The organism is Streptomyces sp. NPDC056061, from assembly GCF_042266885.1.
Lineage (GTDB): Bacteria > Actinomycetota > Actinomycetes > Streptomycetales > Streptomycetaceae > Streptomyces.
Window position 1 is genome coordinate 111517 of the sequence record NZ_JBHJWQ010000005.1, and the last position, 57487, is coordinate 169003.

The 57487-nt window shown below is 71.8% G+C and carries 48 protein-coding genes and 3 pseudogenes (1 of these 51 cut by a window edge); 25 read left to right on the forward strand and 26 right to left on the reverse strand.

The window, feature by feature from the left end; all coding sequences use genetic code 11:
• Positions 1-170 precede the first annotated feature (170 nt).
• The 4 genes from ACFC79_RS10475 to sph all read right to left on the reverse strand — a co-directional run bounded on the left by ACFC79_RS10475 (position 171) and on the right by sph (position 4646).
• Positions 171-602: a hypothetical protein gene (locus tag ACFC79_RS10475; RefSeq protein ID WP_376238296.1), complete on the reverse strand. Its 432-nt coding sequence runs from the start codon at positions 600-602 to the stop codon at positions 171-173.
• A 125-nt stretch (positions 603-727) separates the two neighbouring features.
• Complete coding sequence (locus ACFC79_RS10480) at positions 728-2806, reverse strand: sensor histidine kinase (RefSeq protein WP_376237778.1); 2079 nt, start codon at positions 2804-2806, stop codon at positions 728-730.
• A 4-nt stretch (positions 2807-2810) separates the two neighbouring features.
• A complete protein-coding gene (locus tag ACFC79_RS10485) occupies positions 2811-3581 on the reverse strand; it encodes a response regulator transcription factor (protein ID WP_376238298.1) in 771 nt (256 codons plus the stop codon).
• A gap of 84 nt (positions 3582-3665) precedes the next feature.
• Positions 3666-4646, reverse strand: a complete 981-nt coding sequence (gene sph / locus ACFC79_RS10490) for a sphingomyelin phosphodiesterase (protein ID WP_376237781.1) — start codon at positions 4644-4646, stop codon at positions 3666-3668.
• A gap of 377 nt (positions 4647-5023) precedes the next feature.
• On the opposite strand from sph, the gene ACFC79_RS10495 reads away from it, so the two are divergent.
• On the forward strand, positions 5024-6517 hold the full coding sequence (locus ACFC79_RS10495) for a hypothetical protein (RefSeq protein ID WP_376237784.1): 1494 nt from the start codon (positions 5024-5026) through the stop codon (positions 6515-6517).
• A gap of 14 nt (positions 6518-6531) precedes the next feature.
• Here the strand turns inward: ACFC79_RS10495 and ACFC79_RS10500 are convergent, their stop codons facing one another.
• Positions 6532-8346 (reverse strand): hypothetical protein, encoded by a 1815-nt coding sequence (locus ACFC79_RS10500; RefSeq protein ID WP_376237787.1) that lies wholly within the window; start codon positions 8344-8346, stop codon positions 6532-6534.
• Between the two features lie 363 nt (positions 8347-8709).
• Between ACFC79_RS10500 and ACFC79_RS10505 the strand changes: the two genes are divergently transcribed.
• Both ACFC79_RS10505 and ACFC79_RS10510 read left to right on the forward strand, forming a co-directional pair.
• Positions 8710-10023: a cytochrome P450 gene (locus tag ACFC79_RS10505; RefSeq protein ID WP_376237789.1), complete on the forward strand. Its 1314-nt coding sequence runs from the start codon at positions 8710-8712 to the stop codon at positions 10021-10023.
• On the forward strand, positions 10020-11285 hold the full coding sequence (locus tag ACFC79_RS10510; RefSeq protein ID WP_376237792.1) for a cytochrome P450: 1266 nt from the start codon (positions 10020-10022) through the stop codon (positions 11283-11285). Before ACFC79_RS10505 ends, ACFC79_RS10510 begins: the two co-directional genes overlap by 4 nt.
• A gap of 56 nt (positions 11286-11341) precedes the next feature.
• Here the strand turns inward: ACFC79_RS10510 and ACFC79_RS10515 are convergent, their stop codons facing one another.
• The 5 genes from ACFC79_RS10515 to xylB all read right to left on the reverse strand — a co-directional run bounded on the left by ACFC79_RS10515 (position 11342) and on the right by xylB (position 17511).
• Positions 11342-11971 (reverse strand): DUF4232 domain-containing protein, encoded by a 630-nt coding sequence (locus tag ACFC79_RS10515; RefSeq protein ID WP_376237794.1) that lies wholly within the window; start codon positions 11969-11971, stop codon positions 11342-11344.
• 187 nt (positions 11972-12158) lie between these two features.
• Positions 12159-13526, reverse strand: coding sequence for a cytochrome P450 (locus tag ACFC79_RS10520; RefSeq protein ID WP_376237795.1), 1368 nt, complete (start codon positions 13524-13526; stop codon positions 12159-12161).
• Between the two features lie 220 nt (positions 13527-13746).
• Entirely contained in the window at positions 13747-14595 is an 849-nt protein-coding gene (locus ACFC79_RS10525; RefSeq protein WP_376237797.1) for a hypothetical protein, read from the reverse strand.
• Positions 14595-15872, reverse strand: a complete 1278-nt coding sequence (locus ACFC79_RS10530) for a VWA domain-containing protein (RefSeq protein WP_376237799.1) — start codon at positions 15870-15872, stop codon at positions 14595-14597. The genes ACFC79_RS10525 and ACFC79_RS10530 overlap by 1 nt, the downstream gene beginning before the upstream one ends.
• A 121-nt stretch (positions 15873-15993) precedes the next feature.
• A complete protein-coding gene (gene xylB, locus ACFC79_RS10535; protein ID WP_376237800.1) occupies positions 15994-17511 on the reverse strand; it encodes a xylulokinase in 1518 nt (505 codons plus the stop codon).
• A gap of 297 nt (positions 17512-17808) precedes the next feature.
• Here xylB and xylA point away from each other — a divergent pair, with 297 nt between their 5' ends.
• Positions 17809-18978, forward strand: coding sequence for a xylose isomerase (gene xylA, locus ACFC79_RS10540; protein WP_376237802.1), 1170 nt, complete (start codon positions 17809-17811; stop codon positions 18976-18978).
• Between the two features lie 255 nt (positions 18979-19233).
• Here xylA and ACFC79_RS10545 read toward each other — a convergent pair whose 3' ends face one another.
• From ACFC79_RS10545 to ACFC79_RS10570, 6 genes are all read right to left on the reverse strand, one after another.
• Positions 19234-20475 carry an ROK family protein gene (locus ACFC79_RS10545; protein WP_376237805.1) on the reverse strand — a complete coding sequence of 414 codons (1242 nt, stop codon included), beginning with the start codon at positions 20473-20475 and terminating at the stop codon, positions 19234-19236.
• A 140-nt stretch (positions 20476-20615) separates the two neighbouring features.
• On the reverse strand, positions 20616-21230 hold the full coding sequence (locus tag ACFC79_RS10550; protein WP_376238300.1) for a DUF305 domain-containing protein: 615 nt from the start codon (positions 21228-21230) through the stop codon (positions 20616-20618).
• Between the two features lie 26 nt (positions 21231-21256).
• Complete coding sequence (locus ACFC79_RS10555) at positions 21257-21907, reverse strand: DUF3105 domain-containing protein (RefSeq protein ID WP_376237807.1); 651 nt, start codon at positions 21905-21907, stop codon at positions 21257-21259.
• Positions 21908-21993: 86 nt separating this feature from the next.
• A complete protein-coding gene (locus ACFC79_RS10560; RefSeq protein WP_376237809.1) occupies positions 21994-22425 on the reverse strand; it encodes a hypothetical protein in 432 nt (143 codons plus the stop codon).
• Positions 22426-22567: 142 nt separating this feature from the next.
• On the reverse strand, positions 22568-23941 hold the full coding sequence (pcaB, locus tag ACFC79_RS10565; RefSeq protein ID WP_376237812.1) for a 3-carboxy-cis,cis-muconate cycloisomerase: 1374 nt from the start codon (positions 23939-23941) through the stop codon (positions 22568-22570).
• 16 nt (positions 23942-23957) lie between these two features.
• Positions 23958-24743 carry a VOC family protein gene (locus ACFC79_RS10570; protein ID WP_376237814.1) on the reverse strand — a complete coding sequence of 262 codons (786 nt, stop codon included), beginning with the start codon at positions 24741-24743 and terminating at the stop codon, positions 23958-23960.
• A gap of 218 nt (positions 24744-24961) precedes the next feature.
• Here ACFC79_RS10570 and ACFC79_RS10575 point away from each other — a divergent pair, with 218 nt between their 5' ends.
• Both ACFC79_RS10575 and ACFC79_RS10580 read left to right on the forward strand, forming a co-directional pair.
• Positions 24962-26671 carry an FUSC family protein gene (locus ACFC79_RS10575; RefSeq protein WP_376237816.1) on the forward strand — a complete coding sequence of 570 codons (1710 nt, stop codon included), beginning with the start codon at positions 24962-24964 and terminating at the stop codon, positions 26669-26671.
• Complete coding sequence (locus ACFC79_RS10580; RefSeq protein ID WP_376237819.1) at positions 26668-27174, forward strand: MarR family winged helix-turn-helix transcriptional regulator; 507 nt, start codon at positions 26668-26670, stop codon at positions 27172-27174. The genes ACFC79_RS10575 and ACFC79_RS10580 overlap by 4 nt, the downstream gene beginning before the upstream one ends.
• Positions 27175-27498: 324 nt before the next feature.
• Here ACFC79_RS10580 and ACFC79_RS10585 read toward each other — a convergent pair whose 3' ends face one another.
• A complete protein-coding gene (locus tag ACFC79_RS10585) occupies positions 27499-28254 on the reverse strand; it encodes an IclR family transcriptional regulator (RefSeq protein WP_376237821.1) in 756 nt (251 codons plus the stop codon).
• Between the two features lie 827 nt (positions 28255-29081).
• Between ACFC79_RS10585 and ACFC79_RS10590 the strand changes: the two genes are divergently transcribed.
• From ACFC79_RS10590 to ACFC79_RS10615, 6 genes are all read left to right on the forward strand, one after another.
• The gene (locus ACFC79_RS10590) at positions 29082-30707 is read left to right on the forward strand and encodes a sensor histidine kinase (RefSeq protein ID WP_376237823.1); all 1626 of its coding nucleotides are present in this window, start codon (positions 29082-29084) and stop codon (positions 30705-30707) included.
• On the forward strand, positions 30704-31111 hold the full coding sequence (locus ACFC79_RS10595) for a roadblock/LC7 domain-containing protein (RefSeq protein WP_376237824.1): 408 nt from the start codon (positions 30704-30706) through the stop codon (positions 31109-31111). The genes ACFC79_RS10590 and ACFC79_RS10595 overlap by 4 nt, the downstream gene beginning before the upstream one ends.
• Positions 31108-31479, forward strand: coding sequence for a DUF742 domain-containing protein (locus ACFC79_RS10600; protein WP_376237827.1), 372 nt, complete (start codon positions 31108-31110; stop codon positions 31477-31479). The genes ACFC79_RS10595 and ACFC79_RS10600 overlap by 4 nt, the downstream gene beginning before the upstream one ends.
• Positions 31460-32074 (forward strand): ATP/GTP-binding protein, encoded by a 615-nt coding sequence (locus ACFC79_RS10605; RefSeq protein WP_376237829.1) that lies wholly within the window; start codon positions 31460-31462, stop codon positions 32072-32074. Before ACFC79_RS10600 ends, ACFC79_RS10605 begins: the two co-directional genes overlap by 20 nt.
• 228 nt (positions 32075-32302) lie before the next feature.
• Positions 32303-33889 carry a cytochrome P450 gene (locus ACFC79_RS10610; protein ID WP_376237832.1) on the forward strand — a complete coding sequence of 529 codons (1587 nt, stop codon included), beginning with the start codon at positions 32303-32305 and terminating at the stop codon, positions 33887-33889.
• 183 nt (positions 33890-34072) lie between these two features.
• Positions 34073-35419: a 6-phospho-beta-glucosidase gene (locus tag ACFC79_RS10615; protein WP_376237834.1), complete on the forward strand. Its 1347-nt coding sequence runs from the start codon at positions 34073-34075 to the stop codon at positions 35417-35419.
• A 249-nt stretch (positions 35420-35668) separates the two neighbouring features.
• Here ACFC79_RS10615 and ACFC79_RS10620 read toward each other — a convergent pair whose 3' ends face one another.
• Positions 35669-36103 (reverse strand): hypothetical protein, encoded by a 435-nt coding sequence (locus ACFC79_RS10620; protein WP_376237836.1) that lies wholly within the window; start codon positions 36101-36103, stop codon positions 35669-35671.
• Complete coding sequence (locus ACFC79_RS10625; RefSeq protein ID WP_376237838.1) at positions 36097-36555, reverse strand: ATP-binding protein; 459 nt, start codon at positions 36553-36555, stop codon at positions 36097-36099. The genes ACFC79_RS10620 and ACFC79_RS10625 overlap by 7 nt, the downstream gene beginning before the upstream one ends.
• A 206-nt stretch (positions 36556-36761) precedes the next feature.
• On the opposite strand from ACFC79_RS10625, the gene ACFC79_RS10630 reads away from it, so the two are divergent.
• From ACFC79_RS10630 to ACFC79_RS10645, 4 genes are all read left to right on the forward strand, one after another.
• Positions 36762-37622 carry a helix-turn-helix domain-containing protein gene (locus tag ACFC79_RS10630; RefSeq protein ID WP_376237841.1) on the forward strand — a complete coding sequence of 287 codons (861 nt, stop codon included), beginning with the start codon at positions 36762-36764 and terminating at the stop codon, positions 37620-37622.
• Positions 37622-37858 carry a DUF397 domain-containing protein gene (locus ACFC79_RS10635; RefSeq protein ID WP_376237843.1) on the forward strand — a complete coding sequence of 79 codons (237 nt, stop codon included), beginning with the start codon at positions 37622-37624 and terminating at the stop codon, positions 37856-37858. The genes ACFC79_RS10630 and ACFC79_RS10635 overlap by 1 nt, the downstream gene beginning before the upstream one ends.
• A gap of 210 nt (positions 37859-38068) precedes the next feature.
• Positions 38069-38878 (forward strand): SAM-dependent methyltransferase, encoded by an 810-nt coding sequence (locus tag ACFC79_RS10640; RefSeq protein WP_376237845.1) that lies wholly within the window; start codon positions 38069-38071, stop codon positions 38876-38878.
• A gap of 37 nt (positions 38879-38915) precedes the next feature.
• Positions 38916-39374 (forward strand): YchJ family protein, encoded by a 459-nt coding sequence (locus ACFC79_RS10645; protein WP_376237848.1) that lies wholly within the window; start codon positions 38916-38918, stop codon positions 39372-39374.
• 189 nt (positions 39375-39563) lie between these two features.
• On the opposite strand, the gene ACFC79_RS10650 is transcribed toward ACFC79_RS10645, so the two are convergent.
• Both ACFC79_RS10650 and ACFC79_RS10655 read right to left on the reverse strand, forming a co-directional pair.
• Positions 39564-41639: an MDR family MFS transporter gene (locus ACFC79_RS10650; protein ID WP_376237850.1), complete on the reverse strand. Its 2076-nt coding sequence runs from the start codon at positions 41637-41639 to the stop codon at positions 39564-39566.
• A 261-nt stretch (positions 41640-41900) separates the two neighbouring features.
• Positions 41901-42947: a LacI family DNA-binding transcriptional regulator gene (locus ACFC79_RS10655; protein WP_376237852.1), complete on the reverse strand. Its 1047-nt coding sequence runs from the start codon at positions 42945-42947 to the stop codon at positions 41901-41903.
• Positions 42948-43110: 163 nt separating this feature from the next.
• On the opposite strand from ACFC79_RS10655, the gene ACFC79_RS10660 reads away from it, so the two are divergent.
• Positions 43111-44040: an ROK family protein gene (locus tag ACFC79_RS10660; RefSeq protein WP_376237855.1), complete on the forward strand. Its 930-nt coding sequence runs from the start codon at positions 43111-43113 to the stop codon at positions 44038-44040.
• Between the two features lie 708 nt (positions 44041-44748).
• Here the strand turns inward: ACFC79_RS10660 and ACFC79_RS10665 are convergent.
• Positions 44749-44886, reverse strand: a pseudogene (locus tag ACFC79_RS10665) (nitroreductase); the annotation flags it as partial.
• On the opposite strand from ACFC79_RS10665, the pseudogene ACFC79_RS10670 reads away from it, so the two are divergent.
• A pseudogene (locus ACFC79_RS10670) lies at positions 44878-45135 on the forward strand (IS5/IS1182 family transposase); the annotation flags it as partial. The pseudogenes ACFC79_RS10665 and ACFC79_RS10670 sit on opposite strands and share 9 nt — an antisense overlap.
• Before the next feature lie 110 nt (positions 45136-45245).
• Positions 45246-45905, forward strand: a complete 660-nt coding sequence (locus ACFC79_RS10675) for an NADPH-dependent FMN reductase (protein WP_376237857.1) — start codon at positions 45246-45248, stop codon at positions 45903-45905.
• 169 nt (positions 45906-46074) lie between these two features.
• On the opposite strand, the gene ACFC79_RS10680 is transcribed toward ACFC79_RS10675, so the two are convergent.
• Positions 46075-46425, reverse strand: a complete 351-nt coding sequence (locus ACFC79_RS10680; RefSeq protein ID WP_376237859.1) for a hypothetical protein — start codon at positions 46423-46425, stop codon at positions 46075-46077.
• Here ACFC79_RS10680 and ACFC79_RS10685 point away from each other — a divergent pair.
• The 4 genes from ACFC79_RS10685 to ACFC79_RS10700 all read left to right on the forward strand — a co-directional run bounded on the left by ACFC79_RS10685 (position 46424) and on the right by ACFC79_RS10700 (position 50540).
• On the forward strand, positions 46424-48403 hold the full coding sequence (locus tag ACFC79_RS10685) for a protein-arginine deiminase family protein (RefSeq protein ID WP_376237862.1): 1980 nt from the start codon (positions 46424-46426) through the stop codon (positions 48401-48403). The genes ACFC79_RS10680 and ACFC79_RS10685 overlap by 2 nt on opposite strands.
• A 93-nt stretch (positions 48404-48496) precedes the next feature.
• Complete coding sequence (locus ACFC79_RS10690) at positions 48497-48835, forward strand: transposase (RefSeq protein ID WP_376237865.1); 339 nt, start codon at positions 48497-48499, stop codon at positions 48833-48835.
• Positions 48836-48931: 96 nt separating this feature from the next.
• Positions 48932-49231, forward strand: a complete 300-nt coding sequence (locus ACFC79_RS10695; RefSeq protein ID WP_376238302.1) for a hypothetical protein — start codon at positions 48932-48934, stop codon at positions 49229-49231.
• A gap of 280 nt (positions 49232-49511) precedes the next feature.
• Positions 49512-50540 carry a helix-turn-helix domain-containing protein gene (locus ACFC79_RS10700; RefSeq protein ID WP_376237868.1) on the forward strand — a complete coding sequence of 343 codons (1029 nt, stop codon included), beginning with the start codon at positions 49512-49514 and terminating at the stop codon, positions 50538-50540.
• A gap of 88 nt (positions 50541-50628) precedes the next feature.
• Here the strand turns inward: ACFC79_RS10700 and ACFC79_RS10705 are convergent.
• Positions 50629-50819 (reverse strand): annotated as a pseudogene (locus ACFC79_RS10705) (IS5/IS1182 family transposase); the annotation flags it as partial.
• A 216-nt stretch (positions 50820-51035) separates the two neighbouring features.
• Between ACFC79_RS10705 and ACFC79_RS10710 the strand changes: the two are divergent.
• Positions 51036-54425: a S8 family serine peptidase gene (locus ACFC79_RS10710; RefSeq protein ID WP_376237871.1), complete on the forward strand. Its 3390-nt coding sequence runs from the start codon at positions 51036-51038 to the stop codon at positions 54423-54425.
• A 424-nt stretch (positions 54426-54849) separates the two neighbouring features.
• Positions 54850-55971: a PP2C family protein-serine/threonine phosphatase gene (locus ACFC79_RS10715; RefSeq protein WP_376237873.1), complete on the forward strand. Its 1122-nt coding sequence runs from the start codon at positions 54850-54852 to the stop codon at positions 55969-55971.
• A 156-nt stretch (positions 55972-56127) separates the two neighbouring features.
• Here the strand turns inward: ACFC79_RS10715 and ACFC79_RS10720 are convergent, their stop codons facing one another.
• Positions 56128-57012 (reverse strand): hypothetical protein, encoded by an 885-nt coding sequence (locus tag ACFC79_RS10720; RefSeq protein ID WP_376237876.1) that lies wholly within the window; start codon positions 57010-57012, stop codon positions 56128-56130.
• Between the two features lie 63 nt (positions 57013-57075).
• Positions 57076-57487, reverse strand: the 3' end of a protein-coding gene (locus ACFC79_RS10725; protein ID WP_376237878.1) for a Dyp-type peroxidase. 920 nt of this gene lie beyond the right edge of the window; 412 of the gene's 1332 nt are visible here — the last part of the coding sequence; the start codon falls outside the window, past its right edge; its stop codon occupies positions 57076-57078.

Consider the following 57487-nt stretch of genomic DNA (forward strand, 5'->3'; position numbering starts at 1 on the left):
GCCCTGCGGGGAATCCGGTGACACCGACGTGGTGGACGAGCCGGCCCCGTCCTGGTGCGCGCCGGACGGGGCGGCGCCACGAGAACATCAGCCGCCGAGCGGTCGGTCACCCGGCGCGGGCTGCCGCGCGGGGCGGGCCACCGGCGGGACGGTGCCGACGCGCGGGAGGGTCAGCGGCCCGGCTGCCCGACGGTGCGCCGACGGAGCACGATCGTGCCCGCACCGGCCATCAGGAGTGCGGCAGCCGCCGAACCGACGAGGACGGTGGTGCTGTCGCCGGAGGCCGCGGCCGGCCGCTCGCCGGCGGCCACCCCGCCCCGGGGAGCCGCGGCGGCGGCACGCTTCGCGGCAGCCGCGCGCTCGGCCGGGACCGGGGTGGGGTCCTCGCCCGCGGCGACACCGCCGCGGGGAGCGGTCGACGACGCCGAGCCCCGGGCGGGCTCGGGGCTCGGGGCCTCCTCGACACGGGCGGCGGCCGACCTCTCGGCGGACGGGGCCGACGGCGCCGGGGCGTCCGCGAAGGCGGCGGCGGACGGAACGAGTACCGCACCTGCCGCGACGGCCGCGAGCAGGACGGTACGCAGGGACGAACGAGACGGCATAGACATGACTCCAATTCAGGTCGGCCTCCGGCGTTCCCGGACACGGTTCGTACCGGGCGCCCGAGGCATGCCGACAGGCTGACGTGAAGTTGTGAGGAAGCTGTCAGATCGCCGTGGTCATCGCATCAGGCCGGTCGTTCCCCGGGCGGACCGCCCGGGGCGCGGTGCGCCGATGTGCCCGTGCCGGTCCCTTCCGCCTCACCCGTCCCGATCGCCTCGGACGTCCCCGCCCCCGCCCAGCTGTCCGGTTTCCTTCGCGTCCCCGCTCCCACGGGGGCGGCGGGCAGCCGCAGCGTGAACACCGACCCCTGCCCCTCGGTACTGGTCGCGGTCACCGAGCCGCCGTGCGCCTCGACGAGCTTCCGCACGATCGCGAGGCCGAGGCCGCTGCCCCCGGTGCGGCGGTTGCGGGATTTCTCCGCCCGCCAGAACCGGTCGAAGACATGGGGCAGATCGGCGGCCGGGATGCCGCTTCCCGTATCGGTGACGTCCACCACCACCTGGTCCGCGGACGCCGACGGGTACGCGTGCAAGGTGATGTGTCCGCCCGCCGGGGTGTGGCGCACCGCGTTGGAGACGAGGTTGCCGATGGCCTGGCGCAGCCGGACCGGGTCGGCGGGCAGCCCGGGGACGGGACGGCCGACGGCCGTGTCGCGCACCGTCAACGCGACCCCGGCGGTTTCCGCCCGTCCCTGGTGGGCCGCGGCGACCTGGCCGAGCACCTCCTCGATGCGCACCGGCTCGACGTGCAGGCGCAACGCGCCCGCGTCCGCGGCGGCCAGGTCCTGGAGGTCGTCGATGATGTGCTGCAGTTGCACCGCCTCCGTGTGGAGCGACGCGATGAACGCCGGGTCGGGCTCCGCCAGACCGTCCTGCGCCGCCTCCAGCCAGCCGCGGATGTTGCTGAGCGGGGTGCGCAGTTCGTGGGCGACGTCGCTGACCATGTCCTTGCGCTGCCCTTCGAGCCGGGCGCGGTGTGCGGACATGTCGTTGAAGGCGGCGGCGAGCCGCCCGATCTCGTTGTCACCGGTGACCAGTACGGGTACCGAGTCCTCCCCGTCCCGCATGCGCTGCGCGGCCCCCGTCAGGGCGCGCAACGGCCGTACGAGACGGGCACCCGCGAGCATCGTGGCCCCGACGGTGAGTGCCAGGACGAGGGCCGCCACGCCCGCGATCTTCGCGGTGTTCGCGGGGGAGAGCGCGAAACCGGGCACGGTGGTCGTGCCACCGTCGTCCCCGATGAACAGCATCGCGGGGGAGGCGACGTAGGAGCTGAGCTGCTCGCGGCGGGCCGTGCCCACGCACGAGGCGGTGGCGCGGTCGTCGTCACCGGTGCGGATGCTCGGCACGGGGCCGGTCGCCTCGGCCGCCGCCCTCTGCCGGGGGACGGGCGTCGGCGCCTCCGGGTGCTCCTCCCAGGAGAGGTCGAGATTCAGCTGTACGCCGTCACGTCCCTGGCGCTTCAGGCAGGCGTCCGCGAGCCGGTTGAGCGCCTTCAGCGCACTGCGTTCGGTCGCGGTCGGCACGTCCAGCTCCTCGGACGCGCACCGAGCGCTCCGGGCCCGGTCCGGGTCATTGCCGACCACCTGGATGCGTGGGCGTCCGCTCGGGCCCCGCACCACGTCCGCCGCGACCCCGGTCCGGTTCAGGCACGCCACCGTCAGTTCGGCATGCCGCTGCAAGGTGGTGCGTTCCGCAGCGGTCAGCCGGAAGGGGCCGACCGCCCGCGGGTCGACGCGGTCGGCCGCGGTGCCCGCCGGGCCCACCGGCTGGGACAGGGCAGTGTCCACGGCCAGGGGATCGACGATCGCCGAGGCCTGGGGCGGCAGGTCGGGAGGGGACGGCTGAGCGGCGGAGTCCGCCAGCGGCCCGTGCTGCTCGGTGGTGAGCGCGATGCGCCGACCGGACTGCTTCGCCAGGTCGCGCACGGTGCTGTCGACACCTTGCCAGGTGGGGTGCGAGGCCGCGTACCCGAGCAGGGTGTTGTAGATCCTGGCGTCGGCGGTGAGGTTCTGCCCCTGCTCCTGCTTGATGGCGCCGGACGTGGTCTGCACGGCCAGCCAGGCGGTGGCGGCGACCGAACAGGCCGCCACCAGCGCCGACACGGCAAGCAGACGGCCGAACAGGCTCTTGCGGAGCGGCAGCCGGCCCGGTCGGTCACGACGGCGCGACTGCTCCTCGGGGTGCCGGGGCGCGCTGCGCATCCTGTTACGACGACGCACGGGAGGAGGGCGTCCGCGGCGACCCGGCCCGGGTGGACGACGTACCCGGCGACGCGGCCCGCGGGGTGCTCCTCGCCGGGTCGGTCAGCTTGTACCCCACGCCGAAGACGGTGAGCAGCCGGGCCGGACGGCGCGGTGCGCGCTCGATCTTCTTTCGCAGGTTCATGACGTGCACATCGACGGTTCGGAAGCTGATGTACCGGTCGAAGCCGTGCAGTTCCTCCAGGAGCCGTTGCCGGGAGAAGACCCGCTCGGGCTCGGCCGCCATGGCGGCGAGGATGCGGAACTCGCCGCGGGTGCACTCCACGAGCCGCCCCTCCACCGAGACCTCGTGCCGGACGGGGTCCACCGCGAGGGCACCGACCCGCAGCACCTGGTCCTCGACGGGCTCCGCGGCCGCCACCCGCCGGTTGCGCCGCAGCAGCGTCCGCACCCGTGCCATCAACTCGCGCGGACTGTACGGCTTCGTCATGTAGTCGTCCGCGCCGAGGTCCAGCCCCAGCAGCAGATCGTCCTCGGTGCTGCGCGCCGTCAGCATCAGCACCGGCAGCTCGCGGTGCTCGGCGCGCAGCACGCGTATCACGTCCAGGCCGTCGGCTCGCGGCATCATCACGTCGAGCACCAGCAGGTCGGGTTCGCGGTGCCGGATCTCGGCGAGGGCGGCGAGCCCGTCCCCGACGACCGTGACCGAGTGCCCCTCGTGCTCGAGGTAGCGGCGTACGAGCTCTGCCTGTTTCTCGTCGTCTTCGGCGACCATGACGTTTGCGCACACACGCACGATCGTAGAGGAGTGCGAACAAACCTTCTGGGCCGCTCGTCCGGGCCGGGCCCCGATCACGTGCTACCGGGCGGCGGCGACCACCGGATAGTGGTCGGAGAGGTTCGTGTACGTGTAGTTCCTGCCCCAGCTCGACACCGTCCAGGGCGCGCTCTCCTCCTCGATCACCGTGTTCGTCCACCCGGACGGCCTGACGTGTCCGGTCCGGTGCAGCACGTGGTCGAGGTCCTCCCGGGGGTCGTCGGGGTAGCGGTCGGCGGCGATCGAGTTGTCCCGGGTGTCGAACGAGTACGGGTGGCCGGTACGGGCGTCGGCCGCGGACAATCCCGCGTCGGCGAGCACGGAGGCGTATTCGGCCGAGCGCGAGTCGACGTTGAAGTCACCCGCGACGACGACCTGTTCGGACACCGGTATGTTCTTGGCGTCGAGGAAGGCGCCGATCTGCTTGAACTGCAGGCTGCGCTTCGCGGCGGCCTCGCCCGCTCCGCATCCGGAGTCGGTCGACTGGGTGTGCGTACCCACCACGTGCACGCGGGTGCCGTCGACATCCAACTCGACATAGGCGAAGCCCTTGTTGGACCACCAGTCGCTGCCGCAGGCGTCCTTGAAGACGTACTGCTCCTTGCGGACGACGGGCCACTTGCTGAGCACGGTGACGCCGCCGTCCTCCGGGGTGGTGGCCGAGTACGCCCCACCGGTCGCGTCCCAGCCGCTCCTGCTCCGGCCCACCACCGGCGTCTGGTACGGGTACTGGTCGGCGGCGTTGCGCAGCAGCGCGTCGGAGGTCCCGTTGTCGAACGCCTCCTGCAGCACCACGACGTCGTTGCCCCGGAAGAAGTCCGTCTTCGGTATCTCCGCGGCCCGGTGGTCCTGCCCCCAGTTCGGGTAGAGGTTCTTGCTCATGAGAAACGTGTTGTACGTCAGGACGCGCAGCGACGGAGTGTCCGCCGCCGACGCCTGCGGAACGTTCGCGGCCAGTGCGGCCGCGGCGAGCGCGGTGGCCAGGGCCACGCCGGAAACTCGGCGGATCGAGGTGTGCGGCACGGGGTCTCCCGGTGCGGAAAGGGGGGTGGACGATTGCCGTCGCCCATCCAAGCAGGCAGAGTTACTCACGGGTAGACATCGGGTGCCGGGAGTCTTTCCGCAATCCCATGAATGAACGTCGGCCGGGCGCCGCGCGAGGGCCCGGGTGCCGACCCGCCGGTGGCACCCGCCTGCTCGGCACCGACGCCCGGCACTCCGGGCGCCCATCCGATTCGTCCCCCTGCGCGGCAGGTCCTCCCCGAAGCAGGCCGAACACCACCACGATCTCCACGAGATGCCGGCCCCCGTGCCGCTAACGTAGATCCGCACGGTGACGGCGACGGTGCCGGGGAGGGTGCACCGCGCGAGGAACCGGGACGGACCGCAGGCTGCTGGTCGTGCTCGACCACGCGCATTCCGCGGCACAGGTCAGGCCGTTCCTCACGTCCGCACCGGGGGTCTTCACGATCGTCGTCGCGAAATCCCCGTTCCCCGGCCTCGACGCCCTGCGGGTGCCGGTGGGGCCGCTGACGGACAAGGACGCCGTACGGCTGCTCACCGAGATCACCGACAAGTCCACCGTCGCCGCCGCCCGTGCCACCCTGCCGTCGCTGCTGACGCGCTGCGGCGGCTCGCCGTATGCCCTGCGGGCGGCAGCGGTCCGGTTGTCCGCGTCCCGGCCGCCCGCACCGGTCGGCACGGCGGCCGACGATCCGGTGCGGGGAGCGGCGGAGGACGGCTACCGCCTCCTGACGCCGGAGGCCGCCCGGGTGTACCGACTGATGGCCCTGCGCGACTGGCCCGCCTTCGACGCCGCGGTGGCATCGCGCACCACCGGCCTGGCCCCGGACGTCGTCTCCGGCCTCCTCGACGAACTCGCCGACGGCATGCTCCTGGAGCGCGGCCCGGACGGAAGCGGGGACCGGCGCCACCACTACCGCCCCGGTGTCCGCGCGCACGCCGAGGCCGCCGCAGTCCGCGAGGACGGAATCGCCGCCTGCTCGGCGGCTCTCGCGCACACGGTGCTGGCCTACGCCGACCGGGCGTCGTCGGCGGCCCACGAGGCGTTCCCGGAGAGCTGGCGGGTGCCGGCGCCCGCGGGCGACGCGGCCGAGCGGCGGTACGAGGACCGGGGCGCGGCACTCGACGCCCTCCTCGCGGACATGGGCAATCTGATCGAGGCCGTGCACTGCGCTGAGGAGTCGGGCGCCCCGGAGACGGCCGTGCGGCTGTGTCGCGCCCTGTGGCCGTTGCAGCTCAAGGCGGGACACCATGAGATGCTGCTGCCGGCCCTGCGCGTCGGAGCGCGGCTGGCCGACACCCATCTGCCGAACAGCACCGAGGCCGGAGCGCTCCACGCTCAACTCGCTCACACCCTGACCGAATTGGGGCGCTGGGAGGAGGCGGAGACGGAGGCGTTCGCGGCAGCGCGGGCCGAGGAGGCGGCAGGCCACAAGCGGGGCCACGCGTCGGCCGTCGAGTTCCTGGGTCTGCTGAGGCTGCGGCAATGGCGCCATCAGGAGGCATACGACTGCTTCGACGAGGCCGGCGGGATCCTGGACACGATGGACGAGCGGGACGACGGCCTGGCCGATGTGCCACGGGCCACGACCCTGCTGGAACGCCATCGTGGACGGGCCCTGCGCGGACTCGGCCGAGGGGAGGAGGCCCGGCGGCGGCTGGAGGCCGCACTCCATGACTTCCGGACGGCCGGCGACACGTACAACACGGCCCGCACGCTCACCGACCTTGCCGAGACCTGGCTCGACGAGGACGACACCGACGCGGCCCTGCCGCTGATCGACGAGGCGATCACGACACTCGACGGCCAACGCGCGGAATACCACCTGTCGCACCTTCGGCGGATGCGGGCGCGCTGCCTCACCGGGTGAGGCCAGGTCACCCCCTATGGCTCCCCAGGCCGCTCCCCTGCCGTCGTCGTCGCCGGCAGGGGAACGACGCGTACGCGGTGCACCCGGTCACCCGTCCGTACCCGGAGCCCGTCGTCGATCGCCCGCGCGAGCCGCTCCGCGGGCGGCGACGTGTCACGACCGCCCGCGGCCAGCCAGGCGTACAGGGCGGACGCGTACGCGGTGGGATCCGCACCGGCATCCGGCCCGGCCGTCACGAGGAGCGGCTGCTCGCCCCGGAACCGGACCACGCACTCCGACGTTCCGGTCGCGTAGGCGGCGAGGGAGCAGTTCCGGTGGCGGCGCAGCACCTCCGCGGTCCAGTCGGACGGCGAGCCGAGACGCGGGTCGTCGGGTACCCCGTCCCGGAACACGACATCGGCAAGGTCCAGTTGGTCCACGTCCCGGGTGTCCTCGTGCAGTGCGACATGGAGTTCCTCGCCGTCGTCCGGGGCCGCCGCCGGTCCACGGGTCGCCCGGCGGCCGACCGCGACCTCGCACGGACCGAGCACCCGCGACCGTACGTGGAGGGGCACGGTGATCCTTCCCGGCTCGTGGTCGGGCAGCGGGAGCGGTTCCAGCGAGGCCGGCCCGTCGGGCTCGGGCGTTTTCATCGACGCGTAGAACAACCGACGCAACCGGGCGGCGGACTCGCCCGGCACGGACGTGGTGAACTCGGCGGGTCCGGCCGGCGGCCGATGAGCCGCGAGGAGACCGCGGACCTGCGCGACGAGTGATGCCTCGGGATCGAGCTTCGGTGCCTCACGCATGAACGAGGAGATCGGGGCGTCCGGGTCGAGCGAGTCGAGCGGGGCGGCGCCCAGCAGCACCGGGGTGCCGAGGGCCGCCGCGTAGTAGGTGACGGAGCCGTGGTCACCGATCACGGCGTCCGCGGCCAGCAGGGCCTGCCGCCATCCGTGCAACGGGTCGATCAGCGAGAGCCCGCCGCGCCGCGCACGGTCCAGCCAGGAACGGATCTGGCCGGGGCCGTGGCCATGCCAGATGTTGGGATGCAGTACCGCGGCGAAACGGTATTCGTCCACGGGGAATTCGGCCGCGACCCGGTCCAGCAGACGGGCGACCACGTCACCTCCGTCGCCACCGTCGCCGAACAACGACTCGGAGTTCCACGTCGAATTGAGCAGCACGAGCCGCTGCCCCGGTCGTACCCCCAGTGCCCGGCGGAAGCGCGCACGATGCGGCCGGGCGGCGAGCATCCGGTCGAAGCAGGGATCACCGGCGAGGACGGCCGTCGGTGCCGCTTCCGGGCAGGCTCGGCGCAGACGGTCGTACTGCTCGGGGTGGGAGAGGACGAGCGCGTCCGCGATCGGCGCACCGTGCGCGAGAAGCCATTCCGGCGCGAGCCCGAAGACGGGAGCAGAAGCCCTGCCCGACCCGTGTCCGGTGTCCGGTGTCGCCAGCCTCTTGGTGTAGCCGATGCCATGCGAAAGGATGACCAATGTGCCGGACAAGGCGTCGAGTCGACCGCCGAAGCTGGCCGAGATCGTCAGGTCGAAAGAGGTCTCGACCGCCTGTTCCCACGGCAGCACCGGCACCCCGGTGTCGGCCAGCAACTCCGCCGTGCCTGCCGCGAACGCGGAGGAGCCCGTGCAGGTCGCCAGCAACTGGATGCGCAGGTCGTCGTCGAACAGCGGCAGCACGTCGAGCAGTCGAGTGGCGGCGGTGACGTTGTGCACGACGACGAGCACCCGCAGGCATGCGCCCCGGGTGACCCACCGTTCGGCATCGTCCCCCACCGGCACCCGCACCCGCCGGTCGTGTCCGCCCTCGATCATCCGCTCTCTGTCCATCGACTCGGCCCATGTGCTCCGCCCGGTCCGTTCCGGGCCGTCCCTACGCGGGGCCACGATAGTCAACGGCTCCGGGCGGCGCGCGGAGTGCCGCGGGGCGATCCCCGGCGCCGGAGCGGGGGGCTCGTGCCCGCGCGCCGATCCGCCACGGATTGCGGGACGGCCCTTGGCCCCGGGCGTCCGTTGATGCGAGGCGCTCCCTTTGATTAATTATGCGTTGAAATTGAACTTCTGTGATCGAGTATGTGGCGACAATAGTTGCGATGAGTGGCCAAAGAATCACTGAACTTCCCTATAGTGAAGCCGCTTTGATCATTCGATCACTGCGCCGAGCGAAGCCCTCGTCACAGGAGTGTCCGTACGATGACGACGCCCGCGTCAGCCACGCCCAATCGTCCTACCGCGTCCACGGCGGGTGCGCTTGGCGGCTGCCCCATGGCTGTCGGTGCTGCCGCGGTTCCGCTCGGCGGTCCCGAATTCCACACCGAGCCGCAGGTCCTGTACCGCGCCATGCGGAGGGAGCACGGTCCCGTGGTGCCCGTGGAACTGCCCGGCGGTTTCCCCGCCTGGCTGGTCATCGGCTACCGCGAACTCCACCAGGTCACCAGCGACGGCGAGTTGTTCCCCAGGGACGTGGCGCTGTGGAACCAGTGGGAGCGCGTCCCGGAGGACTGGCCGCTGTTACCCATGGTCGGGCGGCCGATGCCCTCCATCTACTTCACGGCCGGGGCCGAGCACCGACGCCACGCCGTGATGGTGGGGCAGGCGCTGGAGGAAGTCGAACCATTCGAACTGAGGGGACATTGCGAGCAGTTGGCCGACCGGATCATCGACGGCTTCTGCCATCGGGGAACGGCCGACCTGATCGCCGACTTCGCCGTCCCGCTGCCCGTACTGGTCCTCGCCCGGCTCATCGGCTTCCCCGACGCCGACGGACCGCGCATCGCCGAGGTGCTGCGGGACCTCGCGGACGGCGGCCCCGGCGCGCAGGAGGCCCACCTGCGGTTCGGGGAGCACATGAGGCGCCTGCTGACGGTGCGACGGGCCGCGCCCGGACATGACGTGACGTCCCGCATGCTGGCCCACCCCGGCGCGTTCACCGACGAGGAGTACGTGCTCGACCTCATGGCCATCACCGCCGCCGGGCATCTGACCACCGCCGACTGGATCGGCAACTCACTGCGGCTGATGCTCACCGACGACCAGTTCGCCGTCGCACTCTCCGACGGACGGCACAGCGTCGCCGAGGCCATGAACGAAGTGCTGTGGGAGGAATGCCCGACACAGATCCTCGCCGGTCGATGGGCCTCCCGTGACACCCGGCTGGGCGGCCGGGACATCGGCGCCGGGGACATGGTGCTGCTCGGACTGGGCGCGGCCAACACCGACCCGCACATCCGGCAGCACCTCACGACGGGGGCGGGGCCGTCGGGCCCCCACGGCAACAGCGCGCACCTGGCATTCAGCCACGGCGAGTACCGCTGCCCCTTTCCCGCCCAGGAGATCGCGGAGACCATCGCCCGCACCGGCATCGAGGTGCTGCTCGACCGGCTGCCCGACCTGGCGCTGTCCGTACCGGCCGCGGAACTCGTCCGGCGGCAGTCCGCCTTCCTGCGCGGGATGACCGCGCTGCCCGTCCGGTTCACACCCGTACGTCCGACAGGAGACTTCTCGTGAGCTGCCCGCACGCCGCCGCCGCACGGGGCACCGCTTCGTCCGACGGGACCGTCGTCATCGACCCGCTGGTCCAGGATCTCGACGGGGAGACGGCGCGTCTGTGCGCCGTCGGCCCGCTCGCCAGGATCGAACTGCTCGGGGTGCCCGCATGGACCGTCACCCGGCATGCCGCGGCACGTCGGCTGCTCGTCGACCCCCGTCTGGTGAAGGACATCGACGCCTGGGAACTCTGGAGGAACGGGCAGGTCACACGGGCCTGGCCGCTCATCGGGATGATCGACGCCGGGCGTTCCATGTTCACCGTGGACGGTGCGGAGCACCGGCGTCTGCGCGCCAAGACCTCGCAGGCACTCACCCCGCGTCGGCTGGAGGACATCCGCCCGAGGATCGAGGAGTTCACCGAGGAACTGCTCGATGCCCTCGCCGAGCACGGCGAACGGAGCGAGGACGGCGTCGTCGACCTCAAGGCCGTCTTCGCGCAGCCGTTGCCGATGCGGGTGATCGGCATGCTGATGGGGGTGGACGAGGCAGAACACCCCATGCTGCTCAAGCGGTACAAGGCATTCTTCTCGATGCTCACACCGCAGGACGAACGGCTGGCGCTGCTCGCCGAGCTGGACGAGTTCTACACCGCTCTCGTCCGGGAGAGGACCGCTCGTCCCGCCGACGACCTCACCAGTGCGCTGATTCTCGCCGAGGAGGGCGGTGAGCCGCTCACCGAGGAGGAGGTGATCGGCAACCTCAAGGCGATGGTGGCCGCCGGCCACGAGACGACCATCGGGCTGATCCTGAACTCCGTACGGGCGCTGCTCGCCCGCCCCGACCAGTTGCGGAAGGTACTCGACGGCGAGGTCGCGTGGGAGACGGTGATCGAGGAGACGCTGCGCTGGGACACCCCGACGACCCATCTGCTGATGCGGTTCGCCACCGAGGACATCCGGGTGGGCGACGACGTCATCGCGAAGGGCGAGGGCGTGGTGATCTCGTACCGCGTCATCGGCCGCGACACCGAGCAGCACGGGCCGGACGCGGACGAGTTCGACATCACCCGGCCGACGCCGATCCGGCACATGACCTTCGGCCACGGCCCGCACATCTGTCCCGGCGCGGCGCTCTCCCGGGTGGAGGCAGGCATCGCGCTGCCCGCCCTGTTCGCGCGCTTCCCGGGGCTGCGGGCCGCCGTCCCGGACGACGGGATCCGCAAGCTGCCGGTGATGACCCAGAACGACATGGAGGCGTTCCCGGTCCTGCTGCACGGCTGAGGGGGACCGAGGGCGACGTCGGCCCGGGGGCGGCGTGGTGGGGGATCGGCCCGTGCTCAGGCCGGCGCGTCCGCCAGGGCACGGTCCGCCGCGGCCCGCGAGTCGTGCCACCAGGTGGTGACCGGTTCCCAGACGTGGACCCCGCCGGGCATGCCGACCGCGCGTGCGGGGAACGTCACGCCCACGTGGGAGGGGTCGGCCGCCACGGACAGGCCGGCCACGACATGCCCCTCCGTGGTCCCCGGAACCGCCGTGCGCGCGGCCGCGTACGCCCGAGCGCCCCGCGCGAGCGTGTACGGGGCGCTCTCGGCGGGGGGAGAGGGCTGGGCGGATCCGTCCAGGCCCCGGAAGGTGATGGTCGGGAGCCGGTCCACGACACAGGCCCGGGGGCCGTGGTTGGTGACGTCGAGCCGGACGACGTTCTGCTGCCCGCCGGGGGCGGCCCGCAGGTCGAGGTCCTTTTCCGCGCAGATGCCGGGCGCACCGACGGCCGGGGCCGGTGCGGTGCCGGCCGTGGCCGACGCCGTCGTGGCGGCCGACGCCAGTGCGGTACCGAGGGCGAGGGCGGGGACGAGAGCGGTGCACAGACGCATGGTGTTTCTCCCGTACGGAGCGGCGGCCTGCGGATGTGGCCGGGCGGCCCGGTGACCGGGCAGGGTCGCCATGGCCAGTGTGACCGGTGTCACCAGGTCTCCGCGACACATCGAGGGTATCGGTTCGACATATGCCGGATGTGCCGTATGTTCCACGGGCCTTCCTGCCCGGCGCCGCGAGGGGGCCGGTGCGTGGTCGGTGTCCGGCCGCCTCCGTCCGCCATGGCTCATGGCTCGCCCCGGACACCGCCCGGGGCCGCCCCCGCCGCGGCCCGCCCCGTTACCGTGCCCGGACCGTCGCCATCACCTCGCGGTCCGGCTGCAGGGTCAGCGCCGGTACCGGGTTGATGGTCCCGGGGTCGATCTCCAGGGTGAAACGACGTGCCAGTGCCGCAAGGACCAGTACCGCCTCGACCATCGCGAACCGGGTGCCCAGGCAGACCCGGGGGCCCCCGCCGAACGGGAACCACGCGTACTCCGCGATGTCGTCCCCGTCCTCTGCGTCCCACCGCTCGGGGCGGAACTCCTCCGGTTCGGGGAACCAGCGTGCGTCGCGGTGCGTGGCCCACTGACTGGTCCACACCCTGGTCCCCTCCGGCATCGGGACGCCACCGATCCGTGCTCCGGCCTTGGCGACGCCGGTGACCAGCCAGATCGTCGGGTAGAGCCGCAGGGTCTCCTTGACCACCGACTGGGTGTACGTCAGCCGGGCGTAGTCGTCGAACTCCGGCTCCCGCCCGCCGAGGACCCGGTCGATCTCCTCGGTCAAGGCGTCGCGCACCCGGGGATTGCGGGACAACAGGTACCAGGCCCACACGAGGGTCGAGCTGGTCGTCTCGTGCCCCCCGATGTACAGGGTGACCGTCTCGTCGCGTATCTCCCGGTCCGTGAGATGCGCCCCCGTCTCGTCGACCGCCGTCAGCAACCTGCTGAGCAGGTCGGGCCGGTCGTTCCCGCCCTCGCGACGGCGCGCGACGACCCTGCCCACCTCGGCGTCGATGGCCGCGGCGGCCCTCCTGATCCTCGCCCGCCCCGGTGTCGGCACCCAGTCGGGCAGCAGCGCCCCGATCCCGGCGAACTCCTTGCCGATCTCCCGCAGGGCCACGTCCATCGCCCGGCCCATCGTGTCGGCGTCGGCCCGGGTGTCGACGCCGAAGATGGTGCGGACCGCGATCCGCCGCGTCAGCGCCGCCATCTCCCGTTTGACGTCGATGCGTTCGCCGTCCGACCAGGAGTCCGCGAGCTGTACCGCGCTGTCCGCCATGGTCGCCGCGTACGACCGCACCTGCTTGGGGCGTACGGAGGGCTGGACCAGGGAGCGCCTGCGCCGCCAGTCGGCGCCCCGGGCGACCACCACACCGTTGCCCATCACGGTACGGAACGCGATACCGAGGGCGGGCTGGTCGAAGGTGCGTTCCGTCTCGGTGAGCAGTTCACCGATGAATTCCGGAGCGGCGAGGTACACGCACCGGTTGGGGCCGAACCGCCAGCCGACCATGTCCCCGTGGTCGCGCAGTCGTTCGAAGAAGCCGAGCGGGTCCTTCGCGAACGGGGGCAGGCTCCCGAGGACCGGCAGACCCTTGGGGCCGGCGGCGATCGTGGGGACCCGTGGTGCGGCGCCCGTGGCCGGGCCGGTTTCCGTGGACATGAACGTCTCCGCTCCCTCGTTGTGCGTCCGCATCGGTGTGCGGCGGCCCCGGGGTCGGGACGGGCCACGCGATACCGATGCCTTCATCCGCCGTGTGCCGTACGTGAGTTGTCGAGGGTAGCGGCGGAGTGGGCGCACGTGGCCGGTATCGCGAGGAGGAAGGGGAGAGCGGGGCGGCAGGGGCGGGGCCCGGGCACGGTCCCGCCCCGCGACGGGCGGGTCAGACGCCCGGCGGGACCCGGGACGGACGGCCGCTGCCGCGGGTCAGGGAGTAGCCGAACACGGCCGCGAGCGCGCCGAGCATGCCGCCGCCGACGGTCCACAGCCAGCGGTCGGTCCACCAGCCGGAGGCCCAGCCGTCCTCGGGCTCGCTGCCGAGCGAGACCCTGGCCGACCCGGCGTCGCCGGGGGCGGCCGAGGAGTCCGAGGTCTGTGCCACCGAGGACGCGCCCGGGACCAGCGGTTCGGCGAGCGCGCCGTCCACGTGCGCCGAGCCGCCCTTGTCGACCGCGTCGACCTGGATCTCGGTCCGGACCGGAAGGCCGAGGTCCGCCTGGGGCAGGTCGACGACCGTGAGGCGGACGTAGTAGCTGCCCGGCAGCGGGTCGTTGGCCCACGGCTCGGACCAGGCGCGAACGGTCCGCAGCACGCAGGTCAGCTCGACGGAGGCGGCGTCGGGCGCCGCCTTCCCGGTCTGACGTCCGTACATGCACGCCTGGCGGCGGCGCAGCCCGTCGTACACGTCGATCTGCCAGGTCGACGTGCCGTGGCGGGTCGCGTTCTGCGGCAGCTCGACCTTCGCCCTGACGGTGGCCCGCTGACCGGCGTCCGCGGGGAAGACCCAGTACAGGTAGTCACCCGTGGACGCCCCGGCGGTGGCGCGCTGGTTCTGCTGGATCGCCGTGGCGGTGCGGAAGGTGGTGCCGGCCTCGGTGGGGCCCGATGCGCCGTCGGAGGCGCTCGGGCTCGGGCTCCCCGACGGGTCGTCGGCCGCCGCCGAGCCCGCCGAGCTCAGCAGGGCGAGCCCGGCCAGCAGCGCACCCGCGAGCACACGAGTCGTACGCGTCATCAGTTGGTCCTCCAGACGGCGATGCGCCAGCGCGAGATCCAGCCGGTCAGCAGACCCGCGACCAGCCCGGTGAGGACCAGGACGCCCAGCAGCCACCAGCCGCGGCCGAGGCCGAACGCGGCGACATCGGCCGCGTCGTCGGGTGCGTCCACCAGGTCCACGGTCAGCTCGACCGGCATGCCCGGTGCGGTCTTCACCGAGGCGGGGGCCGAGAAGGAGTTGCTGACCTGGAGACACACGGTCTCGGCGGGAGGCTCGGTGCCGTCCTCCTCGGCGTCCTGCTCGGGCTTCGGGTAGCGCAGGCCGGAGGAGATGGCGTCGGTGCGCCCGGTGCCCGACTCGGAACCCCGGACGATCTCCCGGCCGTGCACGGTCACCGCGCGCAGCAGCACGCCGTAGTCGTTGTTCACGGCGCGGTCCGCCGAGACGCTGACCGAGGCGCGCAGTTCCTGACCCGGCCGCACGTCCACCCGGTACCAGCGGTGCTCGCCGATCTTCTCCCGGTCGGTGTACAGACCCGCCTTGAGCTCGGGGGCCTTGGAGCAGCGGTCCGCGCCCTCGGTCGCCACCGGCGTGACGACGGGCTCGGCGGCTCTGTCCACCAACTGCTTGACACGTCCCGAGAGTTCGTCGGCGTGCTGGACCGCGGTGTAGGTGCCGCCGGTGGCCTCGGCGATGCACGTCAGCTGCTCACGGATCTTCGCGTTCGGCACCAGGCCCAGGGTGTCGATGACGAGATGGATGCCGCGGGCCGCGATGTCGCGGGCCACCTCGCACGGGTCGAGCGGGCCGCAGGTGTCCTCGCCGTCGCTGATCAGCACGATCCGGCGGGTGGTCTCCCCGCCTTCGAGGTCGTCGGCGGCGCCGAGCAGGGCCGGGCCGATCGGGGTCCAGCCGGTGGGCGCGAGGGTGGCCACCGCGGTCTTCGCCTCGGTGCGGTCCAGCGGACCGACCGGGTAGAGCTGCTTGGTGTCCTTGCAGCCGACCTTCCGGTCGTCCCCCGGGTAGTTGGCGCCGAGCGTCCGGATGCCCAGCTCGACCTGTTCGGGGACCGCGTCCAGAACCTCGTTGAACGCCCGCTTCGCCGCTGCCATGCGGGACTGGCCGTCGATGTCGCGGGTCCGCATGGAACCGCTGACATCGAGCACCAACTCGACCTTGGGAGGAGCCTTGGTGGGGGTTTCGTCGGCCGCGGCGGGCAGCGCCGAACCGAGCCCGGCGGTCAGGGTGGCGAGCAGGATGCTCACCCCGACCGTCAGCCTTCTTCTTATGATCATCGCCGGATACTATTGAAGATCGCTTCGCTTCCCCAAACCGATGCGGAGAGTGGTATGAGGCCCTTCCCGCCCCCTACGGGCGGGGCCGGCCGACGGGCGTTCGACGCCATCTGACGCATAATCAGCCGCGGGTGCCGGGACGCCCGGTCCCGGGGTACGGGCCCTCGGCCGACAAGGAGCGGACCGCACCCTCCAGCGCCGTTCCCACCCGCTCCCAGGTGGCCGAATCGCGCCGGAGCGCGGGCAGTCGGGCCCCCTCGTCGGTGTCCCAGCCGGTGGCGATCGCGACCGGATCCCCGTCAGTCGCCGCGGCGGCGGCCAGCGCGGCCGCCCCCCGGGCCACGAACTCGTCCCCGGCGGGCACGATCACCGGTCGGCCGGAGAGCCGCCGCACCGTCTCCACCCAGGCCCGTCCCCGGGCCCCGCCGCCGATCAGGCGCAGCGGCCGGGCGGCCACCTCCGGGTCGGCCGGATCGAGGCCGCAGGCCCGCAGCAGTTCGTCCAGGGCGTGCAGCACGGTGACGACCGCGCCCTCGTACGCGGCGCCGAGGATCTGCTGTGCGGTGGTGTCGTGCCGGAGGCCGGTCAGTTGTCCGGACGCGGTGGGCAGATCGGGGGTGCGTTCGCCGTCGAGGTAGGGGAGGAGCACGGCCTCGCCGCCGGGGGCGGCGTCCTCGCGGTCCAGACCGAGCAGTGCGGCGATCCTGTCCACGGCGAGCGTGCAGTTGAGGGTGCACGCCAACGGCAGGTACGTGCCGTCCGCCGCGGCGAAGCCGGACAGCGCCGCCGACGTCGGCCGGGTCCGGGAGGCGGCGAAGACCGTCCCCGAGGTACCGAGGCTGAGCACCGGGTGGTCCAGCAGGCCGCTGCCGCCGAGCCCCAGGCCCACCGCGGCGCCCATGTTGTCACCGGTTCCGGCGGCGACGGCGATGCCGGCGGGCAGCCCCAGCGCCTCGGCCGCCGCGGCGGCCAGCGGGCCGACGCACGTCGCACCGGTCTCGGCCACCTCCGGCAGCAACGCCGCGTCCAGGCCGATGAGTCGGAGGATCGCGGAATCGTACGAGCCGGTCGCGGTGGAGTACCAGCCGGTGCCCGAGGCGTCCCCCGGATCGGTGGCGGCTACGCCGGTCAGGCGCTCGGTGAGGAAGTCGTGGGGGAGACGGACGGCCGCAGCCGCGTCGGCGGCCCGCGGCTCGTTCTCGCGCAGCCACTGCCACTTCGAGGCGGTGACGGAGGCCACCGGAACCGATCCGGTCCGTGCGAGCCAGGCGTCGGGACCGCCCGCGGCCGCCGTCAGTGCGGCGGCCTGCGGCGCGGAACGGGTGTCGTTCCACAGCATGGCGGGACGCAGCGGACGCCCCGACCGGTCGAGGACGACCAGGCCGTGCTGCTGCCCGGCGACCGCGATGCCCGTAACGGCGGAGGCGGGGACACCGGACTCCCCCAGTCCGGCCGAGACGGCCTCGCACAGCGCCCGCCACCACCGTTCGGGGTCGCTCTCGCGTGCTCCCGCCCCGCCGGTGACCGCGTGCGGCGCGCGGCCGACGGCGAGCGGACGGCCGGTCCCCGTGTCGACGACGGCGGCCTTGGTGGACTGGGTGGAACTGTCCACGCCGATGACGACCGTGCGCGGCGGCATGGGCGACCTCTTTCCTGTCCTGAGGTGCGCCGCGTCCCCTCCTCCGGCGTGTCGCGGGTCTCCCCGCGCCGGGCGAGGGGCGCAGCGGTACGGGCAATCGATCGTAGGGAAAACAAATTACGGGACGGACGTCGCCGTGGGCGCGGGTTCGCGTGACCCGACATCGCCATGACGTTCGCAGGCGCACGCGGGGTTACGGTCCGGCAGTCACGCGTGCATGATTGGTCAAGCCAGTGAACAAATGCCCCGCCGGACAGGACCGGCCCGGGAACCCGACGGCACGAAGGCGGTCAGACGATGACGGGACGCTTCACGCCCACCCCCGAGGACAGGTTCACCTTCGGCCTCTGGACGGTGGGCTGGCAGGGCCGCGACCCCTTCGGCGACGCGACCCGTACGGCACTCGACCCGGTCGACTCGGTGTGCCGTCTCGCCGAACTCGGCGCGTACGGCGTGACGTTCCACGACGACGACCTGATTCCGCCCGGCTCGTCGGACGCCGAGCGCGAGGGAATCGTGAAGCGGTTCCGGCAGGCGCTCGACGCGGCCGGGCTCGTCGTTCCCATGGCGACCACGAACCTCTTCACCCATCCGGTCTTCAAGGACGGCGCGTTCACCGCCAACGACCGGGACGTACGCCGCTACGCCCTGCGCAAGACGATCCGCAACATCGACCTCGCCGTCGAACTCGGCGCCACCACCTACGTGGCCTGGGGAGGCCGTGAGGGAGCCGAATCCGGCGCGGCCAAGGACGTCCGGGTCGCCCTCGACCGCATGAAGGAGGCATTCGACCTGCTCGGCGAGTACGTGACCCGACAGGGCTACGACCTGAGGTTCGCCGTCGAACCCAAGCCGAACGAGCCCCGGGGCGACATCCTGCTGCCGACGATCGGCCACGCCCTCGCCTTCATCGAGCGCCTCGAACGGCCCGAACTGGTCGGTGTCAACCCCGAGACCGGGCACGAACAGATGGCCGGGCTCAACTTCCCGCACGGCATCGCGCAGGCACTCTGGGCGGGCAAGCTCTTCCACATCGACCTGAACGGCCAGTCCGGCATCAAGTACGACCAGGACCTGCGCTTCGGCGCGGGCGACCTCCGCCAGGCGTTCTGGCTGGTCGACCTCTTGGAGACGGCGGGGTACGCAGGCCCGCGGCACTTCGACTTCAAGCCTCCGCGCACCGAGGACCACGAAGGCGTCTGGTCCTCGGCGGCGGGCTGCATGCGCAACTACCTGATCCTCAAGGAACGCGCCGCGGCCTTCCGCGCCGACCCCGTGGTGCGGGAGGCCCTGCGCGCGTCCCGGCTCGACGAGTTGGCCCGTCCGACCGCCGCGGACGGCGTCGCCGGGCTGCTGGCCGACCGGTCGGCGTACGAGGAGTTCGACGTGGACGCGGCGGCGGAGCGGGGCATGGCGTTCGAGGTGCTGGACCAGCTGGCGCTGGACCACCTGCTCGCGGTCCGCTGACGGCGCGTCACGGCTCGCCGACCGCACACGGGATCCAGCGGATGCGCACCATGCGGTCGGCGGCGGGCGACGGTCGGTTTCGATGGTCGGCCGGGCGCGGTGTCCGTCCCGCGACCGTTCGCGTCGCGTACGCGGTCCCGTGGTGTGCACGCGGCGTTCCTGCGGTGCGCGGCGGGGGAAGCGTGCGGCCGAGGGGAGCGTCCTGCGGCTCCGCGGGGCGCGCGGACAGCACACGGGCCGCCGGGAGCCCGCGGATCAGTGGGCCGTCCGGTCCGACGCGTACGCCATCGGGTCGGCCAGTACCCCCGCCGTCACCAGCGCCGCGGCGCCCCGCGCCGCGTCACCCGCCACCGAGGAGGCGCGCAGCCGCCCGTCGCCGGGTGACCAGAGCCCGGACACCACTCGGGCGGACAGTTCCTCGTCGGCGGCGGGCGAGAGCCACGGCATCAGCTTCCGGTAGATCCCGCCGAGCACCACCGCGTCCGGGTCGAGCAGATTCACCGCGCCGGACAGCACCCGGCCCAGCATCCGGCCGGCCTCCGCGAGCGCGGCCACGGCCCGCGCGTCGCCGTCCCGCGCCCGGCGTTCCAACTCGGCGACCCCGGCCCGGTCAGCGGACTCCTCGATGCCCGCCGCCCGCAGCAGTGCCGACTGCCCCGCGTACCGCTCCAGACAGCCCCGTGAGCCGCACCGGCACTCCGGACCGTTCGCATCCACCACGACATGCCCGATCTCCCCGGCGAACCCGTGGGCCCCGCGCAGGAGCTCACCGTCGACGACCAGGGCGCCACCGACACCGATCTCGCCCGTCACATGGAGGAATGTGCAGATCGGGGCGAGCCCGCCGAACCAGAACTCGGCGAGGGCCGCCAGATTTGCCTCGTTCTCCGAACCCACCGGGAGCGCCCCGTGCCCGGGGCGTCGCTCGGCGAGCGCGGCGGCGAAGATCTCCTCGGCCGGGACGTGGCTCCAGCCCAGGTTGGGAGCCTGACGCACCGAGCCGCCGGAGACCAGGCCGGGCAGGGCCAGTGCCGCCCCCACCGGGAACAAGCCCTGCTCACGTGCCGAATCCAGGGCGTGCGCGGCGATGCGGGCCGCCCGTGCCAGCGCCCGTGCCGGTGATGTGCCGCGGTTGTCCAGATGCTCGGTGAGACGGACCCGGTCGGTGCCCGCCAGATCGACGACACACACCGACACGTAGTCGACGTTGACCTCCGCGCCGAGCCCGGCCGGACCGGTGTGCGCCACCCGGAGTGCGGTTCCGGGCCGCCCCGCCTGCCCGCTGAACGCCTTGCCGGACTCGGTGAGGAGGCCGAGCCCGAGGAGCTGCTCGACGAGCGAGGACACGGCGGCCCGGGTCAGCCCCACCCGTGTGGCCACATGGGCCCTGGTGGTCTCGCCCTCGTCCCGGACCGCCCGCAGCACCAGGCTGAGGTTGCTCCGGCGAACCGTGTCCTGGTCGGCCTTCGGCCCCAGCGGTGCGAGGTTGCGCTTCATAGGGGGCCGAGCCTATGCGATGGGGTTCCGGGCCCCGGCGACGCCCGTGCGCGGGGGGAACGAGCAGCTCGTGCCCCCTTCCCCCGCGGACACGCCGCCGGAGCGACCGGTGTGTGCGGCGCGTCCGGGGGCGCCGGGGCTCAGGCGGCCGAGCCGCGGGCCCTGAGCATGTCCGCCATGAGCCCGATCTCCGACTGCTGGCCCCGCACCATGCCCGCCGCCAGGTTCCTGATCTCCTCGGTTCCCGCCGCGTCGGCCGCCGCCCGTGCCATCTCCGCGCCCGCGCGGTGGTGCGTCGTCATCAGCTTCAGATACCTCACCTCCGCGGCCCGGTCCTTCGCCTCCCGCAGCGCGTCGAGTTCGGTATCGGTCGCCATGCCCGGCATCAGCGAACCATCGCCCCGCGGTGTGAAGGCATGCCCCATCCACGCCATGGGCCGAGCGCCGGACGACTTCGGCCGCCCCCACATCTCCAGCCAGCCGAGCATCATGCCGCGCTGATTGGCCTGGGTGTTGATGATGTCGTACGCGAGCCGACGCACCTCCGCATCGGTCGTGCGGTCCCGCACGAGGAACGACATCTCGACCGCCTGCTGATGATGGATCGACATGTCGCGGGCGAACCCGACATCGGCCGAGGTGTCCGAGGGGGCGCCAGGCGACGCGGCGGGGTCCGCGGAGGAGGAGGGCCCGGCGAGCATCAGGGCGACGAGCCCCAGAGCCGGCAGCAGTACCGCCGCGCCCGCCATCACCATCGGGCGCGAGGCCCGGGCCGGGGGCGTCACCGGGCGACCCCGCCGGTGCAGGCCGCGCCCGGTTCGGGGGTCTGCGGCCCCTGCACGTACGTGGTGAAGAACTGCTCCACGCGGGCGTCGGCGGCGCTCGTCACCGTGACCTGCTTGCCCCAGGCGCTGAGCATGAGCGGGGCCGCCTGGTCCTCGACCGGGCTCATCAGGGAGTAGGGCGTCGCCCCGACACGGTCGCCGAGCTTCTCGATGTCGTCCGGGTCCGCCTTCTTCGTGTAGGTCACCCAGACCGCGCCGTGCTCCAGCGAGTGGACGGCGTTCTCCTTCGGTATCGGCTCGGTGTAGACATCCGCGTCGCAGTTCATCCACACCGGGTTGTGGTCCCCGCCGACCGGCGGGTTCATCGGGTAGTCGACCTTCGTCCCGACATGGTTCTGGGCGAGCTCGTCCCAGGTCCGTTCGCCCTGCACGGGGGAGCTCTTGGCCTCGGTCTCGGCCTTCTCCTTCTTGTCGGCGGCGGACATCAGATAGCCGCCGCCCGCGACGAGCGCGGCGACCACCGCGACGGACGCGGCGATGGTGACGACGCGGCTGCGCCGCTCGCGGGCCCGCTCCTTGCGGCGCGCCTCCTCCAGCTTGGCGCGACGTGCGGCGGCAGGGCTGTTCTGCTTGTTGGCGGAAGACATGGGAGTCCTTCGGTTTCGACGGATGGATGAGGTTCGGGGCATGCCGGAGAACGCTCCTCGGGGGTGCCGAGGAACGCGCCCTGCCTCTAGATCCGTTGAACCTGCAGACGGAGATGGTCGACTTCCTGCACGGCGCCGTTGGACGGGCCGCGGATCGTGGCGGCACCGGTGAGCGGTGCGGCCGGAGCCGTGACGGTCGCACCCGGAAGTGCCACGGGCGCACTCTGGCCGGGCACGACGACGGGAGTCGAGTGCTCGGACACGCCGTGACAGGAACTGCCCGTGCCCCGGTCCTCCGGGGCGTCGGCCCGCACGGTCGGGACGGCGACGTGGTGCACCGGTGCCATGGCGTCGGCGGCGGCCGTGGCACCGGGCGCGCCGGTGTGGTGCGCGACCGACGCCGCATCCGGGAGCGAGCAGCACGAGACGAGCGCACACAGCACGAACAGCCAGCCGAGAACCACCGACGCGGTGGCGCTCGGCCCCCGGCGGTGCGTCGGTTCACTCGGCCTGTTCATCCTCGCCATCGTACGTGGTGCATGAAAGTTCAATGACAGGTGGCCGAAGCGGCGCGAATCCCTGCCCTTCCGAAGCCCCGTGCGTTCGCGTCGCCCCGCCGTGCTGTGCCGCCGCCTCCGCGTGGAGGCGCGGCGGGACGGGTCACCCCCGGTCCAGCGCCCGGTCGGTGAGCGGGCCGGCGCAGCCCGTGTACCGGGCGGGTTCGGTGAGATCGGCAAGATCGAGACCGGCGAGTTCCGGCTCCTCGTCCAGGACGTCGGCGAGGACATCGGCAAGATCGGTGGCCTCCGCGCGGGCCCGCGCGGCGGCGTTCACCAGAACCTCCCTCGCCCGTTTCCGGCCGATCCGCTCGGCGAACACGGCGGCCAGTCGTTCCGAGACGATCAGCCCGTCGGTGAGCTGGAGGTTCTCCCGCATGGCGTACGGGACGACGCGCAGCCCCGCGGTGAGTTCGGCGACGCCGTGCGTGGCCCCGCCGACGAGCCTGAGCAGTTCGCGCAGCGGCTCCCACTCGGCGTGCCAGGCCCCGGCGGGCCGTTCGTCCCCGGCGGCGAGCGATCCGTACAGCGTGGCCGCCAGGCCCGGGGCGCGTCGCGCGGACGCCGCGATCAGTGTGGACCGCACCGGATTGTCCTTGTGCGGCAGGGCGGACGAGTCACCGCCCCGCCCCTCGGTCACCTCGCCGATCTCGGTGCGGGACAGGGTGAGCACATCGGCCGCCGGCTTGCCCAGGGCACCCGCGGTGAAGGCGAGCGCGCCGGCCAGGTCGGCGACCGGGGTGCGCAGGCTGTGCCAGGGCAACAGCGGTTCGGCCAGGCCCAGTTCATTGGCAAACGCCTGGACGAGCGGCAGGCCCGGACCGCGCTCCTCGGCGGGGGCCCGGCCGCCGTCGACGGGCAGGAGGGCGTCGAACGCGGCAAGGGTGCCCGCCGCGCCCCCGAGCTGTACCGGCAGCGACTCCCGTACGGCCGACAACCGGTCCCGTGCGTCGAGGATCAGCGCGCGCCAGCCCGCCGCCTTCAGCCCGAAGGTGGTCGGCACGGCGTGCTGGGTGAGGGTGCGACCGGCCACCGGGGTGTTGCGATGGGCGACGGCGAGTCGTGCCACCGCGTCCGCGGCCCGCGTCAGGTCGTCGAGCACCGGCGCCAGGGTTCGCACGGCGACCAGCATGGCGGCGGTGTCCAGGATGTCCTGGCTGTCGGCGCCCCGGTGCACGTACGGCCGGGCGTCCGGGGCGACCGCCGCGATCAGGTCGACGACCAGCGGGACGACCGGATTGCCGACCGCGCGTGCGCGCAGCGCCAGGTCACGGACATCGAACCGGCTCGCGTCGGCCGCCGCCGTCACCGCCCGCCCGGCCGCCGCCGGTGCCAGTCCGCAGGTGACCTGGGCGCGGGTGAGCGCCGCCTCGGCATCGAGCATCGCCTGCAGAAGGGCGCCGTCGCCGGTGGCGGTCTCGGCGGGGGTGCCGGCCCATCCGGGCGCGATCAGCCCGGTATCGCTCTCGTACGTCAACGGAACTCCCGGGGGATCATGTGCCGGCCGCGGGTCCGGAGGCCGGGCCGCCCCGGTGGATGCCGAACACCGCCCCCTGCGGATCCCGGATCACCGCGATCCGCGGTCCGCCCGGAACGTTGGTGGGCGGCATCAGCGGCTCGCCGCCCGCGCCCTGCGCGGTGGCCGCCGTGGCGTCGACGTCCCGCACGGCGAAGTAGGGCACCCAGTGGGGCGGGGCGTCGGGCGCGAACCGGTCGTCCATGATCACCATGCCGCCGAAGTCCTGGCCGGCCACGCCCCACTGCGGATAGCTCTTCGAAGCGGTGTTCACCGTCCACCCGAGGACCGCGGGATAGAAGGCGAGGGCCGGGGCGGCCTCATGGGTGACGAGTTCGACCCAGCCCAGCGCACCCGGATCGTTCAGCCGCTCGGCGCCCGCGAAGGCGCGTGCCTGCCACAGCGCGAACACCGCGCCGGACGGGTCCGCGACCACCGCGAACCTGCCCTGGTCGAACACGTCCATCGGGCCGACCAGGAGTGAACCGCCCGCCGATCTCACCGCCTCGGCAGCGGCGTCCGTGTTCTCGCAGGCGAACGAGACCGTCCATGCGGTCGGCTGCCCGGGCTGGTAGATCGGGCTGAGCGCGGCCACCCGGGCGTTCCCCAGGTGCGCCATCGTGTAGCCGCCCGCCTCCTCGCGCGGATCGGTCTCGGGGCGCCAGCCGAAGAGCGCCGCGTAGAACGACGTGGCCGCCGGAATGTCCGAGGTGCTCAGCTCGACCCAGCAGGGGCCACCGGGGACCGGTGCGGACGGCTTCATCGGATTCCTCCTGGGACGCGTGGTGGTGAGGGCTCGGCACGACCCGGACGGGCCGCGTCGTGGGGTGGGCCGGGGAGCGCGCAGGACATGGCCTCGGATCGGCCCGCCGGCGCAGTTGAACGCTATGGCCTCACCGGGGGAGCGGCCAGCGGGGTCGCGAGCGGTGCGCCGCTCGGGGGAAACTATTTTACAGGTGTAATACCTGTTAAGGTGTATGGGTGAGTGATGCATCCATACGATCCGGGCGACCCTCTGTCCGCAGGCTCCCGCTGGTGGCCCCGCTGCGTCTCGTCCGGCCGTCGGACATGTGGTTCAAACCGGCGACCAGCGTGGTCGTCGCCACCGCCGTGCCGGACCTGGCGCTGTTCGCCGCCGACCGGCTCGATCTCGTGATGTACACGATGGCGGGTTCGCTCTGTGCGCTGTACGGCCACAATCTGCCGTACGCCCGCCGGGCCAGGGCGGTCGCGGGTGTCGTGTTCGCGATGGCCGTCGGTCTGGCGGTATCCCTGGTCGCCGCCTCGCTCACCGGATCGACCCCGGTGCTGATCGCGGTGGGCGCCCTGCTCGCGGCCGTGCAGAAGACGCTCTGCGACGCCACCCGCATCGGCCCGCCCGGACCGGTGATCTTCACCTTCGTCACCTCGGCCGCGCTCTTCGCCCCGCAACACCTCGGTCAGGTCCCCGGCCATCTCGCACTGTGCCTGGCCGCGGGCGCGGTCTCGTGGCTGGTCACGGTCGGCCCGGCAGCCGTCCGCAGGGAGGGCCCGGAGCGCCGGGCGACCGCACGCGCCCTCGAAGCCGCCGCGTCATATGCCGCCCGGCCCGGTCACCGGACCCGGCACGCCGCGGCCGCCGCCGTGCACGCGGCCTGGCAGACCCTGCTCGCCGCCGGACGTCCCACCCCCGTGCGGCGGGCACTGGAGCGCCTCCTCGTGCACGCCGAGGCCGCCCTGGCCCATGGCGCCGCCGGCACCGCCCCGGCCGGCGCCGACGCGTACGACCCCGACCGGCTCCGGGCCTGGGCCCGTAGGACCAGGGCCCGCGGCCCCGTTCCCACCCCGCCACCGGCCACGGGCGCCGACGACGAACTGTTCGGCATCGACGAGAAACGTGCCGCCCGGCGGACCGGCGGGCGCCGCGAGGCCCGGCGCGCGCTGCTGCGCAGCCTCGCCCCGGGCTCCCCGCTGCTGCCCATCGGCGCCCGCGTGCTCCTCGGCTGCGCACTTGCCGGCTACATCTCCCAGGCGGCCGGTGTCGGCCGCCCGTACTGGGCGATCGTCACCGCGGCATCGCTCTACCAGGCCAATGTGACCCTGACCTGGAACCGGGCCCTGCAACGGACCCTCGGCAACCTGCTCGGCGTCCTCGTCTTCGCCGCCGTCCTCCCGTTCAGCCGTGTCTCACCCCTCGCCCTCATCGGCTGCTGCCTGTTCTTCGGCTTCGCGGCGGAGGCCCTGATCACCCGCAACTACTGGCTGGGATCCGTCGCCGTCACTCCGATGGCCCTGCTGGTCCTGGAGTTCGGCGGCACCCACCCGGCCGGTGAACTGATCGGCGACCGGGTCCTGGACACCGTGATCGGCGCCGCCGTGGGCCTGCTCGCGGCCATGCTGGTGACCAACCGCCGCGCCGCCGGGCGGCTGGAGCAGGCGCTGGCCGCCACCGACCGGGCCCGCGCCCACGCCGTGCACGCCCTCGCCGCCCCGCGGACCACCACCGCCGACCTCGATGCCGCCCGCCGCAGGCTCACCGGATCGCTCGTCGAACTGCGCGAGGCCGACGACACCGCCACGGGCGAATGGTGGCAGCGTGCCCTGCCCCAGGAGCAGGTCCTCGCGGCGGAGCAGGCCGGACACCGTACGCTCGCGGCTACAGCGAAACGGCGGGGACTGATCGCGCCCGCCCAGGAGAACGGAGCGGTGTGACCGACGACATCGTCGCCTCGGTGGTACGGCAGTGGCGGGCCGTCAACCCGGAGCTGGACACCGGACCCATGGAACTCATCGGCCGGATCAACCGCTGCGCGGCCCTGCTCCAACAGGCGGAGGACGCCCCGCTGCGCGCGGCCGGACTGACCCGTGCCGAGTTCGACCTGCTCGGCGCGGTGCGTCGTACGGATCGTGAACTCACCCCCGGCGAGCTGGCCAGGGAGACGTTCTCCTCCGGCGCCGCCGTCACCAAACGCCTGCGGGTCCTGCGGGAACGGGGCCTGATCGACCGCCGCGGCGACGAGCGCGACCGACGCGTCGCCCACGTCCGCCTCACCGCGGAGGGCCGCGAGCTGGTGGACCGGTTGCTGCCGAGTCAGTTGGCGTACGAGCGCGCGGTGCTGTCCGGCCTCGACGAGGAGGCCCGTGGCCGGCTCAGCGCACAGCTCAGCGAACTGCTCGTCCAGTTGGAGGGGCGCATCGGCGGTGGACGGCGCTGAACGGGCCGGGCGAAGCGGTGCGTCCGACGGCGCGTGAACATGTTCCTCGCGGTGGGTGACGCACGGCCGCCGGAGCGCACCGCATGAAGCCCGCTGCCACGACGACGCCGGGGAACGTCCCGGCGCGCCGGCAGCTGTGCCCCACCGGGCGGTCGTCGGCGCGAGGGAGGCCGCCGACGACCGGATGGTGCTGAGGTTGCGCGACGGGCGTCGGCTCGATCCACCGCCCGCCGCCGACGTCCCGGCCCGCATCGCCCTCGTCGGCGCCCACGGCACCGGGCCGTGGGACGAGTGGGCGGCGGCGCCCGCCCGGAACGGGTGCCGTCAGGACGCCTCCAACAGGGCGGCGGACCGGCGCAGTTCCTCGGCGCGGTGCACCAGCGCCCCGTCGTCGCCGCGGTCGGCGGGCGTCGACGCCACCAGTGCCATCCGGTCCCGGCGACTCGGGCCGGCCAGCGCGACGGCGACCGTGTGAAGGCCCGGGATCGATTCCCCGTGGCTGACGGCGTACCCGCACACGCGGACGCGGTCGAGTTCCGCGAACAGCGCGGACCGGGTGGTGAGCGTCGCCGGTGTGAGCGCCGACAGTTCCTCGTACGGGTACAGCGCACACACCTGCTCCTTCGTCATCGACGAGAGCAACAGCTTGCCCCCCGAGGTGGCGTGGGCCGGGTAGGTGCGCCCCGGTGCCAGCATCACCCGCACCGGGTGCGACGACTCGCGGCCGTCCGTGACGATGAGGCGGTCCCCGATGAGCGCCGCGCTCTGCACCGTCTCGCCGGTGCGCCGGGCCGCGTCGTCCAGTACCGCACCCAGCCGTCGCCGGGCGGCGGCGCCGAAACCGGCCGGGAGCCCGAGCCGCACGAGTTCGGGGCCGGCCGAGTAGCCGGGCCCGGCGGAGTCCCTGGCCGCGAACCCGCGCCCCACCAGGGTGCTGAGGACGCGGTGGGCCGTCGAGCGGCCGACGGAGAGCAATGAGGCCGCCTCCGAGACGGTCAGTCTGTCGTGGGTGAGGAGCAGCTGTATCAACCGGAGCCCGGTGTCCAGCGATTCGATGGTGTAGCCCCGCGTCGACCTCATGACCTGTCCGTTCTGTTCGGCTCGTCTTCCGGCGCGCCCCGCGAACTCCGGGCGCGCCGCCCATGGTCCGGGCTCCTCGACGGCGCGCCGGACCGGCGCACGACCGCCTTCCGCGACGTCCCCGAAGCCGGTCCCTGATCCGGATCCGGGCGTGGACGACGCGGGGGCCGCCGGAAGCCGTGCGTCCCCGGACACGACGGCCTCCGGGGCCGGTCCCGGCTGGTCCATCGGGGTGAAGTTCGGCGTCCGTCACCTCTCCACGCCCCTCGATGCACCGGTGCCGGGCCCGGGCGCGGAGGCGACGTCCCGGGCGGCCGTACGGTGACAGCCCGGTGAACCTCCGTGGCGGTACGTCCCGTCACAGTACGGCGAACGGTGTCGGACTCCGCCCTTCAGTCAAGAATGCGCATCTTCGGTCCACTTCGATCACATGTGCGCTCGTCCCTCAGGGTGGGACGTGAGTGACCCCGCAGGGGCGGGCGTGCCCGTCATCGGTATGCGGGATGCCTCGATCGCGGTCATGCGCGGCAGGATTCCGCATTCGTGGGCCGCGTCACTGTTCCGCTGAGTGGAACACGTGCCGTGAGAACAGGGCGAATTCACGCCTTCGTCACTCCTCGTGCACGCACGGAGGCGCTGCGTGCAAAAACTCGTGAGTGTATTACTGCTCGGGCGCTCGCGCAGGGGGTTGGGTGAATGTGCCGAGGCGCTGATTCGATCTGACTAAGCTCACGCGCAGCGCAGTCGAGTTGAGATGAATTCGAGTGCTTGTTCTCAAGTGTCCTGTAAGCGCGTATACCTCCCGAATCAACCGTCAGAGGTCCTAGATGGTTCGTGTTGAATCACCGCCGACCGAACGGGAAGCCCCCGTCGTTCGCGCCATGTTGCTGCCCGTGCTCCTGACCGGGGGCGCGACCGCCACCGCAGCGGCGCTGATCTCCGAGCCCGCGCGCATACCAGTCATCTGGTGCGGTGCGCTCGCCACCGTCGTGATCGCCGCACTCGCCCTTCAACTCGCCCGCCGGGCACGCGATCTGCGTGGTCAGCGGGCGGTGTACGAGCGGCGCTTCGCCGACCTGGAGCGGCGCATCGCCACCCACGACGACGAGACCGTGCGCATCAGCAAGGAGCTGCTGCCCGCGGCCATCCACCGGCTGCGCGTGGGCAATTCGCCCGAGGAGGTGCTCCGGGACGTCGTCGACGCGGACGAGCGCTACCGGGATCTGCCCGACGCCCAGCGCGCCCTCGTCTACAAGGTCCTGAACATCATCGACAACGAGGAGGCGATGCGTGACTCCGCGCAACGCGCCTTCGTCAACGTCGCCCGCCGGGTCCAGGCGATCGTCCACCGCCAGGCGAGCGAACTGCGCGAGATGGAGGAGCATCACGGGCGCAACCCCGACGTCTTCGACGACCTGCTCCGCATCGACCACGGCACCGCGCTGATCGGCCGTCTCGCCGACTCCATCGCGGTACTCGGCGGCGCCCGTCCCAGCCGTCAATGGCCCAAGCCGGTACCGCTGTTCAGCGTGCTGCGCGGCGCCATGTCCCGGATCCTGGAGTACCCGCGGGTCGATCTGCACTCGATCGCCAAGGTCGCCATCATCGGCACCGCCGTCGAACCGCTCATCCACGCCTGCGCCGAACTCCTCGACAACGCCACCCGGTACTCACCGCCGCAGACCCGGGTCCACGTCACCGCCGTCGAGGTACAGACCGGCATTGCCATCGAGATCGAGGACGGCGGCGTCTCGCTCAGCGAGGAGGCCCGCGCGCGGGCCGAGAACATGCTCGCCAGGGCGCAGGCCGGCTCCAACATGAACGACCTCGGCGAATCCCCGCGTCTCGGCATGGCCGTCGTCGGGCGGATCTCTCGGATGTACGACCTTCAGGTCTCGCTGCGGCAGTCGGCCTACGGCGGGGTCCGGGCCGTGCTCATCGTGCCCCGCGCCATGATCACCACCGGACCGGCCCCCGGGATCGCCCACGGCATCGGTGCCACGTCGCGGCCCACCAGCGACATCGACCACGAGGCCATGAAGCACGTCGTGCCGGCCCGGCGCAAGCCCCGCCCCGTCGCCCAGCGCCCCGCCACCGGGCCCGTCGCGTCCGTCACCCGCCCGATCGCCCCCGCGGCAGCCATGGAGGACGACGTCCCCGTGGTGACCGAGTGGACCGCCGGGGGCCTCCCGCAGCGCCGCAGCCGGGGCCGCGCGCCGCTCGGCTCGCACAACCTCCCCGCACAGCCCGTCGACCCCGCTCCGGCACCGCGCAACGGCCACGTGAACGGCCAGGTCAATGGTCACGGCCAGGGCAACGACGGTGGAAAGGGCGGCCAGCAGCCCCCCGGGCTCTGGCTGGAGGCCTTCACCAACGCCGTCAACGGCGTGCCGCAGGAGCCGACGACCGACGAAGACTCTGACGACGCCTGGGACAAGGGAGACCTCAAGTGATCCAGCAGCGGGGAAACATGGACTGGATGCTCAAGGAACTGGCCGACGACGTACCGGACATTCACCAGATCGTGGTGCTCTCCGCCGACGGCCTGCGCATCGCCCGGCACGGCGGCGACCCCGACGTCGCCGACCGTCTCGCGGCGGCCTGCGCCGGACTGCAGAGCCTGGCCGCCGCCGTCGCCACCGAGATCCCCTACAGCGACGGCATCATGCGCCTGGTGGTCATCGAGGTCACCGGGGGCTTCTTCTACCTGATGGCCGCCGGGACCGGCGCGTACCTCGCGGTGCTGGCCGGTGAGACCGTCGACGCCGGCCTCGTCGGGGCACGCATGCGCGACATGGTCGTCAGGATCGGCGCCCATCTGACGAGTCCTCCGCGCCATGACGGGCAGGGCGGATGAACTCGCCCCGACGAGAACGGAGAACTGCCGATCCCGCACTGAGCGATCCGGAACGGCTGTACGTGCTCACCGGCGACCTCGACGGCGGCGAGCGGGCCGCACTCGACCTCGTGACGATGGTCGTGGCGAAGGCGCAGCCGACACCGACGGTCCAGCCGGAACAGGCCGTGATCCTGAGGCTCTGCCAGGCACCGTTATCCGTCGCCGAGATCTCGGCGTACCTGAGTCTGCCGTTCAGCGCGGTGACGTCGCTCCTGACCGAACTCCTCGCGGCCGACCTCATCGAATCGCGCGCGCCCATCGTGCGCGCCACCCTCCCGGACAGGTCCCTCCTCGAAGCGGTGATGCATGGACTTCAGAAGCTCTGACACGATTAGCGGTCCCCGGAGCGAGGACGTCCTGCCCACCACGGCCACCGCCGCGGTGAAGGTCGTGATCGTCGGCGGGTTCGGGGTCGGCAAGACCACCATGGTCGGATCCGTCAGCGAGATCCGGCCGTTGACCACCGAAGAGACCATGACGCAGGCCGGCGTCGGTGTGGACGACAACTACGGCGTGGAGAACAAGACCGCCACCACCGTCGCCATGGACTTCGGCAGGATCTCCATCAGCGAGGAGCTGATCCTCTATCTGTTCGGCACCCCGGGCCAGGAGAGGTTCTGGTTCCTGTGGAACGGCCTGTTCGAAGGCGCCCTCGGCGCGGTGGTCCTCATCGACACCCGTCGACTCGAAGTCAGCTTCGACGTCATCGGCCGGCTGGAGGAGCGCGGCGTGCCGTTCGTCGTCGCCGTCAACACCTTCCCCGACGCCCCGAAACACCCCGTCGAGGCGCTGCGCAGCGCGCTGGACCTCCCGGAGGAGGTCCCGATGATCGACTGCGACGCCCGGCTGCGCGGCTCCAGCCGCGACGTGCTGATGACCCTGATGCGCTACCTGCACAGTCTGGCCCTGCCGCGCGCCTGACCGCAGTGCGCCCCCGCGCGTCCCCCGGAGCCTGTCGGGTGACGTCCGATCGGGCGGACACGCCCCGGCACGCACGCTTCCGGCGTTGCCGAAATGGCCGAGCTGCCCTGCTGCTGGGCCGTCCCGGCGCCTTGGAATCGCACGCACCGTGCCCGTGTCCGCCCCCGACCGAATGCCACCCGGCAGGCGCCCAGCCTGGTCCTTGGAATCCTGATCCCTGGAGCGATCGTGACAACCCCCTTCCCCTACGAGTCCGGAGCGGCCCGAGGGCCGGTTCCGCCCCCCGGGTGCCCGGCCCACGGCCTCGGCGTCGGCCCCGGCGGAATCCGCCGGATCTACGGCCCGGAGGCCGAGCGGGACCCGCACGGGCTGTACGACAAGCTGCGTGCCGAGCACGGCACCGTGGCACCCGTTCTCCTGCACGGGGACGTCCCCGCCTGGCTGGTCCTCGGGCACAGCGAGAACCTGCATGTGACCCGCACGCCCTCGCAGTTCTCCCGCGACTCGCGGCGGTGGCGGGCCCTGCAGGACGGCAGCGTCGCCTCGGACCACCCGTTGGCCCCGATCTTCACCTGGCAGCCGATCTGCGTGTTCGCCGACGGCGCCACCCACGAACGCCAGCGCGGTGCGGTCACCGACAGCATGGGCCGCATCGACACCCGCGGGGTGCGTCGCCACATCAACCGGTACAGCAACCGGCTCGTCAACGACTTCTGCCAGGAAGGCCACGTCGACCTGGTCAGCCAGTTCGCCGAACGGCTGCCGATGATGGTGATGTGCGCGATCCTCGGCATGCCCGAGGAGTACAACGACCGGATGGTCCAGGCCGCCCGCGACATGACCCGGGGCACGGCCACCGCCGTCGCGAGCAACGCCTACGTCCTGGACGCGCTGAGCCGGCTCGTCAAGCGACGTCGGCGCGAACCCGCGGACGACTTCGCCAGCTGGCTCGTCCAGCACCCCGCGGGGATGAACGACCAGGAGGTCAGCGAGCATCTGCGGCTGATCCTGATCGCCTCCTACGAGGCGACCGCCAACCTGATCGCCAACGTGCTGCGCATGGTCCTCACCGACCCCCGCTTCCGCGCCAGGCTCAGCGGCGGTCACATGACAGTGCCCGAGGCGGTCGAGCAGACCCTCTGGGACGAGCCGCCGTTCACCGCCGTCTTCGGCCGCTGGGCGGTCGGCGACACCGAACTGGGCGGCAAGCAGATCCGCGAGGGCGACGCCCTGATCGTGGGCATCGCACCGGCCAACTCCGACCCGGTGGTGCGCCCCGACCGCACGACCGACATGGTGGGCAACCGCGCTCACCTCGCGTTCAGCGGCGGTCCGCACGAATGCCCCGGACAGGACATCGGGCGCGCCATCGCCGATGTCGGCGTCGACGCGCTGCTGATGCGGCTGCCCGACCTCGAACTCGCCGTCGACGACAGCGAACTGCAGTGGGTCGGCAACATCATGGGCCGGCACCTCATGGAACTCCCGGCGGACTTCGCGGCACGTCCGCCGCAGGACGACAAGGAACCGCCGTCCATGGGGCGGCCGAACCCGCAACGCCAGGACTGGGAGGTGCTGTCGGCCGCCCGGAACGCCGGTCCCGAGTCGGGACACCACGCGACTCCGGTCCCGGCCCTCGCGCCGTCCCCCGCCGCCACCGATGGCGCGGACGCGTCGACCACGACGACGGACGTCGACGACTCCGGGGCCGCGGGCACCGAACCGACCGCCACCGGCCGGATTCCGCACCAGCGCGGCGAGTCCGCCCCGACGCGGATGTGGCGGACCGTCTCCCGCTGGTGGACCGGCGGCTGACCGTGCCCCGCCCGGCGGCAGCGCGCCCGGTCCGTGCCCGCCCGACGGGGAAGGACCGGCCCGTGCACCGGCCCGGTGATCGTGGACCGCAAGGCCGTGATCACCGGGCCGGTCGCCGCGGAAGGCGGAGGGGTCGGAGTCGCTCGGCCCCTGTCCCGCCCCACCGCCGTACCATGCGGAAGCGTGAAGCTGACAATTCTGGGCGGCGGCGGATTCCGGGTTCCACTCGTCTACGGGGCACTGCTCGCCGATCGCGCCGAGGGCCGCGTCTCGGCGGTCACCCTCCACGACACCGACGCCGACCGGCTCACTGCGGTGGCCCGCGTCCTGGCCGAGCAGGCCGCGAACGTACCCGACGCACCCGTGGTCACCGCCACCACCGCACTCGACGAGGCCCTCCGGGGCGCCGACTTCGTCTTCTCGGCGATCCGGGTCGGTGGACTGGAGGGACGGGCCGCCGACGAACGCGTCGCGCTCGACGAAGGAGTGCTCGGCCAGGAGACGGTCGGCGCCGGGGGCATCGCGTACGGGCTGCGCACCGTGCCCGTCGCCGTCGAGCTGGCGCGGCGCATCGCACGGCTCGCCCCGACCGCGTGGGTCATCAACTTCACCAACCCGGCCGGTCTGGTCACCGAGGCCATGGCCCGCCATCTGGGCGACCGCGTGATCGGCATCTGCGACTCCCCGGTGGGTCTCGGGCGTCGCATCGCGCGGGTACTCGGCGCCGATCCCGACCGCGCCTGGGTCGACTACGTCGGCCTCAACCACCTGGGCTGGGTCCGCGGACTGCGAGTCGACGGCCGCGACGAACTGCCGAGGCTGCTGGCGGATCCGGAACTCATCGGTTCCTTCGAGGAGGGCAGGCTCTTCGGCGCCGACTGGATCCGATCGCTGGGCGCCGTCCCCAACGAGTACCTGCACTACTACTACTTCAACCGGGAGGCCGTACGCGCCTACCGGGAGGCCGAGCAGACCCGGGGCGCCTTTCTGCGTGAACAGCAGGAGAGCTTCTACGCCCGGACGAAGGACCCGGACACCCCTGCCCTGGCGACCTGGGACAGCACCCGGGCCGAACGCGAGGCCACCTACATGGCGGAGAACCGGGACGTCGCCGGTGTCGGCGAGCGCGACGAGAGCGACCTGGACTCCGGCGGATACGAGAAGGTCGCCCTCGCCCTCATGCGCGCCGTCGCCCGCAACGAACGGACCTCGCTCATCCTCAACGTCCGCAACCGCACGACACTTCCCGTGCTCGACGCGGACGCCGTCATCGAGGTGCCCTGCCTGGTCGACGCCTCCGGAGCCCACCCCGTCGCGGTCGACCCGCTGCCCTACCACGCGGTCGGCCTCGTCACCGCGGTCAAGGCGGTGGAGCGCGCGGTGCTGGACGCGGCGGAGACCGGTTCCCGGGCAGCCGCCGTGAAGGCGTTCGCGCTCCACCCGCTCGTCGACTCCGTGACGGTCGCCGAACGCCTCCTCGACGGCTACCTGAAGGTCCACCCCGGTCTTTGCTACCTCGACCGCCCCTGACGCCCGGCCGCGGGGTCAGTGCTCGGGAACGCGGCGGCCCGTCCGGGAGTTCCGGTCCGGAGGAACGGAGTTCGCCCGCGACCAGGAGATGCGGCTGTGCCTCCAGCCGGGCGTCGAGCCCCGCCCCGCCCGCCGGCGGCCCGTCGCCCGTCGGCGGCCCGTCCGGGATCACCGCGCAAGGAACCCGCAGGTCGACCCGGGCGCGGGGCATTCACCGGCGTTCGACGCCGGGCGCGGGGACCGGCCGGTTCAGGGGGCGGTGACCGTGTGTGCGCCACCGGACGGTGCCCACGACGGCGTCACTCCGGTGACCTGGCAGACCATCAGGAAGAGGGGGATGGGCGGGGTGTACGGCGTCCGGCTGTCGGGGTGGTGGATCATCCTCGGTCGGCCCGCCGGAATCCGCGCCCCTCTCGCGTAGGCGACCTGCGACGGCCAGTCCAGGTCCAGGTCGGAACCCGCGGGGACGATCCACCACCATCGGTCGTCGTCGGCGAAGACGCAACCGGTGCGCGGCAGGTGGGACATCAGACGGAAGCCGTACTCGGCGGGCACGCCCACCGCATCGCATCCCAGGGGCGCCGACAGGGCGGGAGGCAGCGGCAACGGCATCGTCGCGGTCGGGTGATCGGACGCGCGGGAGCGGCGTGCGGCGAGCAGGTGGGACACGGCGTTCCTCAGCACGGCAGCTCCGAGCCGTGCGACAGCTCGGCCCAGACGATGCGGCCCGAACCGAACCCGGCGTAGCGGGAGCCCCAGGAGCTGCTCATGGCGTCGACCAGGAACAGGCCCCGGCCGTGCTCGTCGTCGGCGGTGCGGCACAGCCGCGGCCCGCCGGGCTGGTGGCCCTGGTCCTGGACGGCTATGCGCAGTCTTCTGTCGAGACATCGCAGTTCGCACAGGACTCGGGCGCTCCCGGTGTGCACCATCGCGTTGGTGACCAGCTCGGAGACGATCAGAACCGCTGCCTCGTGCGTGTCCTCGTCCAACCGCCACTCGTCGAGCCGGGACCGGGTCAGCCGCCGCGCGCCGGCCACGGACTCGGGGTGTGCCGGCAGCGCGAAGCAGTACCGGAGCGCTTCCGTCCCGGGGCTGAGGTCCATGAGCCGGGGGATGAGCGCACTGCCAGGTGCCACAACCATTCCTCACAGTGGGGGCTGCGTCACACTCCGCGATCTCACGCGAATGAGCACGGTCGTGACTACGTGAATTGGTTCGCTCACCAACTTTCCCCCTGTCCGGAACACTTGGCAAGGGGCACTCTGAAAATTTCAGAGTGACTGTGTTCTGGGTGGCCCGCACGTGGCACACTGCTGCCAAACAGTGCATGGGGAGGTCTGAAGTGAGCGAACCGCGGTCCGCCCCGACCGTGGGTCAGGTCGTTCTCGGCAAGCGCCTGCAGGATCTGCGGGAGCGTGTCGGCCTGAGCCGTGACCAGGCTGCCAAGGTGCTGCGGGTCGCACCCGCGACGGTACGCAGGATGGAGACTGCCGAAGTCGCGCTGAAAATCCCCTACGTCCAGATGCTGCTGAAGGCGTACGGCGTTCCGGACGGCGAGGTGGACGCCTTCGTGGAACTCGCCGAGGAAGCCAACAAGCCAGGCTGGTGGCAGCGCTACCACGATGTGCTGCCCGACTGGTTCAGCATGTACGTCAGCCTGGAGGGGGCCGCGAGCCTCCTGCGCATGTACGAGCCGCACTTCGTCCCCGGCCTGCTCCAGACCGAGGACTACGCACGCTCGGTGATGCGCACCGGAGCCGTCGGCCAGACCAGACCCGAGGACATCGAGCGTCATGTCGCGCTGCGGATGCGGCGCCAGTCCCTGCTCGACGGGCCGGACGCCCCGAAGCTGTGGGTGGTGATGGACGAGACGGTGCTGCGCCGGCCCGTCGGCAGCGTCGAAGCCATGCGCGGACAGATCGACCGGCTGCTCGAAGCGACCGAGATGCCGAACGTGACGCTGCAGATCGCGGAGTTCTCGACCGGTCACCACCCGGGCACCTACGGCCCCTTCGTCCTCTTCCGCTTCGGAGTCCCCGAACTCCCCGACATGGTCTACAGCGAGTACCTGACCGGCGCCGTCTACTTCGACGCGCGCCCCGAGGTGGCCTCCTACCTCGAAGTCATGGACCGCATGGCGGCCCAGGCCGCGACTGCACAACGCACGAAGGAAATCCTCCGGGATTTCCGCAAGGAGCTGTGATGGATCCCATATACAACGGCATGCCGGCTGCCGAACTCGGCACCGAGGGCTGGCACAAGCCGTGGAGCGGTGGGAACGGAGGCAACTGTGTGGAAGCGATGAAGCTCTCCGACGGCAGGATCGCCGTGCGCCAGTCCGCCGATCCCGACGGCCCGGCCCTGATCTACTCACCGCGCGAGATCGCCGCCTTCATCCAGGGGGCCAAGTCGGGACAGGCGGACTTCCTGCTCACCTGATCCGATCCGACGGACGGCCGACGCGTGCGAACCTGCAGCCCCTTCGCCGAGTCGGCCGTTTTCCGGTCCGTAGCCGCACGCCCGTTCCTCCGCCGAACCGGCGGCCCTTCCCTCCTTGCCGATGACGTGTTTCCCTCGACCCGCAGCATCGGAGACCGATTCCGCCCACACTTCTGTTGTTCGTCGACCAATGGACCCATGGAGCGCGCTATGACCGGGCACGACCCCCGAGCCATCGAGATCGACACCAGCAGGCCCCATCCGGCACGCATGTACGACTGGTTTCTCGGCGGCAAGGACAACTACCCGGTCGACGAGCAGATGGCCCGGCAACTGTTGACCGTCGATGCCCGAGGCCGTGACATGGCCCGGGTCAACCGGGCCTTCATGCACCGGGCCACCCGCTGGCTGGCCGGACACGGCATCCGCCAGTTCCTCGACATCGGCACCGGCATACCCACCGAGCCCAACCTCCACCAGATCGCCCAGCGGACCGCCCCGGACGCCCGCGTCGTCTACTGCGACAACGATCCGATCGTCCTCGCGCACGCCGCGGCCCTGCTGCGTTCCACACCCGAGGGCGCCACCGAGTACATCCAGGCCGACGCGCGCAGGCCGGACGTCATCATCGAGGAGGCGAGCCGGGTCCTCGACTTCGGCCGACCGATCGCGCTCTCGCTGCTGGCACTGCTGCACTTCCTGGACGACGCGGACGGTGCGGCCGAACTCGTGGACCGCCTGGTCGATCGGCTGCCCTCCGGCAGCTACCTGGTGCTCTCCCAGACCACCGGGGACTTCGACCCCGAGGGGGCGGAGAAGGCATCCGCCCTGTACCGGGCCCGCGGGATGACGCTGAGACTGCGTTCGCACGCCGAATTCAGCGCCTTCTTCCACGGACTCGAACTCGTCGAACCGGGCGTCTCGCTCTCCGCCGACTGGCGCCCGGAACTCGGCGAGGCCGTCGACGTCCTCGGCGACCGGCCGATCCCGGGCTACGCCGGGGTGGCGCGCAAACCCTGACCGTCGGTCCGCCCGGCCCGCAGGCGACAATGGGGCCATGTCACGACGCACCACACGACCGAGGCGGTCCGCCGCGCCCGCGGGACGGCCCTTTGCGATCACCGGCGAGTCGCCGTGCCCGTGCGGACTGCCCGGAAGCTACGCGGACTGCTGCGGTCGTCTGCACGCCGGAGCCCCCGCACCCACCTGCGAGGCGCTGATGCGGTCCCGCTACACCGCGTTCGCCGTCCGGGACGAGGCGTATCTGCTCCGCACCTGGCACCCCGACACCCGGCCGCCCGCCGTCGACTTCGAACCCGGGACGCGGTGGGTGCGCCTGGAGATCCTGGAGACGACCGACGGCAGCGCGTTCCACACCGCGGGGACCGTCACCTTCCGGGCGCACTTCACCGTCGGCGGACGACCGGACTCGCTCCACGAGAAGAGCCGCTTCGTGCGATCCGGCGGCGCCTGGGTGTACGCGACCGCGGAGTTCCAGGGAGGGACGAACGGGTAGCCGGGCCGTCGCAGCGGGTCCCCGGCCGCGGTGCGGCCTCCGTGCGGTCCGCCGAGGCGGTCCGGTGCCGGGACGGGCGTTCGCGCACTTTGGCCGGGAGCATTGCGACCGTCGCGTCGAAGGCCGGGGTACGCGTCTCCACGTACTCCTCCGCGGTGCGGACGCGGGTGCGTGGCGCCAAGGGCGGCCTCAGACGGCCGCCCCCACCCGCGTCCTCGCCGGGGAGAGCTCCTGCGCCAGGTCCTCCGCCAGCAGCCGTTTGGCGATCGCGTCCACCGCCGCCCGCAGCTGCCGGTCGTCCGGACGGGCGCCGTGCTCGTCCAGCCGTTCGTTGAGCCACCGCCCCCATGCCGCGTCGATCGCCGCGGCCTCCCGGCTGCCGGCGGCCGTGTGCGTGAAGAGGTGGCCGTCACCGGTGAGGAAGCCCTCCTCGATCATCCGGTCGAACACCGGCACCAGCACCTCGGGTGGGAGCCGGTGCCGGGCGGCGATCAGGCCCAGGCCCGCATGGCCGACCATCCGGGTGAACAGTTCGACCTGCATCACCGCCCACGCCCCCGCCATGTCCAGCCGGGTGTCGGACTCCGCCACGATCCGCCGGGCGGTGTCCGGCCCCGCACCGCGCAGGATCTTGGCCACGGAGAATTCCAGCACCTTCGCGGAGTCGCCGGCGGAGGGCTGTGCGAAGCCCTCGCCCATGTCCGTGGAGCCGACCCGCGCCGTGTCCCGCAGCCTCACCTGTTTCAGGAAGAACGCCACGACGAAGCCCAGGACCGCGACCGGCACCGTCCACAGGAACACGGTGTGCAGCGTGTCGGCGTACGCCCGGACCAGCGGCTCGGCCTGCGCGGTGGGCAGACCGTGCAGACCGGCGGGGCTCCGCGCCGCTTTCGACAGCACCGCCGGATCGCCGCCCGCGCGGGTCGCCGCCGCGACCCCCTCGGCCAGATTCGGTTCGAGCGCGTTGGCATAGATCGTGCCGAAGACCGCGGTCCCGAAGGAACTGCCGAGCGTACGGAAGAACGTCACGCCCGAGGTCGCGGTCCCCAGGTCCGCGTAGTCGACGGTGTTCTGCACCGCGATCGTCAGCACCTGCATGGACAACCCGATGCCGACACCCAGCACGAGCATGTACAGGGACTCCAGCCACACCCCGGTGTCCGGGCCCATTCGGGAGAGGAGGTACAGGCCGATCGCCATCACCAGCGAGCCCACGATCGGGAAGATCCGGTACCGGCCGGTGCGGGAGACAGCGTTGCCGCTGTAGATCGAGGAGACGAGCAGACCGAAGACCATCGGCAGCGTGCGCACCCCCGACAGCGTCGCCGAGTCCCCGTCCACGTACTGGAGGTACGTGGGCAGGAAGGTCATCGCGCCGAGCATCGCGAAGCCCACGATGAAGCTCAGTACCGAGCAGACGGTGAACACCGGATTCCGGAACAGCCGCATCGGCAGCATGGGTTCTTGCGCCCGGAACTCCACGAGGCAGAAGCCGGCCAGCGCGACGACGCCGACCGCGAAGAGCCCGAGGATGACCGGCGACCCCCACGCGTACTGGTTGCCGCCCCAGCTCGTCGCCAGGATCAGCGCGCTCGCGCCGACCGTGACCATGGCGATGCCCGCGTAGTCGATCACCGGCCGCCCGGCGCTCCGCACCGACGGGATGGTCCGGGCGGCGGCCACGACCACCACGATCGCGATCGGCACATTGACGTAGAAGGCCCAGCGCCAGCTCAGGTGGTCGGTGAACAGGCCGCCGAGCAGCGGCCCGATCACCGTCGACACCCCGAAGACCGCGCCCAGCGCCCCCTGGTACTTGCCACGCTCGCGCAACGGGATCACATCGGCGATCAGCGCCATCGACGTGACCATCAGCCCGCCCGCGCCGATGCCCTGGACACCGCGCCAGACGATCAGCAGCGTCATGTCGCTCGCGAGCCCGCAGAGGAACGAACCGGTGATGAAGACGACCGCCGACAACTGAAAGACGATCTTCCGGCCGAACAGGTCGCCGAACTTGCCGACCAGGACCGTCGCGACCGTCTCGGCGAGCAGGTACGCGGTGACCACCCAGGACATGTGGGCGGCGCCGCCGAGATCCGAGACGATCGTCGGCAGCGCGGTGCCGACGATCGTCTGGTCGAGGGCGGCCAGCAGGAGCCCCAGCACGATCGTCACGAAGACGATGTTCCGGCGGCGGGGATCGAGCACGGGCGGTGCCGGGGCACTCTGCGGGGCGGGGGAGGTCTCGCTGGCGATGGTCACGCCTGCACCCTCACACCGGCTGCAGGTTCGCGCATGTGGGGGACGGCCGTTCGGGTAGGTCGGTCCGGCTACCGCGGGCATCGGCACCCCACGCCGCGACACCGTCCGGCGAACCCCGACCGCGCAACCGCACATCGACGAGGGCGGTCCCGCGGTGCACGATCCGAGTGCCGGAGGACACCGGCGCCGGGGCCGGCGGACCGCCGTCCCCGACGGACGTTCCGCACGAACGGCTCGGCCGTGCCCGAGCGCCCCACCCGATCAGGCGGGCGGCAGTTCGCCCGAGCCGCGCGGGACGAGTGCGGTGGGCAGTTGCACCCGCACCGGGGGATGGTCCGCGCCGTCCAGGCGACGGAAGAGGTGTTCGGCCGCGGTGCGGCCGACCGCGGCCGCGTCCTGCGCGACGACGGTGATGCCGAGCAGGTCGGCGAGTTCGATGTCGTCGAAGCCGACCAGAGCGATGCGTCGTTCCTGCTCCGCGAGAACCCGCACCGCCGTCACCGTCACCCGGTTGTTGCCCGCGAACAGCGCGGTGACCGGCTCGGGGCCGGACACCATCCGTTCCACGGCGGCGCGGACCCGGCCGGGTTCGGTGGAGCCGAGCGAGACCCAGGAATCGTGGACGGCCGTCCCCGCGTCCGCCATCGCCGCGTGGTAGCCGCGCAGCCGTTCGGTGGCGGTGTGGATGCGCGGCCGGTCGCCGATGAAACCGATCCGGCGGTGGCCGTGCGCGATGAGATGGGCGACGCCCTCGCGGGCGCCGCCGTAGCTGTCGGAGAGGATCGTGTCCGCGTCGATGCGACCGGCCGGCCGGTCGACGAAGACGGTGGCGATGCCGGCCTTGATCTCCGGCTCCAGATAGCGGTGGTCGTCACCGGCCGGGATCACGATCAGACCGTCCACCCGCCGCGCGCACAGCGCGAGCGCCAACTCCTGCTCGCGGTCCGGATCCTCCGCGCTCGACCCGTTGATCAGCAGCGCGCCGTGTGCCCGGGCCACCTCCTCCACCGCGCGGCTCAGCGGCCCGTAGAACGGGTCGGCGAGATCCTCCAGGACGAGGCCGATGGAGGCAGTGCGCCCCTTGCGCAGCACGCGTGCACTGTCGTTGCGCCGGAAGCCGAGCGCCTCGATGGCCTCCTGGACCCGGCGTTCGGTGTCGGGCGTCACCCCCGGCTCGCCGTTCACGACGCGGGAGACCGTCTTGAGGCCGACTCCGGCGCGGGCGGCGACGTCCTTCATGGTCGGCCGGTTGCCGTAGCGGGGCTCGGAGGGACGGGCGGTCTCGGCCACGGTGCGCTGTCCTGTCATCGCTTGCGGGTGGTCCGGCCGGCCCACGAGCGGTGTCGGGGACCGGGGCCGGAGGCTGTGCCGTCGAGCATAGGGCCTGGACAACGTTGTCAGCTGAATGGAGACTGGACGGACTGTTCCACCGCCCCCGGTCCCCGACCCCCGAGCACACGGAGCCGCACCGATGCAATCCGACCTCGTCGCCGCGCTGGACATCGGCGGCACCAAGATCGCCGCCGCGCTGGTGGACGGCAGCGGCGCGATCCTCGTACGGGCGCAGCGGCGCACGCCCGCGCGGGAGGACGCCGAGACGGTCATGCGGGCGGTGGAGGAGGTCCTCGCCGAACTGTCCGGGTCGTCGCTGTGGGGGCGGGCGACGGCCGTCGGCATCGGAAGCGCGGGCCCGGTGGACGCCTCGGCCGGCACGGTGAGTCCGGTCAACGTCCCCGGCTGGCGCGACTTCCCCCTGGTGGAGCGCGTGGGCAAGACTGTCGGCGGACTGCCTGTCGAACTGGTCGGCGACGGGGTCGCGATGACGGCGGCGGAGCACTGGCTGGGCGCCGCCCGCGGCTACGACAACGCACTGTGCATGGTGGTCTCGACCGGAGTCGGCGGGGGACTCGTCCTCGACGGAAGGCTTCACCCCGGTCCCACGGGCAACGCCGGGCACATCGGTCATGTCAGCGTCGAGCTGGACGGCGATCCGTGCCCCTGCGGTTCGCACGGTTGCGTCGAGCGCATCGCCAGCGGGCCGAACATCGCCCGCCGGGCATGGGACGACGGCTGGCGGCCCGGACCGGACGGCGACGCCTCCGCCGCCGCGGTCGCCGCCGCCGCGCGTGCCGGGGACGGGATCGCCCTCGCCTCGTTCGAACGGGCGGCGCAGGCACTGGCGGCCGGAATCGCCGCCACCGCCTCGCTCGTCGACATCGACATCGCAGTGGTCGGCGGGGGAGTGGCCGGAGCCGGGGACGTCCTCTTCGTTCCTCTGCGCCACGCCCTGCGCCGATACGCCACGCTCTCCTTCGTGCGGCGGCTCACGGTCGCCCCCGCGGTGATGGGCACCGACGCGGGGCTGGTGGGCGCGGCGGCCGCGGCGGTGCGGCGGGGCTGAGCGGTTCCCCACCGGCCCATCAGCAACTGATCCGCAGGTCCGACCGGTTCGCGTGGTCGGAGTCGATGCCGTCACCGCCGTCCGGGACCGTCTGGCGCAGCACCTGCGCGCCGCTCACCTCCCGCCGTCAGCGGCTGTGCGGGCATTGCGTCGGTCAGCACGCGGGCCGACGCGACGGTCGCGCCGTCGGCCCGGACCTCGAAGGCGACCGTGCCCCCGGACTCCTTTTCGTCGTACGACCCGGCAGGCGTGCCCGCGGAAGCCGTCACCCGTCGGCGCGTGGTCGGGGTGGTACCGGTCGGCGGGGCCGGTGATTCGCTCGGGGGCGCCGCCCCGACCTGCCGGCCCGACGGGCCGGTGAGCGCCGAGGACACCGGAATGTGTTGCGCGGCGCCGCTGTCGGAGCGGGAGCGGTGCCCCGGCCGTCGCTGCTCGCCGCCTGCGGGAGCGGCCCCGGGGGCGACGGAAGGACGATCAATACGGGATCGAATTCCTCCACGGAGCCCACCCCCTCGGAAGCCGACCGAACCTGGAGTACCGACCGCGCCCTTCATCTCGGCGCGGCGCACCGGACGACGGGTCGTGCGGCGGCAGTTCTCACCAGTTGGAAGCTCGGGGGTGTGAGTTCGCGATCAAGTGGAGGAAGCCGGTGTCGTCGTCGATCAGGATGGCGTCCCGGCTGACCGTGATCGTCACGCAGTCCCAGATCTACCCCTCGACGAACGTGACGGTCTCGCCGAGCGGCGCCCGGCCCGTACGGGTGTAACCCACCGCGGTGTCCTCGAACCCGATCGACATGCCGCAGAAGAGGATGAGTTCGTCCGGGGGTGACAGGACCTCCGCGAGGTCCGGGGCCGTCTGCCGGTCGGCCGGCCCCGCACCCGACCGGGCACGGCCCCCGCGGGCAAGGCGTACTCGTCCCGCGCCAACCGCGCCCACCTGCGTAAACACCGCATCAAGGCGGTTATCCCGGAGAAGAAGGACCAGGTGGCCAACCGCAAGAAGAAGGGCAGCCGGGGCGGTCGTCCCGTCACTTTCGACGCCGGTCCTCACCGTGATCGCAACACCGTCGAGCGACTGATCGACCGGCTGAAGCTCCTCCTTCCTTCGGGCGAGCTCTTCCGGCCCCCTGGAGGGTGTATGCCTCACCATGGAACCAATGGTCCGGGCCAAGCACGGGCTCCTGCGACGAAAGGACTTACCACATGCCCACGGAGGCCCAGCCCGGCCCGCTGCGAGTGCTCGTCTTCGGCGCCGCACTGCGGGCCGATTCATCCAATGCCCGCCTCGCGTCGCTCGTCGCCCAGCTGATTTCCGACACCGGCGCCACCGTCGACCACGCTGCGATGCACGATTTCGGCATGCCTTTGTACGACGGTGACGCGGAGGCCGCCGAAGGGCTGCCGGACGGCGCTCTTTTGCTGCGTGACCGGATCGAACAGGCCGACGCCTTCGTCATTTCCTCCCCCGAGTACAACGCCTCCGTGCCGGGCCTGCTGAAGAACGCGATCGACTGGGTCTCGCGTGTGCGGCCACAGCCGTTCAAGACCAAGCACGCGATGCTCGTCTCCGCCTCGCCGTCCCTGGTCGGTGGCAACCGAGGGCTGTGGGCGCTGAGGGTCCCCCTGGAGCACCTCGGTACCCGTGTCTACCCGGACATGTTCAGCCTTGCCAACAGCTACCGGGCATTCGCGGAGGACGGAACGCTGATCGACCCGGGGCTGCAACAACGTCTGTCCGAAACCGTGGCCGGTTTCCTCAGCCTCGTCGAAGCCGATGTGCGTTACGTCTGTCTGGAGCGCCGGTGGTACGAATTCCTGGGCGACCGTACCGAGGCGTCCATCACCCAACGGGCCGAGGAATGAGCTCGGCCGAGGGGCCGGCGTCCGGTGTCAGCAGATATACCGTCGGGCCGGGGCGTCCAGGCGCACCCGGAGCAGTCCGGCGAACTGTTGACAGGAGCCGGCGTCGAAGGCGGAGGCGCCGAACAAGAAGGAGCTCCGCGAGCAGCGCAAACGGCTCCAGGCGGCCGGGCTACACCGTTTTCTCGATGGGCAGCCCCACCAGCCCCGCCCTCGCCGAAACCGCATCGGCGCTGCGGACGCGCGTCGCGATGCGCACCCCGTCGTGGATGCGGTACTCCACCGCGTTGCTGTGGCGAACGATGCGCCGTACTCTGCCCGCCCCGCCCGATACGAACCCGCTGCGTCGACGGCCGATTTTCGGGCGACTTCCGAAGCTGTCCCGAGACACTCGACCGTCACTCAAAGCGGCCCCTGCAAGGAAGCCGAGCCAGAACCACTCGACGTCGACGAAGTTGCCCTGACCTCCGGCCGACAGGATCCTGACAAGGATCACACACCGCCCTGTGAGCGTGCGTGTCATGAGACACCACACCCGCGGCATTCTGCTGACCGGTGCCGTGAGCGCCGGCCTTTTCAGTCTGGCTCTTCCCGCCACGGCCGTTGGCGCACCGCTCGCCGGTCTCCAGGCGGAGCAACCCGCCGAAGCCGGCCCGGACCTGCTCTTCCTCCCCAACATCGACGATGACGCGGGCGCGTGCCGGGACCGGGCCCACACCCTGGTCGAACAGGCCGTGGACCGCGAGGCCGCCAACGATGATGCGCTGTACAAGAAGCAGGCCGAGCTGGAGAAGGAGCCCGATCGGGAGAAGGCCGAGGCGGAGTGGGCGGAGCTGGTCCGCGCCCACCGCTGGAACCAGAACAAGACCGACCGTGACCTCGCGGCCTGCAACGACGCCGCTGACGACATCGTCAACGGGAAGGACGACGAGGCCGACCTCGCCCGGTTCCACACGCGTCCCTGGGCCGGTGCCCCTGCCTCCGCGAGCGGACGGATCACGATTCCGGCCAAGGACGCCCATCGGATCCGGCTTTTCGTGCACCGGCCCGGCGGCTCGGCACCGCTCGGCTGGGAGGTGGTCGGCCCGCAGACCCGTCTGACCGCGCAGGAGCTGCGGCGGGGCGTGGAACTCGGGGTCGAGGGCCTCGACGTGATCAGGGACGCCGCGGACTGGGACGGCCGTACCAGCGTCACGCTCACCGTCACCGCGGACGGCGCCAGCGCGTCGGCACGCCTGGGGCTGCGTCAGGCCCCGGTGCTCACCCAGCTCAACACCGCCCCGGTTCAGGAGGTGCTGCGGGCCGCGACCGACGAGGGCGACACCTATAGCGAGGCATTCGTCAGGGAGCTGGACGCCACACTGCCCGACGGCGGGGTGACGTCTCCCTCGCGCGCCCTCGACACCAAGGGCGACACCTGGGCCCAGGACATCTTCGAGCCGGGCTACGTCGCGATCCCCGGTCCGGACGGCCGCCCGCACGGTATGCGGGTCCTCATCACCACGGCCAACGACGACCGTCGCGTCGCCGCCCGCACCGCCTTCACCGAGTTGGCCGGACACGACATGGCCGCCGTCCACATTACCCACGTCCCCGACGTGAACGAGAACAGCAGTTACGACTCGATGGGCAACCTGGAAACGGTGCCGCCGAGCCCCGGCAACCCGCACGGCCGCGTCGTGATCGGCGGGGACGGCCTGGCCCCGGGGAAGACCGGTCCCGCCCCGGAGATGCTCGCCTTCCTGCGCGCCCAGGGCATGCAGGACCCGATTTCCCTGGACACCTCGTGGCTGACCATCGGTCACGTCGACGAGTTCGTGCAGTTCCTTCCGGTACCCGGCAGCCGGCTCGGCTGGCGGGCCGTGGTCGCGGACCCGCGTGCCGGTCTCGCCCTCCTGCGCGATGTCCAGAAGAAGGGCCATGGCGGCGAACTCCTGCACGGTGGCCTGCCCAAGCTGGAGTGGCCGTACGACCTGCGTATCGACCAGCGCACCGTCGACGCCTTCCTCGCCGACACCCAGTTCACCGGCACCAACGAGCGGGCCGCCGAACGGATCGACACCAACCTCGCCGTGCTCAGGGCGAAGGCCGGTCTGACTGACGCCGAGATCATCCGCGTCCCGGCCCTCTTCACGGCCCGGTCGCTCGACTACGGAATGCTGGAGACAGAGATCCGCGGCATGGAGGACGGCCCGGCCAAGGACGCCAAGCAGAAGCAGCTCGAGGCGATGAGGGACGGTGTCGCCGAGATTCCCGGCACCGCCAACGGGCTCGTGCTCAACGACGGCCGCTATGTCGCGCCGAAGCCGTACGGCCCGGTCGTGGACGGCAAGGACGTCTTCGCGGAGGCAATCACCGCAGCCTTCCACAGCACCGGCTATCGGGTGAGCTACGTGGACGACCTGATCGGTGTGCATATCGGCGAGGGGGAGATCCACTGTGCCACCAACACCCTCCGGGATGTCTTCGGCCCCGGGGCCCGCTGGTGGCGCGACCGCTGAGCTTGTCCTGCCTTCCAAGGCGATCGCTGTGCAGGGCAACGTCGGCGAGGTCGTCTGCGGGACTGCAATGACGACGAGCCGGCGGAGGCGACCGTGCCCGAGATCTGGGCCGGCGTGGACATCGGCAAGGAATATCACCACTGCGTGGTGATCGACGCGCAGGGCGAACGCCTGCTGTCGCGGCGGGTCCTGAACGACGAGAGCGCACTACCGGAACTGGTCGGTGATGTACTCGCACTCTTTGAGGCTGCGTTGTGGGCGGTCGACATCAACCACGGCGGCGCCGCCCTGCTCGTCGGCCTGCTGGTGAGCTACGACCAGTCGATGGTCCGCCTCGCCGGCCTTGCCGTTCACCAGGCATCAGCCGCCTGCCGGGGCCAGGGCAAAACCCACTACGGGGAAGTTGATGGAGAAAGGCGGGGCTCCGCGTAGGACGGATGTCGGCCAAGACATCGTTACTACGAGGAGCCCCGTTGGTTCAGTCTGGCATGCCCGCACACGCCGATGCCGGTGTACTTCGTGCCGGCCATGGCGCTGTTCGGTGAGTGCGGGTATCGGGACGTATGGGCCACTCCGGTCGCCGCGCCGGGCATGCCGGACGTGGACCTGTCCGCGGCGGCCTTGCGTCAGGCCCGACGTCGGCTCGGCGCCGCTGCCCGCGCTGTTCGACCGGGTGAAGGGGGCGGTGGCGGCCGAGGGCGCGGCTGGATCACGGTGGCGGGGACTGCGGACGGCGGCCTGGGACAGCACGGGCATCCTGGCCGCCGACAGCGAGGCCAACCGGCCGCAGCGGAGTCTGCGGCGTCCCCACGATCCGGTTCTCGGTGAAGGGGCGGCCTGGGGCGGGCCGGGGAGAGTCGCGGCCGGGCGCCGGTACCGCTCCGTCGGCCCTCCGCCACATCGACGTCGCCGCCCATGTCCACGCCGCGCTCGATATCAGCCCCGACCTCCACCGGACCTCGGACGGCACCGCCTTCACCGCCCGACCGCCGAAGGAATCCCGGGTGAGACCGGGCAGCACGATAGGGTTCGGGGGAAACAAATCCGTTCGGTCCACACGAGCCGTGACAAGGACCGGACACCGCAGTTGCCCTGCGAGGAGGACCGGATGCTGCAGGCGCTGGGACTGGGGGCGGCCGAGGAGACCATCTACACGGCACTGATGGCCCAGCCGACGGCCTCCGCGCACGACCTCGCCCGGCAGACGGGAATCGTGGTGGCCGAGACCTCCCGCGTCCTGGCGGACTTGGAGACACGGGGTTTGATATCGGTCGCCACCGAGCCGGACTGCGAGGAATCCGGTTCGGCCGGGCAGCCGACCGGGTCCCAGTCCGTCCACTACCGCCTTGCTCCGCCCTCTGTGGCCCTGGCCCCGCTCCTGGCCGAGCAGCGTAATGCGCTCCACCAGGCGGAGAGCGCGTTCTCCATGCTCATCGAGCAGTACCGCAATACCGCCGTACACTCCGCCACCGGTGTCGTGGAGGTGGTCGTCGGTATGGAGCAGGTCGCCCACCGGTTCCATCAACTTCAGCGCGGAGCCCAGCGGGAACTGCTCGTCTTCCTCGTCGGCGCGCCCGTCGCGGTGCCCCGCGAGGAAACCGGCATGTCGGAGAGTTCTGTGCTGGATCGCGGAGTCGACTTCCGGGCCGTGGCGGTCAAGGACTACCTCGACACTCCCAACGTTGCAAGGGATGCGCGGGCGGCCATCAAGGCAGGCATGCAGCTCCGGCTGGTCGACTCGCTGCCACTGAAATTGGTCGTCTCCGACCGGGAGCGCGCCATGGTGCCGCTGGATACGGCGGACTCCGACGCCGAGCCGAGCGCGATCGTGGTGCACCGCAGCGGCTTGCTGGCAGCCCTGGTCCATCTCTTCGAGATGGAATGGGCCCGTGCCCGGCCGCTGCACATCACCACCACGGGTGTGCACGCGGAGGAGACAATTGAGCAGCAGCCGACCAAGGGGGAGCTCGATGTCCTCGCCCTGCTGCTGGCAGGTTTCTCCGACCGGCGGACGGCCTCCCAACTCGGCGTCTCCCTACGCACCGTGGAGCGGAGGACACGCCGCCTGATGGACCTTGCCAGAGCGGATTCGCGCCTGCAACTCGGCTGGCACGCCGCACGTGCGGGCTGGCTCTGACCTCGTCGGTCCGAGGGCCGAGGAGTCCGCGCCTGTTGGCGGTCACCCCGCGTGGGCCGCCGTCAACTCCTGGCGGATACCTGCTTCACGGCCGGCGGGGTGTGATGTCATGCCGGATTCTGCCGGTCGGGCGTACGGCGAGTGGAGTGCCGAGGCGATCGACGATCACACGGTGCTCGGAGTCGGGGCGGCTGCGGTCCACCGGCGACGACGGCCCGACATGAGCCCCTCTTTCAGAGACATGTCGTGAGACCCGTCGATCGCCGCATCGTCCACGTCCGGCAAGCCGGCTGTCCGCAGGTCAACGCCGTGCCGGCCGGACGTACCCCCATCGGCCCCCGAAGCCTCACGGAGCCGCCGAACCAGCGGACGTGACCTTGTGGCGGAGAACCGTCATGCGGGAAACCCGCCATGCCCGGCACCCTCCACGCAATCCGCAATTCTGCCAGGCTGCGGCTCCAGCATGGCATGTTCACAGCGTCAACGAGGAGATTCATGCGCCCCATAACCCGTATAGCCTTGGGCGCGGCGACCGCCACCGTTCTGGCCGTCACCGCAGTCGCGCCTTCCGGGGCGGCGGATATGCCACCTGACGGGACCTCGGGGAAGAGGCCCGTCATCGGCAGCGGGACCGCAGCAACGGGCGGCAAGCAGGTGACGGTCACGCTGATCACCGGCGACAAGGTACTGGTGACCACGGACGCGTCAGGCCGCAGTTCGGCGGCGGTGCTGCCCCGCAAGGACGGCACGCAACCGATGGTCCAGACCTATCAGATGGGCAAGGACCTTTACGTCTACCCGGAGGACGCCTCCCAGGCGATCGCCGAGGGCAAGGTCGACGAGCAACTGTTCAACGTTTCCGGGCTCATTCGCCAGGGATACGATGACACGCGCACCGACACGCTGCCGCTTATCGCCACCTACCGGAACGGTGTGAGCGTTGCCGCCGGCGCGCCAGCGGCTCCTCGCGGGGCCGAGCGGAGCCTGAGCCTCCCGGCTGTGAACGGCGTCGCGCTCAGGGCGGGAAAGGACACCGCCGCCGCCTTCTGGCAGGACATCACCAACACCCGCTCACGTTCCGGCTCCACGGTGAACAAGCTGTGGCTGGACGGCAAGGTCGAGGCCACACTGGACCGGTCCACCGCTCAGGTCCACGCGCCGGAGGCATGGGCTGCCGGCTACGACGGCAAGGGCACCAAGGTCGCCGTGCTGGACACGGGCGTGGACGCCGAACACCCGGACCTGGTGAGCAGGGTCGCCGAGGCCAAGAACTTCACGGACTCCAAGACCACCGACGACAGGCAGGGGCACGGCACCCACACCGCCTCCACGGTCGGCGGGTCCGGAGCGGCCAGTGACGGCCGCAAGAAGGGTGTCGCCCCCGGTTCCTCCCTGCTCGTCGGCAAGGTCCTCAACGACCAGGGCTACGGCCAGGACTCCTGGATCATCGCGGGTATGCAGTGGGCCGTCGACCAGAAGGCCGACGTCGTCTCCATGAGTCTGGGCAACCCCACGATCGGCGACTGCACCGACCCGATGGCCCAGGCCACGCAGGAGCTGTCGAAGAACAAGCACACCCTGTTCGTCGTCGCCGCCGGCAACGCCGGTCCGGGTACCGAGACCGTCTCCTCGCCCGGCTGCGTGCCCGGCGTGCTGACCGTCGGTGCCGTCGACCGCGACGACACCACTGCGCAGTTCTCCAGCCGCGGCCCCGTGGCCGTCACCCACACCCTCAAGCCCGAGATCGCCGCCCCCGGCGTCGACATCTCCGCCGCGGCGGCGGGCGGCCGCGGCGTCTACGCCTACCGGACGATGTCCGGCACCTCCATGGCCACCCCGCATGTCGCGGGCGCCGCGGCCGTCGTCCGTCAGGCCCACCCGGACTGGACCGCACAGCAGATCAAGGCCGCCCTGGTCTCCTCCGCCCGCACCGGCGGCAAGGTCGCAGGCGCCGACCGGACCGGCGGCGGGGTCCTCGACGTGTTCGGCGCGGTGAACCAGAAGGTGCTCTCCGCGCCCGCCGTCCAGGCCGGCAGCTACAACTGGCCGCAGGACGCCTCGGACCGCACCACCGTGCAGGTGCCCTTCACCAACACCAGTGGCAGCGACCTCACCCTGAACCTGAAGGTCAGCGGTGTGCACGGCAACGACGGCAGCGACGTCAACTCCGGCATCGTCAAGCTGGGGCAGAACAAGGCGAGGGTCCCCGCGGGGGCCACCGTTCAGGTGCCGGTGCGGATCGACCCCACCGCCCGCCTCAAGGACGCCCAGTACGGCGCTGTCACCGGCCGGATCCTGGCCACCGGCGGCGATGCGCACATCTCCGTGCCCGTCACGCTCTACGTCCAGCCGGAGACGGTCACCCTCCGGGTCAAGGTCATCGACCGCAACGGCAAGCCCGCGACCGGCGCCTCCTCCCTGGACCTCGCCGGCCTCGACATCGACAAGGGCGAGCGCCGCAAGAACCAGGGCGCGACCGAGCAGATGTACCGTGTGCGCCCGGGTGACTATGCCCTCAGCGGCTTCGTGGCGACGAACGACGCGAACAACGCGCCCGAATCGGTCAGCTACCTCGCGAAACCGCAGCTGCGGGTCACCCACGACACCACCGTCGTCCTCGACGCCCGCAAGGCCCACCAGCTGAGCCTGCACACCGACCGGCCCTCGACGGTGGACAACACCACATTCAGCTACGCCCGCATGTGGGACGACACCTGGCTGATGTCTGGAACGCTCACGGCAGACGGCACCGTCCAGAAGTTCTACGCAGACGTCGACGGACGCGCCAAGAACGGCACCTTCGAGTTCCGGCCCACCTGGCGCGCGAGCGGCTCCGAGAACGGCTCGCCCTACGTCTACAACCTGTCGTTCCCGACCCCGGGTCCGCTGCAGTCCGACCAGGTCCACAAGCCCAAGGACTCAAAGCTGGCCCAGGTCACCGAAACGTGGAACGCCATGGGCAAGGAGGCCGACTACCTCGACGCGTTGTTCATCCGCCCCTCCGGCAGCAGCGGCGCCTACATCCCGGTGAGCCCGTACGGCAACGTCCACGTGCCCGCCACCCGCACCGCCTACTACACGACCGGCGACGACGCCTGGTACCACGGCGCGATGACCAGCTTCCCGTTCGCCGCGTTCATGGGTGACCAGGAGCGCACCTACAAGGCCGGACAGCGGAGCACCGAGGAGTGGTACGGCGGCCCCCTGCGGCCGGGCGCGGCGCGCGACGCCGACGGCCGGCTGATGCTGGCCGCCGAGCGGCAGGGCAACCTGTTCGGCATCCAGAACGCGCTCTGGGTCGACGGCTCCGGCGACCACTGGACCTACGGCGGTTCCTTCGGCGACATCGGCAACCTGACGTTGAAGCGAAATGGTGAGCAGATCGGCCGGCTCGCCTACCCCTACGGCGTGTTCGAGGTGCCGGACGAGGACTCCGCGTACGAGCTCACCCAGCACCTGGAGAAGATCGACTCCGGGGACCGCAACTGGCTGCGCTCCACCGCTGCGGACACCACCTGGAGCTTCCGCTCGCACCGGGAGCCGGACGTCTACTCGCGCGGCCTGCCAATCCTCCACCCGGTGTACGACGTGCCGGTGGACGGCCTGAACACGCTGCCCGCGCAGAGGGGCATCGAGGTCGGTCTGTCGGTCGAGGGCCATGCCGAGTACACCCCGGGCGCTGTCAAGGCGGCATCGCTGTCCTACTCCTACGACGGCGGCACCACCTGGACCCAGGCGCCGACCGAGCAGCAGGACGGCAAGTGGACGGCCGTCCTCGACCACACCGGAGCCTCCGGCAAGCAGGTCATGCTGAAGGCCACCTTCACCGACGCCAACGGCAACGCGGTCACCCAGACCATCACCCGCGCCTACGACGTCCGGTAACCACGCGGTCCGGCCGGGTGGGCCTCCCCACAATGGGCGACCCGCCCGGCCACCCGCTGCCCACACGTGATCCGCCTCTGGCCCCGGCACCACCCGCAGGCAGCTGCAAACGCACCGCCTGACGCCCGCAGCGCCCCGGCCCGGAGCATCGTCCGGGGCATGCGAGGCGCAAGCGGCGTACCGGGCCCGCCGGACCGCCCCGGGCGGATACGGCACGCCTGGCAGGCCCGGCCCGGAGCCGGTCCTTCCCCTCGGACCGGCCCGGCCGCCGGGAGTGCCCGGGAACCACCGCAGGAGTGCACAGGCCGTGCATCCTGCATGCGGTGCCGGTCACAGCGCAGGGACTTCGTCCGGCAGGGCGTGGCCCGCCCACGGCCGGGTCTGCTTACCGTACGGGGAGTGCACTGTCTGCCCGGGAGGTCCCGTGCCCCGTAAGCAATCGAAGAGTTCCGCCCGTCCCCTCAAGGCCATCGAACCTACGAGCGACGCCGAAGTAACGATCGGCGTAGCGTCGGTGACGCTCCTGGTGATGGTCCTCGGTGCCCTCTCCGCGTCCCCGGTGTGGCTTCTCGGGCTCCTCGTATTCCTGCCGGCGGCGGCGTCGGCGCTGTGCACCGTACGCCAGACGAAGCTCGTGTCCGCATGGACCGCACTGGTGGTCATCGTCACAATGCTGGTCCGGCACGGGGACGGGCGGCCGTGGCTCGACAGGATCCTCATGATGCTGCTCACCCTCGCGCTGGGCGCGGCGTCCGTCTACGCCTGCCACCGTCGGATCCGCCGCGAGCACGAGGTGCTGCGACTTCGCTCCACCGCGGCAGCGATGCAGCGCCAGATCCTGCGCCCGCTTCCCATGATCACCGACGACGTCCTGGTGGACGGAGTGTACGAGCCCGTTCAGGAGGACCGGCTCGTCGGCGGCGACATCTACGACGTCGTCGTCTCTCCGTGGGGAACCCGGATCCTGATCGGCGATGTCCAGGGCAAGGGCCTGCCCGCGGTCGGCGCGGCGTTCGCCGTCATCGGCACCTTCCGTGCGACGGCCCACCGGGAACCCACCCTGACCGCACTCGCCGATGCCCTCGACGCCTCCGTCGTACAGCACAACGCCTACGCCGCACAGACCGGCGAGGACGAACGGTTCGTCACAGCGCTCATCGTCAACATCGACGCCGACGAAGAGGTACAAGTCATCAACTGCGGGCACATTCCGCCGCAGTTGCTGCGCGATGCCACCGTCACCACGCCGGCCCTCGCATCCGGCGTCCCTCTCGGCCTTGCCGCACTCGCCGCCGAACCCGCGACCGTCGACTGGTTCGCCTTCCCGCCCGGCGCGACCCTGCTGCTGACCACGGACGGGCTCACCGAGACACGCGCCGCCGACGGCACGTTCTACCCCCTCGCCGAACGCCTCACCAAGCGCGTACATCTCTCACCCACCGACCTGCCGCGCGCCCTCTACGACGACGCGCGCGCGTACGCCGGGGGAGAAGACCAGCACGACGATGTGGCGGTCCTGTCCGTCCGGCGGTCACCGTACCGCTGAGCGCATCACGGCTCACGCCACGCAATCGACCGCTGCGCCCGCTCACCACCTGCGGGACGTCCTCCGGTACACCATGGGCATGGCTGCCGGGTCGATCCGGCAAGGGACGCCGGGGGTGCAGGGCGCGGGAACAGCCGACGGAAGGCGGTGTCCTGGTCAGCGTGCCCCGTCAGGTTGCCGGGGGCGGTTCCTGCGGCTGTTGAGTACCGCGGCGATCGGGAGGGCTGCTGCCAGGCCGCTGAGCAGGACCGCGGCGAGTGCGCCGAGGATGGCGGGCCGGTCGGCGAAGGCGATGCCGATCGCGGCCAGGGCGGGCCCGGCGTTGCGTACGGCGGCGATGCCTCCCATGGTGGTGCGGCGTGCCGGCGGCCCGGTGGCGAGCAGGGTGCCGGCAGCGAAGGCGGCGGCCGCGAGGACGAAGCCGGCCAGGAGGGTGAGCGAGCCGAGCAGGGCCAGGACGTCGTGCCAGTTCCCGAGAAGCATGCCCGCCAGCACGATCAGGAAAGTCACGTTCGAGACCGTGGCCGCCGGGGGGTGCCACGCTCGTGCGGTGGGCGTTGCGCAGTGGCGCAGCAGCAGGCCGACTGCGAACGGGAGGAGCTGCAGCAGGGCCACGGTTCCCACCAGCGTCGCGATGTCGAGGGAGACTCCCCGGCCGACACCGGAGGCGCTGAGGATCCCGTTGGCCGTGGGGGCGAAAGTGAGACTGCCGATGGTGGCCAGCAGCACTTGCATGGCCGCGCCCGCGACAACATCACCGCTTTGCACCATGGCCAACTTCGCCCCGAAGGGCCCGCCCGGTGAGGAGGCAGCCAGGACGAGGGCGATGAACGCCTCAGTGGGCAGGCCGAGCAGCATGCCGATGCCCCATCCCAGCAGCGGGACGACCACCAGGCTGGTGAGCAGGGCCAGTACGAGCAGGGGGATGTTGGCGAAGAGGCTCCGCAGGGCCGCGACGGTGGTTCCGAGACCAGCGGCAAACATGGTGGCTGCGATGAAGATCACAGTGACGGCGTTGAACAGCAGATGCAGTGTCTCCATGAGGCGACCCCCTCGGGCCTGCGGAGCCGTCTCGGGCCGGTGCCGGGCGCGCCCCGTGGACGGTCAGTCCCGCAGATTGCCGAGCCAGCCCAGGGCGCGCAGGCCGGGCAGGAAGCAGTACTCGCCGCCGCGGGTGACGACGAACCGCGGCAACGGGGGCAGGCGCCGGCGCACCGGCCGCCGGGGAATGGTGAAGTCGCCGCTGCCGTCGTGAGACCCGGTGACGGGGTCCTTGGCATCGCCCGCGCCGAAGAACACACTGTCGTTCATCCACTGGGACTGGACGAACTCGAACTGTCGCCCCAGGTGGGCCCCGATGAACGCGAACATCAGGCCCCGGTCCACCCCGTCGTTCTCCAGGTCCCCGTCGGGCAGTGGCGGGCCGTAGACGGCGCCGCGTCTGATCATGCGGTGCAGTCGCACCTCGCCCGCCACCGAGGCGTCACGGGGATTGGCTCGGCGGATGTGACAACCG

Bases quoted from the DNA above. Each gene is read 5' to 3' on its own strand.
- ACFC79_RS10475 (WP_376238296.1), bottom strand. From the start codon at position 602: ATGCCGTCTCGTTCGTCCCTGCGTACCGTCCTGCTCGCGGCCGTCGCG.
- ACFC79_RS10480 (WP_376237778.1), bottom strand. From the start codon at position 2,806: ATGCGCAGCGCGCCCCGGCACCCCGAGGAGCAGTCGCGCCGTCGTGAC.
- ACFC79_RS10485 (WP_376238298.1), bottom strand. From the start codon at position 3,581: ATGGTCGCCGAAGACGACGAGAAACAGGCAGAGCTCGTACGCCGCTAC.
- ACFC79_RS10500 (WP_376237787.1), bottom strand. From the start codon at position 8,346: ATGGACAGAGAGCGGATGATCGAGGGCGGACACGACCGGCGGGTGCGG.
- ACFC79_RS10505 (WP_376237789.1), top strand. From the start codon at position 8,710: ATGACGACGCCCGCGTCAGCCACGCCCAATCGTCCTACCGCGTCCACG.
- ACFC79_RS10520 (WP_376237795.1), bottom strand. From the start codon at position 13,526: ATGTCCACGGAAACCGGCCCGGCCACGGGCGCCGCACCACGGGTCCCC.
- ACFC79_RS10525 (WP_376237797.1), bottom strand. From the start codon at position 14,595: ATGACGCGTACGACTCGTGTGCTCGCGGGTGCGCTGCTGGCCGGGCTC.
- ACFC79_RS10530 (WP_376237799.1), bottom strand. From the start codon at position 15,872: ATGATCATAAGAAGAAGGCTGACGGTCGGGGTGAGCATCCTGCTCGCC.
- xylB (WP_376237800.1), bottom strand. From the start codon at position 17,511: ATGCCGCCGCGCACGGTCGTCATCGGCGTGGACAGTTCCACCCAGTCC.
- xylA (WP_376237802.1), top strand. From the start codon at position 17,809: ATGACGGGACGCTTCACGCCCACCCCCGAGGACAGGTTCACCTTCGGC.
- ACFC79_RS10545 (WP_376237805.1), bottom strand. From the start codon at position 20,475: ATGAAGCGCAACCTCGCACCGCTGGGGCCGAAGGCCGACCAGGACACG.
- ACFC79_RS10550 (WP_376238300.1), bottom strand. From the start codon at position 21,230: ATGGTGATGGCGGGCGCGGCGGTACTGCTGCCGGCTCTGGGGCTCGTC.
- ACFC79_RS10555 (WP_376237807.1), bottom strand. From the start codon at position 21,907: ATGTCTTCCGCCAACAAGCAGAACAGCCCTGCCGCCGCACGTCGCGCC.
- ACFC79_RS10560 (WP_376237809.1), bottom strand. From the start codon at position 22,425: ATGAACAGGCCGAGTGAACCGACGCACCGCCGGGGGCCGAGCGCCACC.
- ACFC79_RS10570 (WP_376237814.1), bottom strand. From the start codon at position 24,743: ATGAAGCCGTCCGCACCGGTCCCCGGTGGCCCCTGCTGGGTCGAGCTG.
- ACFC79_RS10585 (WP_376237821.1), bottom strand. From the start codon at position 28,254: ATGAGGTCGACGCGGGGCTACACCATCGAATCGCTGGACACCGGGCTC.
- ACFC79_RS10590 (WP_376237823.1), top strand. From the start codon at position 29,082: ATGGTTCGTGTTGAATCACCGCCGACCGAACGGGAAGCCCCCGTCGTT.
- ACFC79_RS10600 (WP_376237827.1), top strand. From the start codon at position 31,108: ATGAACTCGCCCCGACGAGAACGGAGAACTGCCGATCCCGCACTGAGC.
- ACFC79_RS10605 (WP_376237829.1), top strand. From the start codon at position 31,460: ATGGACTTCAGAAGCTCTGACACGATTAGCGGTCCCCGGAGCGAGGAC.
- ACFC79_RS10635 (WP_376237843.1), top strand. From the start codon at position 37,622: ATGGATCCCATATACAACGGCATGCCGGCTGCCGAACTCGGCACCGAG.
- ACFC79_RS10640 (WP_376237845.1), top strand. From the start codon at position 38,069: ATGACCGGGCACGACCCCCGAGCCATCGAGATCGACACCAGCAGGCCC.
- ACFC79_RS10645 (WP_376237848.1), top strand. From the start codon at position 38,916: ATGTCACGACGCACCACACGACCGAGGCGGTCCGCCGCGCCCGCGGGA.
- ACFC79_RS10655 (WP_376237852.1), bottom strand. From the start codon at position 42,947: ATGACAGGACAGCGCACCGTGGCCGAGACCGCCCGTCCCTCCGAGCCC.
- ACFC79_RS10660 (WP_376237855.1), top strand. From the start codon at position 43,111: ATGCAATCCGACCTCGTCGCCGCGCTGGACATCGGCGGCACCAAGATC.
- ACFC79_RS10675 (WP_376237857.1), top strand. From the start codon at position 45,246: ATGCCCACGGAGGCCCAGCCCGGCCCGCTGCGAGTGCTCGTCTTCGGC.
- ACFC79_RS10685 (WP_376237862.1), top strand. From the start codon at position 46,424: ATGAGACACCACACCCGCGGCATTCTGCTGACCGGTGCCGTGAGCGCC.
- ACFC79_RS10680 (WP_376237859.1), bottom strand. From the start codon at position 46,425: ATGACACGCACGCTCACAGGGCGGTGTGTGATCCTTGTCAGGATCCTG.
- ACFC79_RS10695 (WP_376238302.1), top strand. From the start codon at position 48,932: ATGGCGCTGTTCGGTGAGTGCGGGTATCGGGACGTATGGGCCACTCCG.
- ACFC79_RS10700 (WP_376237868.1), top strand. From the start codon at position 49,512: ATGCTGCAGGCGCTGGGACTGGGGGCGGCCGAGGAGACCATCTACACG.
- ACFC79_RS10710 (WP_376237871.1), top strand. From the start codon at position 51,036: ATGCGCCCCATAACCCGTATAGCCTTGGGCGCGGCGACCGCCACCGTT.
- ACFC79_RS10720 (WP_376237876.1), bottom strand. From the start codon at position 57,012: ATGGAGACACTGCATCTGCTGTTCAACGCCGTCACTGTGATCTTCATC.